Below are 56,520 nucleotides of genomic sequence, written 5' to 3' on the forward strand. Positions count from 1 at the left end.
GACGCCGCGCGTGTTGTGGAAATGCAGGCAGATCTCCACCTCCGGGGCGTCGGCGCGGATCGCCTGAACGGCCGCCTTCACGGTTGCGGGCGTCGCCATGCCGGTCGTATCCCCAAGGCTCACGCGTTTCGCGCCAAGCTCCCGGTAGCGTCGTGCGATGCGCCCGACCTGCTCCGGCGGGACGATGCCTTCGAACGGGCAGCCGAATGCCGTGGCCATGCCCCCTTCCACGGTGATGCCCTTGCGATGCATCAGGTCCGCAACCGCCTCGAAATCCGTCAACGACTGGGCGATGGAGCGGTTCACGTTCTTGCGGTTATGCGTCTCCGACGCGGAGACCACGGTGTGAACCGCATCCACCTCGGCCTCCGCCGCGCGTTCGGCGCCCCTGAGGTTCGGGATCAGCGCGGACACTGTCGCGTCATCCGGCCGGGCGATCCCCGCGATCACCTCCGCCGCATCGGCCAGTTGCGGCACGGCGCGCGGGCTTACGAAGGAGGTCACCTGGATATGGCGCAAACCGGCGGCGAACATCGCATTCACGATCTCGATCTTGCGGCGGGTCGGGATGAATGTCTTCTCGTTCTGAAACCCGTCCCGCGGCCCCACTTCGCAGACCGTGACGGCGCTGCCTTCGGGCAGGACTCTTGCTGTGTCCGACATCTCTGATCTCCTCCCATCCGGCGGCGTTACGGTCCGTTTCTCGGCATGTAGCGCCACACGCGCCGTGCAAGATACCAGCAAGACCCGAGGCGCAGCAAGAGCCGCGCGGTTGCAAAATGACGATCTTTCCATGAGGGCGCGCTGACAAGCTTGACGATGACCGGCACGCGCCCAAGGTCCCGCCCATATGTGTCAGATCCCGGCAACCATATGAAAACATATGCTTAAATCCCACAGCAATCAAACCCGCCGACCCCAATGGCCACCCTGCCCGTGCCTCCGGCCATGGCCCAGCCATCGGATTTTTCGACGCCCGCAATCTCCATACGGCAAGACAGGCTTGAAATCCGCGAAAAGGTCACCTCTTCTGCACCGGGGTTTCTTTACGGGAGGAGTTCAGACCCATGGGAGTAAAAACCATCCTATCGGCCAAACTGGCCATTGCCACCGCCGCAACGGTATTTTCGTTGTCGGCCGCGCCGCAGATGGCGCAGGCAAATGAATGCATCGCGCCATCCAATCCGGGGGGCGGATGGGATTTCACCTGCCGGACCATCGGCCGCATCCTGTCGGAGCTGGATCTGGTGGACGGCAATGTGCAGATCACCAACATGCCCGGCGGCGTCGGTGCCGTGACATACGCGATGGTCGCATCCGAACGCTCGGACGATCCGGGCCTGATCGTCGCCACATCGACCGTCGGCGTGACACAGATCGCGCAGGGCCGCTACCCCTCGGGCATCGACACGATGCGCTATCTGGGGATGCTCGGGGCGGATGTCGGCGTTATCGCCGTCGCGGCGGACAGCGAGTACGAAACTCTGGCGGATTTGAACGCGGCGATGGTCGCCGATCCGTCAAGCGTGGTCACGGCAGGTTCCTCCGGCGCGGGGGGCTGGGATCATATCCGCCTGCTGATGGTGGCACGCGAGGCCGGTCTGGAGGATCTCACGGCGCTGCGTTGGGTTCAGTTCGACGGAGGCACCGATGCGGTGACGCAGATGATGGGCGGGCAGCTCGACGTTGTCTCGACCGATCTGGGCGAGATCGCGGGCTTCGTGGAATCCGGCGATATCCGCGTTCTGGCCGCGCTCTCCACCGAGCCGGTCCCGGCCTTTCCGGACATACCCACCGCCATCAGCCAGGGCATCGACGTGACCGGCTACAACTGGCGCGGGCTCTATACCGGCGGCGACGTCTCCGACGAGGCTTACAACGCATGGGTGGAGCGGCTTGAAACGCTCTACAACTCCGACGAATGGCAGACAGCCGCGGTCGAGTTCGGTCTGGTGCCGATCTGGATCGGCGGCGCCGACTTCGAGGCCTATGTGAGGGAGCAGGAACAGATCATGGCCGACATCTCCCGCGATATCGGCGTGATTGAATGAGCATCAGGCTTGCGGGCGCCGCGATCTTTCTGGTCGCGGCGCTCTATGCCTGGACCGCGCAGGACTACACGGCCTCGTTCGGCGACGTTCTGGGGCCGTCGGTCTTTCCGGTCATGGTGGGCATCCCGGCGATGGCGCTTGCGCTGTCGCTGGTGGTGTTTCCGGGCGGCACGGTCAGCTGGCCGTCGGGTGACCGGCTGTTGCGGCAGGCCATGGCGCTGGCTGCGCTCGTCGTCTACGCGCTGCTCCTGGAAGGTCTCGGGTTTCCGATTGCGACCGCGGCGCTCATAGCGGTGGTGGCGATCGTTCTGGATGGCCCGCCCGGCAAATCGCTCCTGATCGGCGTGGCCGGCTCGTTGTCCTTGTGGGTGCTGTTCGATCAGCTTCTCGGCCTGCCCATCGATTTTCTCGGCAGTTTCTTCACCGGTTGAGCATATATGGAAATTCTCTCGTCCCTCGCGCTTGGGTTCTCCGTGGCGCTGCAACCGCTGCACCTTGCGCTGCTGCTTTTCGGATGTTTCGCGGGCACCCTGATCGGCGCGATGCCGGGCCTTGGGCCGGTGAACGGGGTGGCGATCCTGATCCCGCTCACCTTCGCCTTCGGCTTTGACGCGACGGCCTCGCTCATCCTGCTCAGCGCGGTCTACTTCGGCTGCATGTATGGCGGGCGGATCAGTTCCATCCTGCTCAATATCCCCGGCGATGAACCCGCTGTGATGACCACGCTCGATGGTTATCCGATGGCGCAGCAGGGGCAGGCGGCGAACGCGCTTGCGATCTCGGGCGTGGCATCCTTCGTCGGGGCCACGGTTGCGATCGTGGGGCTGACCCTTTTCGCGCCGCTCCTCGCCCAGGCGGCGATCTATTTCGGGCCCGCGGACTATTTCGCGCTCTATGTCATGGCCTTTGCCACAATCGGCGGGCTGGCGGGCGTCGATCCGCGCAAGACGCTGCTGTCCGCGCTGATCGGCCTGATGATCGCAACCATCGGGCTGGACCCCGCCACCGGCATCCCGCGCTACACCGGCGGCTCCTTCAACCTCTATGACGGCATCGACCCCATCGTGGCGCTTGTGGGTCTTTTCGCCATCTCCGAACTGATGTTCCTTCTGGAGCGCGCGATCAAGGATCGCGATGCCGCGATCCGCCTGACCACCTGGATCCCGGAGGCGAAGGTCATCCTGGGCACGGCCTGGGCGACCGTGCGCGGCGCGGTGGTGGGGTTTGTCGCCGGCGTTCTGCCGGGCGCGGGCGCATCGCTTGGGGCGGTGATGAGCTATTCCATAGAAAAGCAGGTCAGCAACAAGAACAACACCTTCGGCAAGGGCGACCCCAGAGGCGTCGCGGCACCCGAGGCGGGCAACAACTCCGCCTCCGCCGGGGCGCTGATCCCGATGCTGTCGCTCGGCGTTCCGGGCTCCGGCACAACGGCCGTGATGCTGGCGATGCTGATCTCGCTCAATGTCCAGCCCGGGCCGCTTCTGTTCGAGCGCCAGCCCGATCTTGTCTGGGGTCTCGTGGCGTCGCTCTACATGGCCAATGTCATGCTGCTGATCCTGAACCTGCCCCTGATCGGCCTGTTCACGCGATTGATGGCGATCCCGACCTGGTCGCTGATGCCGCTGGTGGTCGCGATCAGCTTCATCGGCGTCTACTCGATCAGCAATTCCACCTTCGACCTCTACGTCATGATTGCGTTCGGCGTGCTGGGCTACGTGCTGCGCAAGCTCGACATCACCCTCGTGCCACTGGTGCTGGGTCTGCTGCTCGGCGCGGATATGGAAAACAACCTGCGCCGGGCCCTGTCGATCTCGGGCGGCGATTACGGCGTGCTTGTCGCAAGCTGGATTTCGGTGGCTCTCTATCTGGCGACGGCCGCCTTTCTGGCTCTGTCGATCTGGCTGGGCCTGCGGGACCGCAAGCGCGCCCCGGCGGCGGAGTGAAACTGTCCGGAAGGCGGGGGGCCTCATGCGCCACGACTTCACCAGTCTGATCCTGTTCAGGGCCGTCGCCCGCGCCGGCTCCATCGCCGGGGCGGCGGCGAAGCACAACATGGCTGCCTCCGCCGTTTCCAAACGGATATCGGACCTTGAGACCCGGCTGGGCGCACCCCTTCTCTACAGGGAGCGGCGCGGTGTCGACGTCACCGCGGCAGGGCGCGAGTTGCTGACCCATATCGACAGTCTGGTTGGCGTGGTCGAGCATATGGATGCCGAAATGAGCCGCTATGCCGATGGCAAGCTTGGCACCATCCGGGTCGCAGCCAATACCTCCTCCATCACCCAGTTTCTGCCCGAAGACCTTGCCGAGTTCGTCAAGCATCACCCGGAATTGCGGATCGAGCTTGCGGAACGGACCAGCCGGGAAATCCTCAAGGCGGTGCACGAAGGGCAATGCGATATCGGCATCTTTTCCGGCCTGACCGGTACCAAGGGGCTGAGGACCCTGCCCTACAGGCGCGACACGCTGGTTGTGGCAATGCCCCCCGAGCACCGGCTTGCGCGGCAGGCGGCGGTCCCGTTCGAGGCGCTTCTGGATGAGGATTTCGTCGGCCTGCAGGGGGGCAGTTCCATCCAGTCCCATGTGCGCAAAGTCGCGGCCGCCGCGGGCCGGGAGTTGAGAATCCGGGTCGAGGTTCAAAGCTTCGACGGGGTTCGCCGCATGGTGCAGGCCCGGCTCGGGATCGCGATCCTGCCCTATGGCGCGGTCGAGCCCTATGTCCACGATGCGGAGCTGACCATGGTCGCGCTGGATGAGCCTTGGGCGAAGCGCGACCTTTTCATAGCGGTGCGCAGGCTGGGCACCCTGCCCCGCCACGCAAGGCTCCTGCTTGACAGCCTGACAGGGTCCTAGGCCGGGCCGGTCAGTCCGCCGGGGGCGCGACCGGCTTGCCGCCAGAGGGGCGGGCCGGTGCGGGATCGGGTTGCGCTTTGGGATCTTTCGATTGCGACGCCTTTTTCTCGGCCGCCTCAATCCTCGCCAAGTCGTTGAACGACATTCTGGCTTTCCTTTTCAGGCCGCCGGGATATCCGGCAGCCAGCCACCAGTACTGAACGGCCTGGCGAATAGCAAAGGAAACCTTGGCCCATCGAAGCTACCCCCCTTGCAAACCCGGCCGCCAATCGCCAAGTAAAGGATGCTACTGACCTCATTTTCGACCCTCTGTTTTCCTTCACCGGCTCACAGCGCTCGACACAGTCGTGAGAAGCCGGGCTGCCGCATTCTGTGGGCGGCGATCATACAAGGAAACTTCACATGGCCAATGGCACAGTGAAATGGTTCAATTCTTCCAAAGGCTTCGGCTTCATCGCCCCCGAAACAGGCGGCAAGGACGTGTTCTTGCACATCTCCGCGCTGGAGCGGGCGGGCATGACCAGCCTCGATGACGATCAGAAGGTAACCTATGATGTCGAAGCCGGCCGTGACGGGCGGGAAAGCGCGATCAATCTTGCGCTTGCCTGAATTGACTGCGCGGGCGCTCCAACGGAGCGCCCTTTCGCAATGACCGAAACCGATGGAATGACCCATCCAGCGCCCAGCCCTTCGGACTGGACCCGTGTTCTTGCCCGGTATCGCACACCCGACACCGCGCGTAGCCTCTTCGAGCTGATCGTGACACTGACACCGTTCCTGGCCCTCTGGGCCTGCGCCTGGTGGATGCTGTCGGTCAGCACCACGCTTGCCGTCTTTCTGGCGCTTGGAAACGCGGCCTTCCTGATCCGCTTGTTCATGATCCAGCACGATTGCGGCCATGGCTCCCTGTTTCGAAACCGGCAGCTCTGCGACTGGACGGGCCGTGCGATCGGCGTACTGACGCTGACGCCATATGATGTCTGGCGCAAGACCCATGCCATCCACCACGCCACCAACGGCAATCTGGACCGCCGCGGTGTCGGCGATTTGCCGACGCTGACCGTGAAGGAGTATCGGGAAAAGGGATGGATCGGCAAAGCCCTCTATCGCCTTGTCCGTAATCCGGTTTTCCTGTTCGGGGTCGTTCCCTTCTACACGTTTTTCCTGCAGAACCGGCTTCCGGTCGGCCTGATGCGATCGGGCTGGCGGTACTGGCTGAGCGCCCTGGCCACGAATGCCGCCATCGGTGCCGCCCTTGCGGCGATCATCTGGCTTGGGGGCTGGAATGTCGTCCTGTTTGTCTTCTTTCCGACCATGCTTCTCGCCGCGATCGCCGGGATGTGGTTCTTCTTCGTGCAGCATCAGTTCGAGGAAACAAGCTGGCAGCGCGAAGGCGACTGGGATGTGCAGAATGCAGCCCTTGAGGGCAGTTCGCATTACGCGCTGCCCGGGATCCTGCGCTGGATCACCGGGAATATCGGCGTTCACCATGTGCATCACCTGGCCAGCCGCATTCCCTTCTACCGACTTGACGAAGTGATCAGGGATCACGATCTGCTGGCACAATCCAAGCGCATCACGCTGTGGGAAAGCTTCCGCTGTGCACGTCTTCACCTTTGGGACGAAGATCGCCGCAAACTCGTTTCGTTTGCCGAAGCGCGCAGCGCAACAGTCTGACCGCGGAGATCGTTGGGCGGCCCGTCGGCCCCGGCCTTCCGCAGCCGGTCAGGCCGCCGTTGCGATCCGGCCCGCAAGGGTCGGCGCGGCCGCCCCGGTCGTCGACGGGAAACTGCCCGGAAGGTTCCGCAGCCTGCGCATGGCGAGATAGGCGAAGCACTGCGCCTCGGTCGCGTCGCCCTCCCAGCCCACGGCCTCGGTGGTTTCCACCGTGACCTCGGCAAAGGTTTCCAGCATCTTCAGAAGCGTCGGGTTGCGGCGTCCGCCACCGCAGACGATCAGCCGCACAGGCCGCACCGGCAAGAGGTCGAGGCCCCGCCCCACCGCCGCCGCCGTGAAGGCCGTCAGCGTCGCCGCCCCATCCGCATCGGAAAGCGGGGCCGCCCAGTCATGGCCGAAATCGAACCGGTCGAGCGACTTGGGATAGGACTTGGTGAGATAGGGATGCCCGAGCGCCTGCCGGAGCCGCGCGGCGTCGACCCGGCCCGCCGCGGCAAGCTGGCCGTCGCGATCCATTTCGCCAAGCCCGCGGTTCCTGACGAAATCGTTGATCGGGGCGTTTGCAGGCCCGGTGTCGAACGCCACGAGCCCGCCCGCGCCATCGCGCGCCGTCACATTGGCCACCCCGCCGAGGTTCAGGATCGCCGTGCCGGTCCCGCCGCCGAGACTGTCCAGCAGCGCGCCGTGATAGATCGCCGAAAGCGGCGCCCCCTGCCCGCCCGCCGCCATATCCGCATTGCGGAAATCATGGACGACCCGCACCCCGAGCAGTTGCGCCATCAGGGCCCCGTCGCCAAGCTGCCGGGTCCGCCCCGGCCGCCCGCCCACGGGCGCGCGATGCAGGACGGTCTGGCCATGAAACCCGACCGCCGCGATGTCGGACATCGCCAGTCCCGCCTCTGCCATCAGCCGGGTGACGGCGGCGGATTGCGCGCGGGTAATCCGCTCCTCCGCCGCGGCGAAGATGGCAGGCTCCGGGCCGTCGAAGTTCCAGTCGAGCGCCGCGCTCAGGCAGCGGGGCAGGATCGCGCGGGTGTCCTCGTCATAGGGGTAAAGCGCATGTGGGCCGAATTCTGCCACGCCCTCCCCATCGGTGCGCAGGAGCGCCACATCGATATTCCCGTCAAGGACCGTGCCGGTCATCAGGCCGACGCACCACTGCATATCCATTCCATCACTCCGCGAAGAGCGCCTCTCCCAACGCGCGCCTGAGATCGGCGATGCCGCTTTCTGTGTGGCGTGTGGGGTGGACGCGGTTGGTCAGAAAGGTCCAGGCAATCCCGGCCTCCGGATCGATCCAGAGCCCGGTGCCGGTGAAACCGGTATGCCCGATGGTCGCGGCCGAGCAGTTCTGCCCGCCGGACCAGCCTTCATGGCGGATTTCCCACCCATGGCTGCGTGTGGGCGAGAGCGCCGTGAAGATGGGCGCCGGACCCCCCGAAAGCCTGTCTTCGGCAAAACCGAGCAGCGCGTCGGCGGTGCCGAAAAGCCCTGCATGCCCGGCGCCCTGCAAGGCAAAGCAGTTCTCGTCATGCACCTCGCCGCGGAGGATACGCCCGCGCCACGCGCAGGCCTCGGTCGCCGCGCAGGTCTCCGGATCGGGGGCAAAGGTGAAGCCCGGCCCTGGGTCCATCTGCCTGATCGGGCAGCCTTCAAGACGTTCCAGCGCGATGCCGAGCAGGATGAAATTGATGTCGGAATAGACCGGAGGCGCCTGCCGCCTCCATGCGCGCTGCAACACGAAGGCGCGCAATCGGTCCGGGTCGCCGCCATAGGTGTAGATCGGCTCGACCGCGGGAAAGGGCGTCCGGTGGGCAAGGCAGTCGCGAAAGGTAACCTGCCGCTCCCAGCTCTCGGCATCGTATTGGCGCAGGTCCGGAATGACGGAAGTGAGCGGTGCATCAAGGTCGATCCGCCCCGCCTCCGCGTGGGCAAGAATGCGCTCAGTCGTGAAAACCGGTTTGGTCAGCGACGCAAGATCGAACAGCGTGTCGCATGTGACGGGCACCTCTTCGGGAAACCTCGCCGCCAGTCCCGTCGCCCGCACATGCCGCCCGCCGGGGCCGGTGACGCCAAGCACAGCGCAGGGAATGCGCCCGGCGGCCACGGCACCCGCCGCGTGGGCCCAGGCCGCATCGAGGGTCATGCCGCGGGCTCCACCGCGACACGGTGATCGGGGCCATGATCCTGCCAGCTTTGCGGCGGGGCCTGCCACCCGCCCGGGCGCAGCGTCGAGGGAACCTCGTCCGTGTCCAGCGCGAAATCGACATGCCGGCGCTCGATCGACGGGACCGCCGCGATGAGCTTGCGGGTGTACGGGTGACGCGGATCGGACAGGACCGACCGGGCCGCGCCGATCTCGACGATGCGACCGGCATAGATCACCGCGATCCGGTGCGCGATACGCTCCACCACGGCCATGTCGTGGGACACGAAGAGATAGGCCAGCCCGAAATCCCGCTGGAGGTCGATCAGAAGGTCAAGCACCTTGGCCTGCACCGATACATCGAGGGCCGAGACGGCCTCGTCCAGAACCAGCACCCGGGGGTTCGGCATCAGGGCGCGCGCGATGCAGATGCGTTGCCGCTGTCCGCCGGAGAACTCGTGCGGATAGCGCGCCAGCGCATCCTGCGGCAGGTCCACCTTGTCGAGCAGCATCCGCATCCGGTCGAGCGCGGCGGCATCCACCCGCCTGCCCGCCGCGATCACCGGTTCGGAGAGGAGCGCGCGCACGTCCATCCGCGGATTGAGCGAGGCGTTGGGGTTCTGGAACACCATCTGCACCGCGCGGCCTTCCGCCCCCTCCACCCGACCCGCCGTCGGCCGCACCAGATCGAGGATGGCGCGCGCCGTGGTCGACTTGCCGGAGCCGCTTTCGCCCACGATGCCAAGCGTCTCGCCCGGGACCAGATCGAAGGACACGCCCTCGACCGCGTGGACATATTCTTTCGCCTGCCTGAGGAAACCGCCGCCCACGGAGAAGCGGACGCCGAGGTCCTCGACCCGCAGCGTGGCCGCCGCGCCCTTGCCGCGAACCGCATCGACACGGGCCGACCGTCCGCCCCGGAAATGGGGCACCGCACTCAGCAGATGGCGTGTGTAGTCATGGGCGGGCCTGTCGAAGACTTCATCGGCGGCCCCGCTTTCCACCGCGCGCCCGCCCTGCATCACCACCACCCGGTCCGCGATCCCCGCGACAAGGCCGATGTCATGGGTGATGAAGATCAGGCCCATCCCGGTTTCCCGCTTCATCTCCGCCAGAAGCGCGAGGATCTGCGCCTGTATGGTCACATCGAGCGCTGTCGTCGGCTCATCCGCGATCAGCAGGCGGGGCTCCCCCGCGAAGGCCATGGCGATCATGATCCGCTGGAGCATGCCGCCCGACATCTGGTGCGGTGCCTGATCGAGGCGTCGCGCGGCATCGGGAATGCGAACCCGCTCAAGGGCCCCGATCGCGGCCTGCCGTACCGCCCGCCCGCTCAGACCGCGACGTTTGGCGAAGATCTCGCCGATCTGTGTGCCGATCCTGAGCACGGGGTTGAGCGAGGTCATCGGCTCCTGAAAGATCATCCCGATCTCGCCCCCGCGAAGGCTCTGCATCCGGGCCTCGGAGGCGGTGGCGAGATCGGTCGTCCCGTCGAGCAGGATCGACCCGCCGAGGATGCGCCCGCCGCTGTAGTCCACCAGCCGATTGATCGACATCGCCGTGACCGATTTGCCCGACCCGCTTTCGCCCACGATGGCCAGCGTTTCGCCGGCGGCAAGGTCGAGGTCGACACCCTGCACCACCTCGGTCTCGTGACCGGGCCTGCCGAAACCCACGCGCAGATCCCTGACCGAAAGCAGCGTCATGTCAGCGCCCTCCGCGAGCGCGGATCCGCGATGTCGCGCAGCGCATCGCCCAGAAGGTTGAAGCCGAGAACCGCCAGCATGATCACCGCCGCCGGGAAGATCAGCATCCAGGGCGCCATCTCCATCAGGTTGCGGCTGTCCGACAGCATCAGCCCGAGGGACGGGTTGGGCGGCTGGGTGCCGAGGCCGAGAAAGCTGAGCGCGGCCTCCGTCAGGAGCGCCCAGGCAAGGGCCAGCGTGAACTGCACCGTGAGCGGGGCCACGAGGTTGCCAAGCAGATGGCGTGTCAGAATGTAGCGCCGCGAACTGCCGAAGGTACGCGCGGCGTCGACGAAGCTGCGCGTCTTGAGCGACAGCGCGGGGCCGCGCGCGACACGGGTGAAGATCGGCGTGTAGACCACCGCGATGGCAAGAACCGAGGTGGCCATCCCGGCCTCAAGGATCGCCACGATCAGAAGCGCCAGAAGGATCGCCGGGAAGGCCAGGAGCACGTCCATCATGCGCATCGCCACCCCGTCCCAGAGCCCGCCGAACCACGCCGCCGTGAGGCCGAGCACCGTGCCGACAGTGGCCGCGATCCCGACGGAGAGGAAGGCCACCGTGAAGGACTGGCCGACGCCCACCATCAGCCGGCTCAGAATGTCGCGGCCGAAAAGGTCGGCTCCCATGAAATAGCTCCCGCCCGGCGGCTGAAGCCGCGCGAGCCGGTCCTGCGCCAGCGGATCGTGCGGCGTGAGGCCGAGCAGGCCCAGCACAGCCGCCACGGTGAGCACCCCGATGATGACAAGGCCGATGCGACCGGCCGAGTGCCGCAGGAGCGCGCCCGCGATCCTCATGGCCTGTCTCCGTACCGGATGCGCGGATCGAGCGCGGCATAGGCCAGATCGACCAGCAGGTTCACGAGCATGAAGTTGAACGCGATGAAGAGGACAACACCCTGCACAAGCGCGTAGTCGCGTTGCAGGATCGCGTCGAGGACGACCCGCCCGAGCCCCGGCAGCGCAAAGATCTGCTCCACGATCACGGCGCCGCCGAGAAGATAGCCGAACTCCACCCCGCTGAGTGTCAGCACCGGGATCAGGGCGTTGGGCAGGGCGTGGCGCCAGATCAAGTAGCGTTGCGAAAAGCCCTGCGAGCGCGCGGTGCGCACGTAATCCTCGCTCAGGATGTCGAGCATCGCGGCCCGTGAGATGCGGGTGACCGCCGCCGCGAAGGCGGTGCCGAGCGCGATCGCGGGCAGGATCATCTGGGCGAGGTTGCCGAGCGGATCCTCGCGGAACGGCACATAGCGGCCCATCGTCGGCAACACGCCGAAGCCCACGGACAGGATGTAGATCGCCAGCAGGGCGACGACGAAATTCGGCATCGACTGGCCGATCATCGCGAAGACACGCACGAGCAGGTCCGATGGCCGATCCGCCCGCGTGGCGGCATAGACCCCTGCCGGCAGGCCGATCAGAAGTGCGATGACCATGGACATGAGCGCCAGTTGCAGCGTCAGCGGAAAGCGGTCGAGGATGATTTGTAGCACCGGCTGCCCGTAGGTCACCGAGATGCCCAGATCGCCCCGGAAAAGGCCGCCGAGCCAGCGGAGATACTGGACGGCCCAGTTCTGGTCGAGACCGAAATAGGCCGTGAGCGCCTCGCGTTGCGCCGGGGTCAGCATCCCGCCCTCGGTGCCCAGCATCGCCGTGATGGCGTCGCCGGGCACCAGCCGGATGGCGATGAAGACGAAGACCGACACGCCCAGCATCACCAGCGGGAAAACCGCGAGACGTCTGAGAAAGTAACTCACGTCGGTCCCTCCGCCGGCAGGCTTCGCGTCACTCGGAGATCGTCACATCGACAAGCCCGAAAAGCGACCCGGTCGGACTCGGCTCGAACCCGTCAACACCGTCGCGCTGTGCGGTGTAGGTGTTGCCGGTGAAGAGCCAGACCCAGGGTGCCATCTCGGCCAGATGGCTTTCGAACCGGGCGAAGATCTCGCGCCGCGCCGCCTCGTCGGTCTCGGTGCGGCCCTCGGCCATCAGGCTGTCGAGCGTATCGTCGATATAGTTGGCCACGCCTTGCAGGTTGCCGTCCCGCGTCCAGTAGCGGTTATACATCGTGTAGGGGTCGACCCGCCCGCCATTCAGCGCCACGGCCATGTCGAAATCCCCCGCCAGCCAGCGGTCGATATAGACATTCATCTCCTGCATCTCGATCTCAAGCTCGATGCCGACCTCGGCAAGCTGCGACTGGATAAGCTGCGCCACGGCGGACGCGGTCGGCGGCTCGCCGGTTGCCGCCATGAGCGTCGCGCTGAACCCGCCGGCATAGCCCGCCTCTGCCAGAAGGGCGCGCGCGCGCTCCTGGTCCTGCTCGTAGCAGAAAAGCCCCTGCGGGTCGCTGCGATAGGCCGGCGATGTGAGCGGCCCGGTCACCTCCCCCTCGCCCAGAAGGGCTGCATCGAGGATATCCTGCCGGTCCACGGCGCAGGCGATGGCCTGCCGCACCGCCAGGTCGCCCATCGGCTCCCGCGCGGCGTTGAGCTGAAGCACATAATAACTGAGCGTGGGCGCGGCGTTGAGTTCAAGCCCGGCCGTCTGCGGCACAAGCGTTGCCACAAGCGGATCGTTGATCAGCGCGAAATCCGCCTGCCCCGCCCGCAGCGCGGCCAGAAGCGCGGTTTCGTCGGGCAGCACATTCACCGCGATCTCGTCATAGGCGATGTCTCCGCCATGCCAATCCTCGAACGCGGCAAGACGGGCATTCGCATTGGGCACCCGCTCGGCCAGGGTGAAGGGGCCGGACCCCACGATCTCCGTGCCGATGGTTCCCGCCGCGATGGCGGAGGCCGGCACGATGGCGGCATTGACCGAGGCCAGACCGTTCAGGATCGGGGCGTCCGGCCCGTCGAGCTGGAGAACGACGGTCTGCGCATCGGGCGTCTCGATCCCGATGATGGAGGTGTAGTTGGCCCGCGCCACGGCACCGGTCGCCTCGTCCAGGATACGTTCGAAAGAGGCGCGCACGTCCTCGGAGGTCACGGATGTGCCATCGTGGAACACCGCGTCGGGATCAAGCCGGAAGGTAAGCTGCGTGCCGTCTTCGGAGAAGGACCAGCTTTCGGCCACCGCCGGCTGAAGTTCGAGATTTGCATCGAGGCGCACCAGCGGCTCGTAAAGCAGTTCCAGCAGGCGGATCGAGGCGAAGCCCGGCTGCGTGTGCGGGTCCAGCCCGGTCGCGTCCTGCGACCATGCCACGTTCAGCGTCTGCGCCCCGGCCGGAGCGACCAGTGCGGTGGTGAGGCCGAGCGCCAGCGCGGCGGCCGTCTTCTTGATCGAAGTCATTCGAAACATCTCCCTTGTATCGGTTGTCATGGCGTGGCGGGGTTGCTCCCCGCGCGTTTGATGGCCTTGCGCAGAAATCCGCGCTCGGCTTCAAGGTCTGCCCGTGCCGCATCGGCGTCCTTGCCGGTGATCTGCATGAGGATGGCAAGCTTCACGCTGCCGCCGCTGCGCGCAAGAAGGTCGCGCGCCTCTTCGGCGCCGCATCCCGTAGCCTCCCGCAGGATACCTTCGGCGCGATCGGCGAGCTTGCGGTTCGAGATGGTCACATCGACCATCAGGTTGCCCCATGTCTTGCCGAGCCGGATCATGGCTGCCGTGCTGAGCATGTTGAGCACCATCTTCTGCGCCGTGCCCGATTTCAGCCGGGTCGAGCCGGTCAGGATCTCGGGGCCCACGACGGGTGCGATGGCGATGTCCGCCAGATCGGCGATGAGTGATCCGGGATTGCAGGAAAGCGCGATGGTGCCGGCCCCGACGCCGCGCGCATGGCGAAGTGCGCCCGTGACATAAGGCGTCCTGCCGCTGACGGCGATCCCCACGACCACGTCCCGCGGGTTCAGGTCGATGGCCTCCAGATCGGCCGCGCCCCTCGTGTCGTCATCCTCCGCCGCCTCGATCGACCGGCGCAGCGCGCCATCGCCCCCGGCGATGATCCCGACGACCATGCCGGGCGGAACCGAAAAGGTCGGCGGGCATTCCGAGGCGTCGAGCACGCCAAGCCGCCCGCTTGTCCCTGCACCGATATAGATCAGCCGCCCGCCCGCCTCGAATGCGGTCACGATCCGGTCCACGGCCGCGGCGATGGCGGGCGCCTCGGCGGCAACCGCGTCGGCGACCAGGCGGTCCTCCGCATTCATGCAGGCGATGATCCCGGCCGAAGACATCAGGTCGATACCGGTGGAACGCGGGTTGCGTCCTTCCGAAACGAGCGCACTCAGATCCGGCGAAGCGGAATTGGACACGGCAGCTTTCTCCTCCCCAGGCTGGTGCGACACTGAATTTTGTATTCCTTATTGTCAACATATTTGTGGTACACTATTCCAACACCACGCCGCCGGAGGTTTCACCCTGTCCATCCTCACCGTCATCGAAGCGCATCTGGAGACGCTGACAGCAGGCGAACGCCAGATCGCCGACGCGATCCTCGGCGATCCCGATACCGTCGGCCGCCTGTCCTCGGGCGAACTGGCCCGCGCGGCGGGGCGCAGCCAGTCAAGCGTCGTGAAATTCTGCCAGAAGCTCGGCTTCTCCGGCTATCAGGATCTGCGGCTGGAAATCGCGCGCGCCGCCGCCACCCGCATCGCGCCCCTGGCCGCTGTCCATGGCACGATCGAGGCGGGCGATGACCCGTCGGTGACGGCGCAGAAACTTCTGGCAAGCAAACTGCACGCGATGCAGGAGACGATTGGCGTGAACCCGCCCGCGCAGCTTGACGCAGCGCGCGACACGCTGAATGCGGCCGCGCGCATCCAGCTGTCCGGCGTCGGCGCGTCCTCGCTCGTGGCGCGCGACTTCGCCTACAAGCTTCAGAAACTGGGCGCGCCCGTGTCCTTCGACGCCGACAGCCACATCCAGATGGCCAACGCCGCGACCCTGACACCGCGGGACGCGCTGGTCTCCCTTTCCCAGTCGGGCACCAGCCTCGAAACCCTGCGCATCGCCGAAACCGCGGCCCGGCGCGGAGCGTCCATCGTGACGGTGACGGGGCTTCAGCCGAACCCGCTGGCGGCGCTGGCCAGCACTGCGCTCAGAACCGTCACCGACGAAGAGCGCGTGCGCTCCTCCGCCATCACCTCCCGCGACGCGCAACTGATGATCACCGATCTGCTGTTCCTGCGCCTTGTTCAGGTGCGCGAGGACGCGGCCGATCTCATCAGCGGCGCAGCCGCGGCCGTAGCCCCGCTGAAGCTGTGAGCGGCTCTTGCGATATCGAGGGGACGATCCTGACGCCGGCGGGATGGGTCGCCGGCCGTATCCGCCACGGGGCCCGCATCACCGCGATCGAGGGCACCGCCGTAGAGGTTCCCACACCACCCTTCATTCTGCCGGGTTTCGTTGACTGCCACGTCCATGGCGGCGGCGGCGCCGACATGATGGAGGGGGCGGAGGCAATCGCGATCTCCGCCCGACTCCACGCCCGCCACGGCACGACCGCCTTCTGCCCCACCTCCGTCACAGCGCCTGTCGAACAGACGGAGACCTTTCTCGATGCGCTGGCCGGGGTGATGGCCGATCCGCCCCCCGGGGCGGCGCGGATCCTCGGCGCGCATCTGGAGGGGCCGTTTCTCAACCCCGGAAAGCTCGGTGCGCAGCCGCCCTTCGCGATCCCGGCCGACGCGGAGCTGCTGCGCGACTGGGCGCGGCGGGCGCTGCTGAGGATCGTGACCTTCGCCCCCGAGATGGACCCGGACGGCGCGCTTCACGCAGTGCTCGACGCCCTCGGCATCCGCGCCCAGATCGGCCATTCGCTCTGCGACTATGCGATGGCCCGCGCGGCCTTCGCGAAGGGCGCCGCCGCCACGCATCTGTTCAACGCGATGAGCGGGATCGCCCATCGCGGCAACGGGCTTTGCGGCGCGGCCTTCGCCCATGCAGAGCGCGCCGAGATCATACCCGACCTGATCCATGTGGAGGCCGGCGCCATCCTCGCCGCGCGCCGGGCGATCCCGTATCTGCACGGCGTCACCGACGCGACCGCTGGTGCGGGCATGCCCGATGGACCCTACCGGCTCGGCGGACAGGAGATCGTGAAGGCCGACGGCGCCATGCGCCTGCCCGACGGCACGCTCGCAGGCTCGGCGCTGACCATGGATGTCGCCCTGCGCAACCTTGTCGAGATCGGCCTGCCCCTCGCGGAAGCGGCGCGCCGCCTCTCCACTTTGCCCGCCGACTGGCTCGGCCGGACGGATATCGGCCGCCTCGCGCCGGGCGCCCACGCCGATCTGATCGTCGCGAACGACGCCCTGCGGATCGACCGCGTGGTCATCGGCGGCGAACGGATCGACGGGGTTTCATGAGCTTGGCGCAGTGAGCCCATGGCAAGGCAGGCTCCGGCTGCCTGCCTGCCCGTCTGGTCGCAGCGCAAGACGCCTCAACCTGTCGCCACGCCTGTCGATGACGGCAGAGGGCCGGCCCCCATCCCGAAATGGCTGGGGAGCATCAAACGGAACGTGCGCCCTTGCCGCCTTGCAACTGGGTCGACCACCGCGCTTTGCCGTGCGGCCTGTCCTGCCCGCTTGTGGGCCGCACCGGAAACATGGCATTGCAGGCGGGCAGGATGCGGCCGGGCACATCGATGGCCGCGAAAACGGGGCTTTCCATCATGGCCGAGGCTGGACCGACCGTCGCCACCCAATCGCGCGCCGGATCCGCGGCGATCTGGATGATCGGCGCGATCGTGTCGTTCAGCGCGATGGCGGTGGCCGGGCGCACCGTAACGGTCGAGCTCGATACTTTCGAGTTGATGACCTATCGCTCGGCGGTCAGTCTTGTCCTGGTTCTGGCGATCGGCGGTGTTCTGGGCACTCTGGGTCAGGTCCGGCGGAACAGGCTGGGCCTTCACGCGGTCCGCAACCTGACTCATTTCGCGGGTCAGAACCTCTGGTTTTACGCCATCACGCTGATCCCGCTGGCGCAGGTCTTCGCCCTTGAGTTCACCTCACCGCTTTGGGTCATGCTCCTTGCCGCGCTCTTCCTGGGAGAGCGGTTGACGCTGGTCAAAGCGCTCGCCGGGCTGGCCGGATTCATCGGCATTCTGATCGTGATCCGCCCGGGCAGCGCGCCGATCTCGCCGGGCATGATCGCCGCCGCCATGGCCGCGATCTGCTTTGCGGCCACGGCGATCTTCACCAAGTTCCTGACCCGCACCGAGACGATCACCTGCATCCTCTTCCATCTTGCCGCGATGCAACTGGTCTTCGGTCTTGTCGTCTGCCTGATCGACGGCCAGATGACGTGGCCAAGCCTGGCCATTGCGCCCTGGGTCGTTCTCATCGGGATTGCGGGGCTCACCGCCCATTTCTGCATCACGAAGGCGCTGAGCCTTGCGCCGGCCAGCATCGTCATGCCCATGGACTTCGTTCGCCTGCCCGCCATCGCGATTGTGGGCATGGCCTTTTATGGCGAACCGCTGGACTGGGCCGTGTTTCTTGGCGCGATTTTGATCTTCGCAGCCAACTACGCAAACATCCTAGCAGAGAGCCGCGCGCATCGCCGGCCCGCGCAACTGTAGCAATTCTGACACAATGCCACCCCGACGGATAACGCGGAGCGCCGCTTACGTCAGGGAATATTTGACCGATAACCGCGTGGATCGTGTATCTTTCTTTCGAAGGGGCATTTCACTCTCAGGGAGGAGAGCAATGAAAAACATCGTCGCAGCCAGCGCTGCACTCTTGGCCAGCACTGCAATCGCCAGCGCAGACATCAGCCGCACCGATCAGAGCATGCGCGTTCTTTTCGAGGACGTAGGGCCGAGTGGAAACTACGTCGAGCTCTCGTTTGGCCGGGTACAACCCGAGGCCAATACCCCCACTTTGCCGAACCCGCTGCGTGACTACACGTTGCCTGGTTTTGCATTCCTGCACCGAATGAACGATCAGCTTTCATTTGCCGTCATTTACGATAATCCCTTTGGTGCTGCGGTCGGCTATCCCGGCTTCGCGACTGCGGCACCCGCTGGTCTTCCGTTTTTTGGCGGCAACGCCAATGTGGAAACCGAAGCTCTGACGGTGACCGGGCGCTATGAGTTCGGCAATGGCTTCAGCGTCCACGCCGGATTGCGAGCATTGGAGTCCACCGGTACGATTTATACAGGAGTAAACCCTCCTGCGTTTTCGGAACTGAATGCCTCGTCGAGCGAGCCGGGCCTTGGCTACCTTGTCGGAGCAGCCTATGAGATCCCCGACATCGCTTTGCGCGTTGCGCTGACGTATCACTCCGCGATAGACGTTTCGTTCACGGGCACTGAGGCAACAGTCGATCCGCAAACCGGAGTGGCTTCAGCAACCGTAGACACGGCCTTCGAAGTGGAGTTCCCCGAAAGCATCAATCTTGAATTTCAGTCGGGCATTGCCGAAGACACTCTGCTGTTCGGCTCAATCCGACATGCGTTCTGGGACGGTTTCAACGTCACCACACCTGGCGCCACCGGGGGGCGGTACGTGAATTTTACTTCCGACAGCACAACCTACACGATTGGCGTCGGACGTCGCTTCAACGAAAACTGGTCAGGTTCGATCGCATATACCCATCGTACATCGGGCGCGACACCAAGCGATACGGCGCTATCTCCGACAACCGGCTTGGACTCCATTACACTTGCGGGCCAGTACGAGCAGGACGCGTTCACTGTGTCGGGCGGCATAACATATGGCATGCCTGGCGATCAGGTCGTGAATAGCCTTGCCGGGCCACTGAACTTCGAAGACAACCGTGTGCTTGGTATCGGGTTGCGTGTCGGCTTCCGCTTCTGATCCCAACAAGTCAAAATCTCACCCGCGCGTCGTATTCCGGTCGCGCGGGTTTTCCATGGCGCAACTTCCGGGTCGCAGGCGGCGTGGCAAGCGGCTAGACCGGCGGCATGACCAGCGCCGTCCCCTCGACCCAAACCCTCCGTCTCAGCTACCGTGCATGGGCCGAGATGACGCTACTGGGCGTCATCTGGGGCGCGTCCTTCCTGTCCATCAAGCTTGCCCTGTCCGAAGTGCCGGTCATGACGCTGGTCGCGCATCGGGTGTTCTGGGCCTGCCTGCTGCTTTGGGCCTATGTGATATGGCGGGGCCTGACCGTGCCCCGCAGCCCGCGTATCTGGGGCGCGTTTCTTGTCATGGGGCTTCTCAACAACATCATCCCCTTTTCGCTCATGGCCTGGGGGCAGCAATTCATCGAAACCGGGCTGACATCCATCTTCAATGCGGCCACGGCGGTTTTCGGTGTGCTGGTGGCGGCGATGGTGTTCCGGGATGAACGGCTGACCCTCAGGCGCGGCCTTGGCGTGACCATCGCGTTTTTCGGGGTCGTCGTGGCGATCGGCTTCGAAAGTCTCGCCGATTTCGACATACGCAGCCTGGCCCAACTGGCCATCGTCGCCGGGACACTGTCCTACGCCGTTGCCGCGGCATGGGCGCGGGTGCATCTGGTGGGTCTGCCGCCACAGGTCGCCGCGGCCGGCATGCTCACCGGCGCCTCGCTTGTCATGGTGCCGCTGGCATGGATGATCGACGGGGCGCCGAAGATGCCCACCGATCCGGTCACCTTCGCGGCCATCGGCTATTTCGCGGCCTTCGGCACCGCCATCGCCTACCTGCTCTACTACCGGATCCTCGCGATGGCGGGCAGCGGCAATGCCATGCTTGTCACCCTGCTCATTCCGCCGGTGGCGATCCTGCTTGGTGCCGCCGTGCTTGGAGAACGGCTCGACCCGTCGGCCTTCGCGGGTTTCGCATTGCTGGCCGCCGGGCTGCTGATCCTTGATGGCCGCGCGCTACAGATTTTCCGAAAATCGCCGCCCATCTGAATTTTTGGATGAAGAAGGGCCGCGCGCGCGCTAGGGGTTAGATCTCCACCAGCGGGACACCCCAGATGAGTTTGATCTACGAGACACCCCGGGCCTGGCGCGACGCGCCCGAAAAGCACCTGCTGGTATTCGGGATGTCCGGCCTTGGAAAAACCAGGCTGGCCAGTCTGTTGCGCGCCGATGGGGACTGGTTTCACTACTCCGTCGATTACCGTATCGGCACCGCCTATATGGGCGAACACATTGCCGATAATCTGAAACATATCGCGATGCGGACGCCGTTTCTGGCCGAGCTTCTGAGGTCGGACTCGATCTATATCGGCTCCAACATCACCTTCGACAATCTGGCCCCCCTGTCGACCTTTCTGGGCAAACCGGGCAATCCCGCGAAGGGCGGGTTGCCGCTGGAAGAGTATCAGAGACGTCAGGCCCTGCATCGCCGGGCTGAGATCAACGCGCTTCTGGACACGCCAAGCTTCGTCGCGCGCGCCCGCGATCTCTATGGCTATCCGAACTTCATCTGCGATACCGGCGGATCGATCTGCGAGGTGGTGGACCCGTCCGATCCGGCGGACGAGGTCTTGCGCGCGTTGCAGGCCAACACGCTGATGGTCTGGATCGAAGGCAGCCCCGATCACACGGCCGAGCTGATCCGCCGCTTCGATCAGGCCCCGAAGCCGATGTATTATCAACCCGATTTCCTGATTGGTCAGTGGACCGCATATCTCAGGGAAAACAGTGTCCTGCCGGACGACGTTGACCCCGACGCCTTTGTCCGTTTCGCCTACGCCAAGGCCCTTGCCCATCGCGCGCCGCTCTATCGAGCGATGGCCGAAAACTGGGGCGTGACGGTGGGTGCCGACGAGATCGCCAAGGTCCGTGACGGAAAGGATGCAGTCGAGCTGATCGGGACCGCCCTTGGCAGGCGCAAGCAAAAGGCCTAAATCCAGCCTTCCCAGACCCGTGCCGTTCAGGACCCTTCCGATGCCCATTACCCTGCCAGAGACCCTGCCCGCCTACGCCCAACTGGAACGTGAGGGCGTGATGGTGATGGGCGAAGGGCGCGCCGCGCGGCAGGATATCCGCCCGCTCAGGATCGGGCTTCTGAACCTGATGCCCAGAAAGATCCAGACCGAGACGCAGTTCGCCCGGCTTATCGGGGCCACGCCACTTCAGATCGACCTGAGCCTGATCCGCATGAGCGAGCATCAGACCAAGACCACGGCCGCCGAGCATATGGAGGAGTTTTACCGCCCCTTCGCAGAGGTCGCGGAGAGTGGCGAGAAGTTCGACGGCCTAATCATAACCGGCGCACCGATTGAACATTTGCCTTTTGAAGAAGTAACTTACTGGGAGGAGTTGAAGAAGGTTTTCAACTGGACCCAATCGCATGTGCATTCGACCTTCGGCGTTTGCTGGGGCGGAATGGCGATGATCCACCATTTCCACGGCGTCAGGAAACATATGCTGGCGGACAAGGCATTCGGCTGCTACCGGCATCGTAATCTGGCCCCGGCCTCCCCCTATCTGCGGGGGTTTTCGGATGACGTGCTGATCCCCGTGTCCCGCTGGACGGAAATGCGCGCCGCGGAGGTCGACACGGTGCCCGGCCTCGTCACCTTGATCGGCAGCGATCAGGTCGGCCCCTGCCTGGTGGAGGACGCGGGCCACCGGGCGCTCTATATCTTCAACCATCTGGAATACGACAGCACCACGCTGAAGCAGGAATACGACCGGGATGTCGAAGGCGGCAGCCCGATCACCGTGCCGGTCAACTACTATCCCGAGGATGACCCGACGCGCACACCCACCAATCGCTGGCGCAGCCACGCGCATCTGCTCTATGGCAACTGGATCAATGAGATTTATCAGACGACGAGTTTTGATTTATCGAAGATCGGCACGTAATGGGCTGCTATTGCTGTTCTTTCTGTCGGTCGCAGCGTGTGGCCGGGCCGAGATGAGCGACCCGCACAGCCGTATCATCGAGGTGGCGGGCCGCTCGGTCCATGTCTGGCAGGCGGGCAGCGGCCCGGCCGTCATTCTGCTCCACGGGGCGGGCGGCAATCTGCGGGATTTCACCTTCCGGCTGGCGCCCGATCTGACCGATCGCTACACGGTGATCGCCTTCGACCGGCCCGGCCTCGGCCTGTCGGAAGGGTTGGGCCGGGGGCATGACGGCCCGGCAGAACAAGCCGCCCTCCTGTCTCTCGCGGCGGGACAACTGGGCGTGGGACAAGCGGTGATTGTCGGCCATTCCTACGGGGGCGCGGTGGCCATGGCATGGGCGCTGAACCATCCCGATCAGGCGGCGGGCATTGTCCTCCTGGCGGGGGCCACGCAACCCTGGGAGGGGGGGCTTGGCGCATATTACAGGATCACGGGCTCGGCCCTGGGCGGCGTGACGGCGGTGCCGCTGATCGCCAATCTCACGCCGCGCCGCGCCGCGCTGAACGTCATAGAGCGCATTTTCGCGCCGGACCCGGTTCCGGATGGATACGGCAGCCATATCCGCCCGGAGCTGACCCTGCAAAGCTCGGTCTTGCGCGCCAATGCGCGGCAGGTGAACGACCTTCTGGAACATGTCACCGCCATGGCCCCCAGATATGCAACACTCGATATCCCGGTGGAGATGATCCATGGAAGCGCCGACGACACGGTGCCGCTGAACGTGCATTCGATACCCCTTGCCGCGCAGATGCCCGGCGCCAATCTCACCGTCCTGGAGGGGGTCGGACATATGCCCCACCATGCCGACCCCATGGCGACACTGGATGCAATTGACCGTGTGGCAACCCGCGCCGGATTGCGCTAAGCCACTCCGGGGGCCATATTACCTGTTGAGAGACAACAAAAAACGAGGCGGCGCATGAGCAAACCCTTCGACGGCGCCATCACCCAGTTCTACCGTGAAGCCGCCCCCGAGGCGGTTCGGCTGGCGATTGACACAGCCCATAAGGATGAAATCCTGGACCCGACCTACCCCTACCGCACCCGCATGGACAGGGACGATTACGAAACGCAGTTGAAGGCGTTGCAGATCGAGCTGGTGAAATGCCACGCCTGGATCCGTGACACCGGCAAACGGGTGGCTGTGGTGTTCGAAGGGCGCGATGCGGCCGGCAAGGGCGGGTCGATCAAACGCGTCCGCGAAAACCTGAACCCCCGTGTCGCCAGTGTGGTCGCGCTGTCGAAGCCCACCGACCGGGAAGCCAGCCAATGGTATTTTCAACGCTATATCCACCATTTGCCCGCCGCGGGTGAGATCAGGCTGTTCGATCGCAGCTGGTACAATCGCGGCGTGGTCGAGCATGTGTTCGGCTTTTGCACGCCCGATCAACGGGATGCGTTTTTCCACCAACTACCCGATTTCGAGCAGATGCTGGTGGCCGATGGCATCCATCTTGTGAAGATCTGGCTGAACGTGGGCCGTGCGGAACAGTTGCGGCGGTTCCTCGACCGCGAGAAGGACCCCTTGAAACAGTGGAAACTGAGCTGGATCGATGTCGAGGGGCTGAAGAAATGGGATGATTATTCGGATGCCATCGGCCAGACGCTCAGCCTTGGCCACACCGCCGATGCCCCCTGGACCGTCGTCCGTTCGGACGACAAGCGGCGCGCGCGGCTGGCCGTCATCCGCCGCGTGCTGATCAATCTGCCCTATGACGGACGCAAGGACAAGGTGGTGGACCGCCCAGACCCGGCCATCTGTGGCGGGCCGGAAATGTGGGCCGACCGCGCCTATGCCTAAACGCGGGTATCATCACGGCAACCTGCGCCAGGCGCTGGTTGAGGCCGCGCTTGTGCTGATCGAGCAGAAGGGCCCGAATGGCTGGACCCTGTCGGAGGCTGCGAAGAACGCGGGCGTGACACCAGCGGCCGTCTATCGCCATTTCGAGGGGCGCGAGGACCTGATCGCCGAGGGTGCGCGCCAAGGGCATGAGATTTTCGCCGATCTGATGACCTTTGCCTTCAACGAGGGCAAACCCTCGGCCCTCGCCGCGTTCGAGGCGACGGGCCGGGCATATCTCGCCTTTGCCCGCAAGTATCCCGGCCATTACATGGCGATGTTCGAAAGCGGTTTGTCGGCCAATGAAACCCACGAGCTGGCCGCCGCGGCCGCCAAGTCCCGCGAGGTTCTGGAACGCGCGGCGGAGGCGTTGTCGGAGCATATCCCGCCCGAGAAACGCCCCCCGCCCTCAATGTTCAGCGCACATATCTGGGCGCTCAGCCATGGGGTTGTGGAATTGTTCGCCCGCGGCCGGCCCGGCGGCAATGCGCCCTTCCCGCCCGAGGACCTTCTTGAATCCGGGATCGGCATCTATCTCCGAGGGCTGGGGCTGATCGCACCGGATCAATAGCGGCGAATCCGCCCGCGTCGGATGTGGGGTGCCTGCGCCGATAGCCCGCCGGCCGGCAGAGGCAGGCCGCCCCTACTCCGCCGCTTCGGCCATCGGCGTGCCACCGTTCCGGAACGCGCTCAGCAGGTCTTCGCGCTGCCGGGCGACTTTTTCGGCGTTCTTCTCCTTGACCGGACCAAATCCGCGGATCTGGAGCGGCAACTCCGCCAGTGCCACGGCAATGTCCAGCGTCTGGGGTGTCACGCTCGCCAGCACCTCGTCCATGTCGCGCTCGTATTCCCGGATCAGCGCGCGCTCCATCCGGCGTTCTGCGGTGTATCCGAACGGGTTGAACGGGGTCCCGCGAAGCGGCTTCATCCTGGCGAGGATCTTGTAGCTTGTGCTGATCCAGCTGCCGAATTCCCGCTTCTTCGGGCGGCCCTGCGCATCCTTGCCCGGCAACAGCGGCGGGGCCAGATGATAGGTCAGCTTCAGATCGCCGTCGAATTCGGCGCGCAGCTTGGCCTCCGTGTCCAGATGCAGGCGCGCGACCTCGAACTCGTCCTTGTAGGCCAGCAGCTTGTGATACCCTTTGGCAACCGCCTCCTTCAGGCGCGGATCGGAAATGGGATCGACGCGCTGGCGATAGCGCCTTGCCAGTCGCGCATTCTGATAGCTGGTGAGATGATCGGCGCGAAACGCGATCTTTTCCTCAAGGCTTTTCGGCTTGTCGATCACGTTGGGCCCGTGCAGCGCTGCCACGTCGGCGGGGTTCAGATGCGCCCAACGGCCAAGCTCGAACGCGCGTTTGTTGCGCTCCACCGCCGCACCGTTCAGCTCGATCGCCCGCAAGATGGCCTCATGGCTCAGCGGCACCAGCCCCATCTGCCACGCGGCCCCGAAGGTGATCATGTTGGAATAGATCGAGTCGCCCATCAGAACACGGGCCAGTTCGGTCGCGTCGAACAGGCTCAGGCGCTCGCGAAGGCGCGCTTGAAGAGCGACCTGCAGATCCTTGCCCGGAATGCGGAATTCCGTATTCAGGGTGAAGTCGCCCGTGGTGATTTCATGGCTGTTGACCGCGGCCCCCGTGCGCCCCGTCGTCATCAGCCCAAGCGTTTTCGCCCCGGCCGAGACAACCAGATCCCCGCCGATAATGGCATGGGCTTCCCCGGTTGCGACGCGGATCGCGCTGATATCCTCGGGCCGTTCCGCCAGACGCAGATGGATATGGACCGCGCCGCCCTTCTGGGCCAGCCCCGCCATTTCGATCATGCCGGCGCCCTTGCCGTCGATCTGCGCGGCCTGCGCCATCACGGCCCCGATAGTAACGACCCCGGTGCCACCCACGCCGGTGACCACGATGTTGTGGGTTCCCTCGATCTCGGGCAGATCGGGCATCGGTAAGGTGCCCACATCGACCTCGGCGGTGGCCTGTTTCTTCACCTTCGCCCCCTGCACCGTCACGAAGGACGGGCAGAAGCCTTTGACGCAACTGAAATCCTTGTTGCAGGTGGATTGATCGATCGCCCGCTTCCGGCCCAGTTCGGTGTCCACCGGGACGATCGAGACACAGTTGGACTGCACCCCGCAATCGCCGCAGCCCTCGCAGACATCGGTATTGATGAAGACGCGCTTGTCGATATCGGGAAACGTGCCCCGCTTGCGGCGGCGGCGTTTTTCGGCGGCACAGGTCTGGATGAAAATGATCGCCGAGACGCCGTCGACCTCTTTCATCCGGTTCTGCACATTCATCAGCTCATCCCGCGGATACCTCGGCAGGCCCTTCGGAAAGCCAGAGAAATCAATGTCTTCCTTGGGGTCGTAGACAAGCGCGATCTCCTTCACGCCCATCGCGACCAGCTCATGGGCGATCTGCTGCGGGCTCAGGTCGCCTTCGTTGTCCTGCCCGCCGGTCATCGCGACCGCGTCGTTATAGAGGATCTTGTATGTGATGTTGGTCTTTGCCGCCAGGGCGGCGCGGATCGCCAGAATGCCGGAATGGTTATAGGTGCCTTCGCCCAGGTTCTGGAACACATGGGGTCGGGTGGAAAACGGCGCCTCGCCCACCCAGTTCACGCCCTCGGCGCCCATATGGGTGTAGCCTTCGGTGGAGCGGTCCATCCAGAGCGCCATCACATGGCAGCCGATCCCGGCCCCCGCGCGGGAGCCGTCGGGCACCTTGGTCGATGTGTTATGCGGGCAGCCCGAACAGAACCACGGGGTGCGCTGCGCCAGATCGGGGGCGTTGTCGGCGCGGCGCGCCTCGATGATATTGGCAATGCCGGCCTCGATGCGGTCCGTGCGCCGTCCTTCCTCGATCAGGATGTTGCCCAGTTTCTCCGCGATATCCAGCGGGTCCAGCGCATAGTGGGACGGGAACAGGATCGGCCCCCCGCCACCTTTCTTGTATCCGTAGACCCTGCGCCCGCGCCGGTCGTCGAAGATTGCTTCCTTGACCTGCACCTCGATCAGTTTGCGCTTCTCCTCCACCACCACGATCAGATCCAGCCCCTCGGCCCAATCATGCAGCCCCTTCATGTCCATCGGCCATGTCTGTCCCACCTTGTAGGTGGTGACGCCAAGCCGCTCCGCCTCGGCGTGATCGATACCCAAAAGCTCAAGCGCATGGACCAGATCCAGCCAGTTCTTGCCGGCGGCCACGAAGCCGATCTTGGCGCCCGGCTTGCCAAGCACGCGCTTGTCCATGCCGTTGACATGGGAAAACGCCTCCGCCGCGAAGCGCTTGTATTCCAGAAGCCGCTTTTCCTGATCGATCCAGTGATCGTTCAGCCGGATATTCAGGCCCCCCGGCGGCATCTCGAATTCCGGTGTCACGAACTGCATCCGGTCGGGACGGCCATCCACCACGCCCGTAGCCTCCACCGTGTCCTTCATCACCTTCAGGCCGACCCAAACCCCGGCAAACCGGCTGAGCGCAAAGCCGTAATGGCCGAAGTCGAGGATCTCCTGGACACCCGCGGGGCTCAGCACCGGCATATGCACATCGACAAGCGCCCAGTCCGACTGGTGGCAGGTGGTGGAGCTTTCGCCGGTATGGTCATCGCCCATCGCCATCAGCACACCGCCATGCTTCGAGGTGCCGGCCATGTTCACATGGCGCATCGCATCGCCGGACCGGTCGACGCCGGGGCCCTTGCCGTACCACAGGCCAAAGACGCCGTCATACTTGCCCTCGCCGCGCAGTTCGGCCTGCTGGCTGCCCCAGAGCGCGGTTGCGGCAAGGTCTTCGTTCAGACCGGGTTGAAACAGGATATCGGACGCTTCGAGATGCTTCTTCGCGCGCGCCATCTGGAGGTCGACCGCGCCAAGCGGAGAGCCGCGATAGCCCGTCACATACCCGCCGGTATTCAGCCCCGCGGCCCTGTCGCGCGCCTTCTGGGCGATCATCAGACGGACAAGCGCCTGCGTACCATTCAGCAGGACCGGCGATTTGCTCAGATCGAACCGATCCTCCAACGACACCTGTCTGATACCCATGCGATGCTCCCCCCAGAAAACGATGCGGTTGCAACAAGTATAGGTCAAAAGTGCTGACCTGAAAACTGTTTTCTTTTTGCCCCCGATTCAGTTGTTGGTTGCAAGAGTTCGCCAAGCGTCTATGTCTCTGCCAGCACATTCATGTTGGCGCAAACACGCAACCGGGAGACGGGTCAGATGGACTGGGACAAGCTGCGGATTTTCCACGCCGTGGCGGATGCCGGCAGCCTGACCCACGCGGGCGACGCGCTGCATCTCAGTCAGTCGGCCGTCAGCCGGCAGATCCGCGCGCTGGAAGAAAGCCTGAACACGACGCTGTTCCACCGCCATGCGCGGGGGCTGATTCTGACCGAACAGGGTGAGCTTCTGTTCGATGCCACGCGTTCCATGACCAAGCGGCTGGACGCCGCGGCGGCCCGTATCCGCGACAGCGAAGAGGAAGTGTTCGGCGAGCTGCGCGTGACGACCACCATCGGGTTCGGGTCACTCTGGCTGGCGCCGCGCCTGCCGCAGCTATATGCTAAGTATCCCCATCTGAAGATCGACCTGATGCTAGAGGAGCGCCTGCTGGACCTTCCCATGCGCGAGGCCGATGTGGCGATCCGGATGAAGGAACCCTCGCAGGCCGATCTTATCCGCCGCCGTCTGATGACGATCAATATGCGCCTCTACGCGTCACCGCGCTATCTCGCGGCGAATGGAACGCCAGAATCGTTGGACGATATGGGCACTCATCGCCTGATCAGCCAAAACACCCAAAGCGCGCAGGTCAGTGCAGGCGCCACCCTTGTCCGGGAGCTGATGTCTCACGAGATCGGGAGCTTTCTGACGGTCAACAACTATTTCGGCGTTCTTCAGGGCGTGATCCACGACCTTGGGATCGGCGTATTGCCCGATTATCTGGCGCAGGATTTCCCGGAGCTTGTCCATGTTCTACCCGATGTCGAAAGCAACGAAGTTCCTGTTTTTCTGGCCTATCCCGAAGAGCTTCGCCAATCGAAACGGATCGAGGTGTTCCGCGATTTCGTCACCGAAGAGGTGATCGCCTACCGCCGGCGCAAGCGCGATTCCGCCGAGGCGGACGCCCAGTAATCTGTGGGCTATGCGCCACAGACATAGCAGGAATGCGGCAGCGCGGCGCGAAAGCCCTTGATCGTTCTCATTGTGCTGACTAATTGAGCAATAGTGGATGGCGAAGAGCAATCGACGTTATCCCTACCTCCCTGTTGGACTTTGGCCGAGATTCGTCTCGGCCTTTTTTTTGCGAATGGGGTGCCGGATGAATACGCCCGATGTGGAAACGAACCCGAAGGGACCCGTGGACTGGACCGCAATCCACGGGCTTCTGAGCTTGAGTTTCCGTTCCATGGAGGGCCGGATCGATCCGCCCTCCTCCCTCAAGGCCATGGCGCCCGACACGCTCCGGATCAAGGCCGAGACGGAGGACCTTTTCCTGATCCGCGCGGGCGAGGCGCCAATTGCCTGCCTCTTTGGCCATGGCACGCCGCCCGTCTACCAGCTATCGAAACTCGCGGTACATCCCGATCATGCGCGGCAGGGCCTTGCCCGCCGCCTGATCGACGCCGCCGCGCGAAAGGCCGCCGGAACCTGCACGACGCTCCGCCTTCAGACCCGCATCGAGCTTGTCGAAAACCATGCCACCTTCCGTGCCCTTGGCTTCAGCCGGTCCGGAAGCAGCAGCCATCCGGGCTTCGACCGGCCCACCAGCGTCATCTTTACCCGCCCGATTGCCGCCGGATAGGCCTTCCCCCTTCCCTGCCCTTGGCCTAAAGACAGGCGCAAACACGTCTTGGGGGACACACGCCAGATGCAAGAACCGGCCATCACGCCCGACCTGATCGCCAAACATGGACTCAGCGCCGAGGAATACGACCGTATTCTGGAGATCATCGGGCGCGAGCCGTCCTTCACCGAGCTTGGTATCTTCTCGGCGATGTGGAACGAACATTGCTCCTACAAATCCTCCAAGAAATGGCTGCGCACCCTGCCGACGGAAGGCCCGCAGGTCATTTGCGGCCCGGGCGAGAATGCGGGCGTCGTCGATATCGGCGACGGGCAGGCCGTGGTCTTCAAGATGGAGAGCCACAACCACCCCAGCTATATCGAGCCCTACCAGGGGGCGGCCACGGGCGTGGGCGGCATCCTGCGGGATGTCTTCACCATGGGCGCCCGGCCCATCGCGGCGATGAACGCGCTCAGCTTCGGCAGCCCCGATCACCCGAAAACCCGGCAGCTTGTTCACGGGGTCGTCGAGGGCATCGGCGGCTATGGCAACTGTTTCGGTGTGCCCACCGTGGGCGGAGAGGTGCGTTTTCATCCCGCCTATAACGGCAATTGTCTGGTCAATGCCTTCGCCGCCGGTCTCGCCGATGCGGACAAGATATTCTATTCCGCCGCTTCGGGCGTGGGCATGCCGGTCGTCTATCTGGGCGCCAAGACCGGCCGGGATGGCGTGGGCGGGGCAACCATGGCGTCGGCCGAGTTCGACGACACGATCGAGGAAAAGCGCCCCACCGTCCAGGTGGGCGACCCGTTCACGGAAAAACGCCTGCTGGAGGCCTGTCTGGAGCTGATGCAGACCGGCGCGGTGATCTCGATCCAGGATATGGGCGCGGCCGGGCTGACCTGTTCGGCGGTCGAAATGGGCGACAAGGGGCGGCTTGGCATCAAGCTGGAGCTGGACCGCGTGCCGGTGCGCGAAGACGCGATGAGTGCCTATGAGATGATGCTGAGCGAAAGCCAGGAACGCATGCTCATGGTGCTGAACCCGGAGCTTGAGGCGGAGGCCAAGGCCGTTTTCGAGAAATGGGATCTCGACTTCGCCGTCGTGGGCGAAACCATCGCCGAGGATCGCTTCCTGATCCTGCATGGCAACGCGGTGAAGGCCGATCTGCCGCTGTCGAAACTGGCCTCCACCGCGCCGGAATACGACCGCCCATGGGTGGAGACGCCCGCCCCCGGCGAACTGGCCCCTATCCCCGAGATCGACCCGATTGACGGGCTGCGCGCGCTGATCGCGTCGCCGAACTACGCGGCCAAGCAATGGGTCTACGAGCAATACGACTCCATGGTCATGGCCGATACGATCCGCAATCCGGGCCTTGGCGCGGGCGTGGTTCGCGTGCACGGGACCAACAAGGCGCTTGCCTTCACCAGCGATGTGACGCCGCGCTATGTCAAAGCCAACCCGGTGGAGGGCGGAAAGCAGGCCGTGGCCGAGGCCTATCGCAACCTGACCGCAGTGGGCGCTGTGCCGCTGGCCACCACCGACAACATGAATTTCGGCAATCCCGAAAAGCCCGAGATCATGGGCCAGTTCGTGGGCGCGATCAGGGGTATCGGGGCCGCCTGCGCCGCGCTTGACATGCCGATCGTGTCGGGCAACGTCTCGCTTTACAACGAAACGGACGGTCAAGGCATCCTGCCCACCCCGACCATCGGGGCCGTGGGCTTGCTGACATCAGCCGATGACCTGATTGACGGGCTGCCGCGCGACGGGCATCTGGCCCTCGTTCTGGGCGAAACCCGTGGCCATCTGGGGCAATCGGCGCTTCTGGCGGAGGTTTTCCACCGCGAGGAAGGCGATGCGCCGGCCGTGGATCTGGAGGCCGAACGGCGCAATGGAGACTTCATCCGCGCCCATCGCGAATGGATCGACGCCTGCACCGATCTTTCCGATGGCGGGCTGGCATTGGCCGCTTTCGAGCTGGCCGAGGCCGCGGGCGTGGGTGTCACGCTCGATGCCGGGGACACGCCCGCATTGTTCGGCGAGGATCAGGCGCGATATCTGATCTCCTGTTCCTATGACAAGGCCGAAGCGCTGATGGTGGCCGCCGGTCAGGCGGGTGTGGCACTGGCCACCGTGGGCCGGTTTGGGGGCGACAGGGTCTGGATGGGCGGCTCCGAGGCTCCACTTGCCGATCTCTCCGCGCTCTATCGCGGCGCCTTTGCCGAGGTCTTTGCCTGATCCGGATATGCATCGGATGTGTATGGGATGTGCATCTATTGTGCATACCCAATTCCGTTCCTTCACCTTGCGTCGCCGGGCGCGCCTCTCTACATTCACAAGTGAAACAGTCAAGGATACACGATGGCCATCACCGCCCATGATATCGAAGCGCTGATCCGCGAAAGCTTCCCCAATGCCCATGTGATCGTCCAGGGCGATGACGGCGCCCATTTTGCCGCCGAAGTGATCGATGAAAGCTTCAAGGGCATGAACCGCGTCCAGCAGCAACGCGCGGTTTACGCGGCACTGAAAGGCAAGATGGACGGCTCGGCGGGCGAGTTACACGCCTTGGCTTTGACCACCAAGGCCCCGGAGTAAATGGAAAATATTCCACCAGAATACACCGGCACGTCGGAATACGCCTTCACCGCGGCAGAGATGGCCCCCTATCTCTATGGTGCCCTCGTAGTCCTGACGATACTCGGAGTGATCGGCATTGTACGGTCCACGCTGCGACGCCACGCGATACCGCGTCGGCGGCAGCGGGGCACAGCACCTGGTGACGGTGACACCACTCTACACACATCCATGGGGTCGTCACAGAGTTGGGGTGCGGGCCATGCCTCCCGGAGCTGGCGTGTGACGAAGGATCCCCAACGCTACGCCAAGGCCTTCGTGCCAGGAAGAAAACGATAAGGATATCAATGCGATGAGCGCAGAAGATCAGATCAAAGAGACCGTAACCTCCAACGATGTGGTGCTGTTCATGAAGGGCACCAAATCCATGCCGCAATGCGGGTTTTCCTCCCGCGTGGCCGGGGTACTGAATTTCATGGGCGTCGATTTTGCCGATGTGAATGTGCTCGCCGATGAAGAAATCCGTCAGGGCATCAAGGAGTACTCCGACTGGCCCACCATCCCGCAGCTTTACGTCAAGGGCGAGTTCGTGGGCGGCTGCGATATCATCACCGAGATGACGCTCTCCGGTGAACTGGACCAGCTTTTCGAGAAGGAAGGCGTTTCCTACGACAAAGAGGCCGCAGACAAGATCCGCGAAGCCAACGCCTGAGCGGCGCGCCGTCCGGGGCACGCCCATCGGGCGCCACGGGATATGCATGACACAAGGGAAGGGCTGATCCGGAACCGGATCAGCTCTTTTTCGTCGCTCCCGAGCGGACATGTTTCGACAGCCGGGACGGTGTCGATTTCTTCCGATCCTTGTAGGGGTTCGCTGCGGCCTGGCTGCGCATATGCAGACGGATCGGCGTTCCGGGCATATCAAAGCTTTCCCGCAACCCGTTGACAAGATAGCGTGAATAGCTTTCCGGCAGCTTCTCCGGCAGAGAGCACATCACCACGAAACCGGGCGGCCGCGTCTTGACCTGGGTCATGTAGCGCAGCTTGATGCGGCGGCCGCCGGGTGCCGGTGGCGGATGGGCCTCCAGCATCCCGGTAAGCCACCGGTTCAGCGTGGCCGTCGGCACGCGGCGGTTCCAGACGTCATGGGCCTTGAGGATGGCCGCGTGCAGCCGGTCGAGCCCCCGCCCGGTCTTGGCCGATACGGTCACAAGCGGTGCGCCACGCAGCTGCGGCAGCAGACGCTCGAAGGCCTCCTTCAGGTCGCGCAGCTTGTCCTGTTTGTCCTCTTCAAGATCCCATTTGTTTACGGCGAGCACCACCGCGCGCCCCTCCCGCTCGGCCAGATCGGCAATACGCAGATCCTGCTGCTCGAACGGGATCGCCGCATCCAGAAGCACCACGACCACCTCGGCGAATTTCACCGCGCGCAGCCCGTCCGAGACCGAAAGCTTCTCAAGCTTCTCCTGCACCCGGGCCTTTTTCCGCATCCCGGCGGTGTCGAAGATCTTCATCGGCACCCCGTCCCAGGTGAACGGCACCGCGATGCTGTCCCGCGTGATGCCCGCCTCCGGGCCGGTCAGCAGACGCTCTTCGCCGACGATCTGATTGATCAGGGTGGATTTGCCCGCATTGGGACGCCCCACAATCGCGATCTGCAAGGGTTTTTGGGCCGTTATGACACGGCCTTCATCTTCGTCCTCATCCAGATCGACATCCGTTTCGGCCTCTTCGGAGGCGGCCTCGGCGACCTCGATCAGCGGGGCCAGCATCACCGCCAGCTCTGCCATACCCTCGCCGTGCTCCGCCGACAGGGCCAGCGGTTCGCCCAGACCCAACCCATAGGCCTCCAGCACGCCACTTTCGCCGACACGGCCTTCGGCCTTGTTCACGCCCAAGATCACCGTCGTTCCACGCCTGCGCAGAAGTTCGGCGAACACCTCGTCAACCGGGGTGACGCCCGTGCGCCCGTCGATCAGGAACAGGCACGCATCGGCCATGTCGACCGCCCGCTCCGTCAGCCGCCGCATCCGGCCCTGCAAGCTGTCATCGGTCGCTTCCTCCAGGCCCGCGGTGTCGATCACCGTGAACCGCAGATCGCCGAGGCGCGCCGCCCCCTCGCGGAGGTCGCGCGTCACGCCGGGCTGGTCGTCGACAAGCGCCAGGCGCTTGCCCACCAGACGGTTGAACAGCGTTGATTTCCCGACATTAGGGCGCCCGACGATGGCAAGGGTGAAGCTCATGGCACTGGTTTCCTGATCCAAGAGACGCGTCCTACTCCAAAGCCCCGGACTTGAAAAGGTGCTCCGGGTCTTCCGATCGGCGATATCGCCCGGGGGCACCGTGCTTTGCTCATGGGCGCGGCAGCTTGCGCAGCGCCACCTCCAGCGCGTTCAGAAACCGCGACCGATCCGCCTTGGAAAACGGCGCGGGCCCGCCGAGGCCCTGCCCGTCCACACCGGCGCGCAGATCCGCCATGATCGCGCGCGTGGCGACCTGGGTGCCGATGCTGTTGGCGGTAAAGGCCTCTCCCTTGGGGCTGAGAACCGGGGCGCCCGCGGCAATGCACCGTTCCGCCAGCAGGATATCGGCGGTGATCACCAAGGTCTCGGGCGCTGCCGCCTCGGCGATGGCGTCATCTGCGGCATCGAAGGCGCCCAAGACCATCTGCATCGAAATCAGCGGGTGATCGGGATGACGCAGATACTGATTGGCGACCAGCCGGACCGGTATCTTGTGGCGATAGGCGACGCGGTAGATCTCCTCCTTCACCGGGCAGGCATCGGCATCGACAAGGATCATGGCGGAAAGAACCCGTCATCGAAGGGCACGGAGAGATGCGCGCCCGACGCCTCGGTCAAGGTCAGCAGGCCCGCGCCCACGGTCAGCGCGACCACGCGATCCCAACCGGGCGGGCGCGGCAGCGAAACCATGGCATGGCGGATCACATGGCTGCCCCCAAGCGTCAGCGCGGTCGGCACATCCATCGCGGTCAGCCGGTTTTCGGCCAGCGATGCCGCCAGTCCGATCCCCCCCGCCGCGATCCCGTCTTCAATGCCGATGACGCCCCTGTGGCGGCCATTCCACGGGCTGAAATCGCGGCCGCCATTGGAGATCCAGAGCATCGTCACCGGCAGCACGCGCGGGTCTTTCAGAACCACCAGCATGTCGTCCTCGAGCACCCGCATCAGCACCGTCCAGCCCAGACGACTTTCACGCGCCTCGACCAGCGTTGCGAAATCCTCGACCGCGTGGCCCGCCGGATAAAGATGCAGATCCCAGTCGCCGCCATCCTCCCGGGGGAGATGCAGATCGGGCTGCATCTGGTTGAGCGCCCAGAGATTGGCGCCCGGCGCTTGCGGCGACGGATCGGTCAGGGCCATCCGCTTCGGCGAGAAGCTGAGCCGCCCGCCCCCGGCCATCCGGCTCATCGGATGATGGGCGAGCGTGATACGGCCCTTCCCGCCGCTCAGCCTGTGGGTCTGATAGAGCACCGGGCCGGTCAGGCGCAGATCCTTTTCCACCACCGCGCCGCGTACCCTCGCCTGAAGGCGGAAACGGCCATGGGACACGCCGATCTCCACCGGATCCCACGGGCTGTTGGCCGGCAGACCGTGGATCGGGTCATCCTGCAGATCGTCCCGGCCGAAGGGCGCACAGAGAAAATCTCCTGCCAGACGTTTGTTGACAAGCGGCAGGGCGGGATCGTCCTGAACCTCGGGCTCGTCCCGCCACGGCGCCGCATGCAACGGGTGGCGGCCGGTCACATCCCAGACCGGGATATTGCCGACCGATGGATCGAAGACGAGCGTGGCATCGCCATGCCTGAGGGTGATCATCTAGCGCTCCGCCGCCAGGGCGCGCAGGGCTGAGGAAAGCGCCACCGCCTCGCTGCCCACGCCCAGAAACGTCACGCCGAGACGCGTGTAACGGGCCCGCATCTCCGGCGAAAAGCTGATGATCCCGGCCGATTTGCCCTGCCCGATGATGGTGGCGATGGCGCCGTCGACCGCCTCCAGAACGGCCGGATTGTCCAGATCGTCGCGAAACCCCATATCGGCGGCCAGATCGGCGGGGCCGATGAACACGCCGTCCACGCCATCCACCGCGCAGATCGCATCGAGGTTCTTCAGCGCCGCCCTGCTTTCGGCCTGAACCAGCATGCAGATTTCGTCATTGGCATTGTCGGCATAGTCCGCAAGGGCACCGAAGCCACCGGCGCGGGCCACACCCGCCCCCATGCCGCGCACACCTTCAGGCGGGTAGCGGCAGGCGCGCACCGCGGCGTGAGCCTGCGCGGCGGTATCCACCATCGGAACAAGAACCGTCTGTACCCCCAGATCAAGCACCTGTTTCAGCACCCAATCGCGGTTGATCGGCACACGGACCACCGGCGCCGTGCCGGTTCCGGCCAGCGCGATCAGCTGGCTGCGGATCGTGCTGGGATCGAACGGCGCATGCTCCGCATCGATCAGGCACCAGTCGAACCCGGCCAGCCCGGCGATTTCGGCGGCCAGATCGGACCCGAGGTTCAGCCAGAGACCCCGCTGCAAAATCCCTGCGTTGATCGCTGATTTCAAATCGTTTTTCGGCGCCGGCATATCTCTTCCCTTCGACTGCGCTACAACGCACCGGCTGTGACCGAACGATACCAGTTCCGGATCGCCGCGCGCTCGGCCTCTTCCATGAAGCTGAGATTTCCGGGCGGCATCGCATGGGTCACGCCCGACTGCAGATAGATCGCTCTGGCATTGGCCGCGATGGCCGCGTCACTGTCCAGATACACCCCGCGCGGCGCGGTCGCGATACCGTCCCAGTAAACCTCCGCCCCGTGGCACATGGAGCAGCGGCCAAGGACGATATTGGCCACATCGGCAAAATCCGCATGGGCCACGAACCGCTCCGACACGGGCGGCAGCCGGGCTTCCTCCAGCGGTTCGTCACGGGACAGCGGCAGGACCGACAGCCAGACGATGGCCGCGAAAATCGCCGCCGTGGCGCCCCATGTCCACCAGAGCATGCCGCCCTTGGCGTGCATCGTGTTGAAGAAATGCCGGATCGTGACCCCCATCAGGAACACGAGGCTTGCGATGATCCAGTTGTAGTCCGACGCGAATGCCAGCGGATAGTGGTTCGACAGCATCAGAAAGATGACCGGCAGGGTGAGGTAATTGTTGTGGGTCGAGCGCAGCTTGGCGATCTGCCCGTATTTCGCATCCGGCGTGCGGCCCGCCTTCAGATCGCGGACAACGATTTTCTGGTTCGGAATGATGATCATCGCGACATTCGCGGTCATGATCGTCGCGGTGAACGCGCCCAGATGCAGCAAGGCGGCCCGGCCCGAAAACACCTGCGTGTAACCCCATGCCATGACGACGAGCAACAGAAACAGAAACAGCATGAGCGCCGTCGGATTCTGCCCGAGCGGCGATTTGCAGAGCAGATCGTAGATCACCCACCCGACAATCAGGGAGCCGGCCGATATCAGAACCGCCTGCCAGGTCGTCAGCTCCATCACATTGTAATCGATCAGGAAAAGCTCCGCGCCCAGCCAGTAGACAACGGCCAGAAGCGCCACGCCCGACAGCCAGGTGGCATAGCTTTCCCATTTGAACCAGACCAGATGATCGGGCATTTCGGCGGGGGCCACCATGTATTTCTGGATGTGGTAGAAGCCGCCGCCATGGACCTGCCATTCGTCCCCGTCCGCGCCGCTGGCCGGTTTCGGATCCCGCCTCAGGCCAAGATCAAGCGCGATGAAATAGAAGCTGGAGCCGATCCACGCGATCGCGGTGATCACATGCAGCCATCGGACCGCAAATTCGACCCAGTGAAGAAGGATGGTCTGATCCATCTAGCTGCCCCTGTAGGTGGAATAGCCATGGGGAGAGATCAACAGCGGAACGTGGTAGTGGCTCTGCTCGGACAGGCCGAAGCGGATCGGCACCTCGTCCAGAAACAGGGGTTCCGCCGCCGCCTGCCCCGTTTTGCGCAGATAATCGCCCACATGGAACACCAGCTCATAGCGGCCGGTTCGGAAATCCCCGGTCGACAGGATCGGCGTGTCGGTCCGGCCATCGGCATTGGTCACCGCCTCCGCGATCATGTCGCCGCCGCTGCCCGACAGCCGGTAAAGCCGGATCACCACACCCTCAGCCGGGCGACCGCGCGCGGTGTCCAGCACATGGGTGGTCAAAAATCCCTCGGCCATGGCCCCTCCTTTGAGTGTTTTGCGGGCATTTCGGACGTTTTGCCTCCGATGTGCAAGCCGCGATCAGGTCCGGCCCTTGCCCTTTGCGGGTTTTGCGGCGTAATTCGTGGGCATCTGCGACATTTGAGGGCACCAATGGCGAGCACCGCACCCCGTTATCCGCGCGACATGAGCGGCTATGGCGCCGACACTCCGGACCCGCGCTGGCCGGACGGAGCCAAAATCGCCGTTCAGATCGTGCTGAACTACGAGGAAGGCGGCGAGAACAACCTGCTTCATGGCGATGCCGGGTCGGAGGCGTTCCTGTCCGAGATCGTCGGCGCCGCGTCCTGGCCCGGGCAGCGCCACTGGAACATGGAATCGATCTACGAATACGGCGCGCGCGCGGGGTTCTGGCGGCTGCACCGGCTGTTCACCGATCTGGGTATCCCGATCACCGTCTATGGCGTGGCCACCGCGCTCGCCCGGTCGCCCGAACAGGTCGCCGCCATGCTTGAGGCCCGGTGGGAGATCGCATCCCACGGGCTGAAATGGATAGATTACAAGGATTTCCCACCCGACGTTGAGGCGGCCCACATGGCCGAGGCGATCCGGCTCCATACCGAGGTGACCGGCGCGCGGCCAAGCGGGTGGTATACCGGCCGCTGTTCGGAAAACACGGTGCGGCTGGCGGCGGAGGATGGCGGATTTGCCTATGTCGCCGACAGCTATGCGGACGACCTGCCATATTGGACGCGCTTTGGCAAAAGGGCCCAGTTGATCGTGCCCTACACGCTGGACGCCAATGACATGCGGTTTGCCACGCCGCAGGGCTTCAACGCCGGCGACCAGTTCGAACGCTATCTGTGCGACACCTTCGATGCGCTTTACAGCGAAGGTCAGGCCGGCGCGCCCAAGATGATGTCCGTCGGCCTGCATTGCCGGCTGATCGGCCGGCCCGGGCGGATCATGGCGCTGAAACGGTTTCTGGACCATGCGATGCGGCATCGGGATGTCTGGTTCGCGCGGCGGATCGATATCGCAACCCACTGGGCGGAAACCCACCCGCCCGCGACCGATCCCCCACGACCATCGGAGATGGATAAAGACACATTCGTAAAGGCTTACGGATCGGTATTCGAGCATTCTCCATGGGTTGCCGAACGGGCATTCGCCTTGGAGCTTGGGCCGGCGCATGACACGGCCGCGGGTCTCGCCAATGCGATGGCCCGCGCCTTCCGCAGCGCCTCCCCCGACGCGCGCCTTTCGGTGCTCAAGGCACATCCGGATCTGGCCGGCAAGCTGGCGGCGGCGAAGCGGCTGACCGAGGACAGTACCGCCGAGCAGGCCAGCGCGGGTCTGGACGCCCTGACCGCGAAGGAGCACGAGGTCTTCACCCGCCTGAACACCGCCTATGTCGCGAAACACGGGTTTCCGTTTATCATCGCCGTGAGGGATCACACGAAAACCACCATCATGACCGCGTTTGACCGCCGCCTGCACAATGACACCGACACCGAGTTTTCCGAGGCCTGTCATCAGGTCGAACGGATCGCCCTGCACCGCCTGAAAGCGCTTTTGCCATGACCAGCTATGCCACGCCCCAGGGCGGGTTGCCGCCGCAGACCGCGCTCGCCACGACCCGGGCGCAATTCCACGAAAGCTTTGCGGTGATCCCGCGCGGCGTGATGCGCGATATCGTGACCTCGGCCCTGCCGGGATGGAGCGGGGCGCGGGCCTGGATCCTGGCCCGGCCCCTGACCGGATTTGCGGAAACCTTCGCGCAACTGATCGTCAAGCTTGCCCCCGGTGGCGGCAGCGAAAGCCCCGAGCCCGACAAGACCGGCCAGGCGGTGATCTTCGTGACCTCCGGCGATCTTCGGCTCACCATCGCCGGCACCGCCCATGATCTTGCGCCCGGCGGATACGCCTATCTGCCCGCGGGCTGCCAATGGCGGATCGCCAATCCCGGCGCGGCGCCCGCGACCTTCCACTGGATCCGCAAGGCCTATGAACCGGCACCGGGCCTTGCAGCGCCCGAGCCCTTCGTGACCCACGAGGCGGAGGTGCCGGTTGCCTATATGCCCGACACGGGCGAGACATGGGGCACGCAGCGCTTCGTCGCCGCGGACGATCTGCGCCACGACATGCATGTGAACATCGTGACCTTCGCGCCCGGCGGCAGCATCCCCTTCCCCGAAACCCATGTGATGGAGCACGGGCTCTATGTTCTGGAGGGCAAGGCAGTCTATCTGCTGAACCAGACCTGGGTGGAGGTCGAGGCGGGGGATTTCATGTGGCTGCGGGCGTTTTGTCCGCAGGCCTGCTATGCCGGGGGGCCGGGGCGGTTCCGCTATCTGCTCTACAAGGATGTGAACCGGCATCCGAAGCTGACCCTGCGATGACCGGCGCGGCCCGGATCGCGGCGCAGCCCCTGACCGCCGCCGCCTTCGCCCCGTTCGGCGACGTGCTGGAGGCCGAGGGCCCGCCCGACAGGCTGATCAATCAGGGGCTCTGTGGCCGATTTCACGACCGCGCGCGCCTGTCCTTCGCCGATGGGCGTGCCGGGATCAGCCTGTTCCGGGCCGAGCCGCGCACCCTGCCCTACACACTCGACCTGATGGAGCGCCACCCGCTCGGATCTCAGGCGTTCCTGCCGATGACCGAACATCCGTTTCTGGTGACCGTCGCGCCCGATGCCAACGGGCGGCCCGGCACCCCGCTGGCCTTTCTGACCGCGCCGGGCCAAGGCATCAATCTGCACGCCGGCACATGGCATGGCGTTCTCACCCCGCTGCGTGCGCCCGGCCTGTTCGCCGTGGTGGACCGGATCGGCTCCGGCGACAATCTGGAAGAGCATTTTCTGGCCAAACCGGTCATGATAACTCACCAATTCTGACATTTTCCCTTGGCAATACCTGCCGGGCCTGTCTAACTTTGCACCCAAGCGGGTCCGCTTGAGGCCTGCAAAAGGGAGGTATCCATGAAACATCTGACGACAACGGCCATCGGGGCTGTTCTTTCACTCTCCTTCGTGGGCGAAGCGCTGGCCACGGAATGGAATGTCTCGCTCTGGGGGCAGCGCCGCGCCTTCACCGAGCATGTGCATCATCTGGCCGATGCCGTGGCCGAGGCCACGGGCGGCGAGTTCACCATGAACATTTCCTATGGCGGGCTCAGCGACAACCGCGAGAATCTCGACGGGATCTCGATAGGCGCATTCGAGATGGCACAGTTCTGCGCCGGTTATCACCGCGACAAGAATCCCTCCATCACGGTTCTGGAACTGCCCTTCCTGGGCGTCTCGACCCTGGAGGAGGAGGTCGCCGTCAGCCACGCGGTTTACAACCACCCCGCCACACAGGCCGATCTCGGCCGCTGGAATGCGCGCCTGCTGATGACCTCGCCCATGCCGCAATACAATCTCGTCGGCACCGGCGAGCCGCGTGACAGCCTTGCGGAGTTCGAGGGGATGCGCGTGCGCGCCACCGGCGGCATCGGCGAATTGATGGAAAGCGTCGGCGCAGTGCCCACCTCGGTCACCTCGTCGGAGGCCTACAACGCGATGGAGGGCGGCGTGGTCGACACGGTCGCCTTCGCGCAGCACGCACATCTCAGCTTCCGGACGATCGACATCGCCGACTGGTGGACCGAAAACCTCAACCCCGGCACGGTGAACTGCCCCATCGTGGTCAACACCGACGCCTATGATGCGCTGCCCGAGGACCACCGCGCGGCCCTCGACGCGGCGGTGGATGGGGCGATCCAGCACTATCTCGACAATTACGCCGAACTGCTGCAGCGGTGGGATGCGGTGCTGGAGGAACGCGGAGTCGAAAGGATCACCATCCCCGATGAAGAATTGGCCGCCCTTGCGGAAAACGCGGCCCCCATCCATGCGGCTTGGATCGAACAGATGTCGTCGCAGGGCCTGCCCGCGCAGGAGCTTTACGACCTCGTGCAGACAACGCTCGCCGAACATCGCGCCGGCAACTGACACACCGGGCGGCCCCGAGACGTTTCTCAGGGGCCGCCCCTCATTGACGGGCTCCCGGACATGTCAAGTTCCTCTGCGGTTCTGACCGACGACAGCACTCTTTCGCGGCTGGACCGCGCACTTCTGAAGCTGGAAAGCAGCCTCAATCTGATCGGCGGGATCGTGATTTTCATGCTGGTCCTGATGGCAGTGTGGAACGTGTTCGGCCGCAAGATCTTCAATGCCCCGGTGCCGGGCTACGTGGACTGGACGGAACAGCTCATGGCGCTTTTCGCGTTTCTGGGGCTCGCCTATTGCCAGCGCGAGGGGGGGCATATCCGGATGGATATCGTCGTTTCCCGCCTGCATGGACGCATCCTGTGGTTCGCCGAATGGATCTCGATCCTGTTCATGCTGATCGTGACGACCGCGCTGGTCTATGGCACGTGGTTTCACTTCCAGCGCAGCTTCGACCTGAACGCGCCGAATTTCTCCCGCGACAGCTCCATCGATATCAGCCTTCCGCTCTGGCCCGCCAAGCTGATCGTGCCCTTTGCGCTGGCCATTCTCTGGCTCCGGCTCGTCCTGCAACTCTGGGGCTACTGGCGGGCGCTTCGGACGGGCGAGGACAAACCGGTCGCCGTACCCCTGCCCGACGATCCGATGACCCAGGCCACGCGGGAGGCCCGCACCGTCAGCGGACGGGAGGATGATACGTGATCCACCCCACCGGCCAGACATACTTGCAGACCGCACGCGCGCCCGGAAAGGCCCTCTGAATTGGACAGCATCCTAGACATGCGCGCCCTCCTTGACGGCGTCGATATCTTCACCGTTTCGCTCTGGCTCTCCGCTCTTCTGCTGGTTCTGGTTCTGATCGGCGTCCGCGTCGCCTTTGCCGCGGCCTTTGTCGGCATGCTTGGCCTGTGCATCTATTTCATGCAGCGTCAGGGCTTCGACCGGGGCCTCGTGACGGCGATCAAACTGGCAGGTCAGGTCCCGCATTCCAAATCCACCGGCTATGCGCTCAGCCTGATCCCGACCTTCATTCTGATCGGCTACCTGGCGTATTACGCCGGTCTGACACGAGCCCTGTTCGAGGCCGCCAAACGATGGGTCGGATGGCTTCCGGGCGGGCTGGGCGTCGCCACGGTGTTTGCAACCGCCGGGTTCGCCGCCGTCTCCGGGGCGTCGGTCGCCACTTCGGCCGTCTTCGCGCGGATCGCTATCCCCGAGATGCTGAAGATGAACTACGACAAGGCCTTTGCGGCGGGCGTGGTCGCCGCGGGCGGTACGCTTGCCTCGCTGATCCCGCCTTCCGCCATCCTCGTCATCTACGCGATCATCGTGGAGCAAAGCGTGGGCAAGCTTCTGCTGGCGGGCTTCATCCCCGGCATGGTCTCCGCGCTCATCTATGCCGGGCTGGTCATCGGGCTTGCCAAGATCCGCAAGAATCTGGGGCCACCCGTCACCGGCTTCACCTGGGGCGAGCGGTTCGCGTCTCTGCCCGGCGCAATCCCGATCCTCTTCGTCGTCTTCATCATCATCTTCTCGATCTACTACCGCGGCGAAGACGGTGCCTGGGCCACACCGACCGAGGCCGGCGCGCTTGGCGCATTCGTCGTCCTGATCATGGCGCTCTGGAAGGGCATGAAATGGGGTCAGCTGCGCTCCGCGCTGATGGAGGCGGCCAAGCTCACCGCGATGATCTTCGCGATGATCTGGGGCGTTCTGATCTATGTGCGCTTCCTCGGCTTCGCGCAATTGCCCGATCAGTTCGCGGCCTTCATCTCGGGCCTCGAGATGTCGCCCTATCTCATCCTGCTGATGATCCTCGGCGCCTATGTGATCCTCGGGATGTTCATGGACGCGATCGGCATGCTCATCCTGACCCTGCCGGTGACCTTCCCGGCCATCATCGCGCTCAATGGCGGCCCCGATGTCACCCGCGAGATGTCCGCCTTCGGCATGACATCGGAGGAATGCGCCATCTGGTTCGGCATCATCGTTGTCAAGATGGCGGAGCTATGCCTGATAACACCGCCCATCGGGCTGAACTGTTTCGTGGTCGCGGGCGTCGCACAGGACAGCAAGCTGCCGATCAGCGTTCAGGATGTTTTCCGGGGCGCCACGCCCTTCTTCGGCGCGGATGTGGCCACCGTGGCCGTGCTCATCGCGTTTCCCGGCATCGTGCTCTGGTTGCCCTCATTGGTCTGAAACGGGTCGCTTCCCGTGTCCGACCGGCCGGTTTTTCCGGCCTTTGCCGAATGGTGACAGGCTCGGCAGCGCGGCCCCTCACCGCCCGGCCGGCGCCATCCGGTAGAGCGTGTCGGTGTTCACCGACAGGAACCAGATCGCGCCGTCCGGGGCCACGCGCACATCGCGGACCCGTGCGGTTGCGGGGCCCGCGATCTGCTCGACCTCCTCCATGCCCTGATCGGGGTCCAGCCGGGCGATATAGTCGAAGACCAGCGCGCCCACCAGCAGATCGCCCTGCCATTCGGGAAACAGGTCGCCCTGATAGAATGCCATGCCCGATGGCGCGATGGAGGGGTCCCAGTAATGCGCCGGTTGCGCCATTCCCGGCGCTTCGGTCCCCTGCCCGATCCGCAGCCCGGAATAGTGCCGGCCATAGGCGATCACCGGCCATCCGTAGTTCACACCGCGCCGCACCTCGTTCACCTCGTCGCCACCGCGCGCCCCGTGTTCGACCACCCAAAGCTGGCCGGACTGATCCAGCGCCGCGCCTTGCGGATTTCGGTGGCCATAGGACCAGATCTCGGGCTGCGCGCCCTCCTGTCCGACAAAGGGGTTGTCGGCGGGCACCGATCCGTCGCGCGCCACGCGGATCACGCTGCCATTTTCGCGGGACAGATCCTGCGCCGACGGGCGATCGCCGCGGTCGCCCACGGTCACGTAAATGTATCCGTCCGCTCCTTCGACCACGCGGCTGCCGAAATGCCGCCCGCCGGAACTGCCGGGCTCCAACGCCCAGATCACGGTGACATCTTCCAGCCGCGCATCGGCCAGCCGCGCGCGGGCAAGGGCGGTCCCCGCTCCGCGCCCCTGCGGCATGGCGAAGGTAAAGAATATCTCGCCCGTCTCCGCGTGGTCGCGCGGCACCATCACATCCAGCAGGCCGCCCTGTCCGCCCACCGCGATCTCCGGCAATCCGGACAGCGAAACCGATCCGCCCGCCCCGTCAAACCGCAGCATCTGCCCCCCGCGCAGGGTCACCAGAAAGCCGCCATCGGGCAGGAAGGCCACCGACCAGGGTTCGACGAGACCGGTCGCCACCGGGGTCACATCGACCGGGCCGGCGCTGGTGTCGATCTGCTCGGCGATGGCGGGTGCGGCAAGGGAAACGGCCAAAATCGCGGCCTTGAGAAGATGTGGCATGAGACGGCTCTTTTCCTCAGATGGCACCGGAAAACCTAGGGCGCGGGCCCATGCAGGACCAGCCCCCTGACGCAGCTGTGAAAAAACCCGGTTTTTCCCCTGTTTTCCGCATGCTGAGCGGCATAATTGCCTCTTTTCAATCCGTTTTGGCCGGACTAACCTTCCACACATGACGGATCACCGCGATCCATACAGGGAGAAAACAATGAAAAAGCTTCTGCTGGCCTCAACGGCCACTGCTGTCATGGCAACCGCTGCATATGCCGACAGTCATGCCAATTCCGTAACGCTTGGCGTGATTGTGGGCTTTACCGGCCCGATTGAATCGCTTGCCCCCGCCATGGCCGACGGAGCCGAAATGGCGATGGCCGAAGTCACCGAAAGCGGCAATCTGCTGGGCGGGATGAGCGTCACCTCGGTCCGCGCGGACAGCACCTGCATCGACAGCGCCGCCGCCCAGGCCGCGGCCGAGCGGCTGATCACCGCAGATGGCGTGGACGGGATCGTGGGGGCCGATTGCTCCGGCGTCACCACGTCGATCCTGTCCAATGTCGCAGTGCCGAACGGCATGGTCATGGTCTCGCCGTCCGCCACCTCCCCCGCATTGTCGAGCATCGAGGATAGTGGCCTCTTCTTCCGCACTGCACCTTCCGATGCGCGTCAGGGTCAGGTGATGACGGATGTGATCATGGACCGCGGTATCTCCGAGGTCGCCGTGACCTACACCAACAATGACTACGGCCAGGGCCTCGCCGACAGTTTCGCCGCAGCCTTCGAAGCAGCGGGCGGCACGGTGACGCTGGTCTCCGCACATGAAGACGGCCGCGCCGATTACTCGGCCGAAGTGGGCTCGCTTGCCTCCGCGGGCGGTGATGCGCTGGTTGTCGCGGGCTATGTGGATCAGGGCGGCTCCGGCATCGTGCAATCCGCGCTCGACAGCGGCGCGTTTGACACCTTCGTCTTCCCCGACGGGATGGTCAGTCAGGCGCTCACCGATAACTTCGGCAGCGATATCGATGGCTCTTTCGGCCAGCACCCCGGCACCGACAGCGAAGGCGCCGAGATCTATCATGGCATGGCCGAAGCCGCAGGCTTCGACGGCACCTCGCCCTTCTCCAAGGAAAGCTATGATGCCGCGGCCCTGATCATGCTGGCCATGCAGGCCGCAGGCTCCACCGCGCCCGGCGATTATGCGGCCCATATCATGGATGTGGCCAACGCACCGGGCGAGCCGATCCAGCCGGGCGAGCTTGGCCGTGCGCTGGAGCTTCTCGCAGCCGGCGAGGAGATCGATTATCAGGGCGCCTCGGCGGTGGAACTGATCGGTCCGGGCGAAAGCGCGGGCAACTATCGCGAGATCTCGATCGAAGGTGGTGAGATTGTCACGGCCCGGTATCGCTGATTGCCGATGATTTGAAACACAGGTAGGAGCAGCCCGGCGTCTGGACCGGGCTGCTTCATTTGGGGGTATCGAAAAAGATGATCGTCGTTGAAGACGTCCACAAGCATTTCGGCGGGTTCCATGCGGTCGATGGCGCGACACTGACCATCGAAACCGGCTCCATCACCGGGCTGGTCGGCCCGAATGGCGCAGGAAAGACCACTCTTTTCAATGTTATCGCAGGCGTTCTTGAACCCACATCCGGGCGCGTGATCATGGATGGGGAAGACATTACCGGCCTTCCTCCGCATGAGCTTTTTTCGCGCGGGCTGTTGCGCACCTTCCAGATCGCCCATGAATTCAGTTCGATGACCGTGCGGGAGAACCTGATGATGGTGCCCGGCGATCAATCCGGCGAAGCGCTCTGGAATGCCTGGTTTGCACGGCACCGGATCGCCAGCGAAGAGCGCGCGCTGGCCCGCAAGGCCGATGAGGTGCTGGAATTCCTCACAATCGACCATCTGAGTGACGAAAAAGCAGGCAACCTGTCCGGCGGGCAGAAAAAACTGCTGGAACTCGGCCGCACGATGATGGTCGATGCCAAGGTCGTTTTTCTGGACGAGGTCGGCGCGGGCGTGAACCGGACGCTTCTGAACACGATCGGCGACGCGATCCAGCGTCTGAACACCGAACGGGGCTACACGTTCTGCATGATCGAACATGACATGGATTTCATCGGCCGCCTCTGCGACCCGGTGATCGTCATGGCCGAAGGACATGTCCTTGCCAAGGGAACCATCGACGAGATCAAGGCAAACGAGCAGGTGATCGAGGCCTATCTGGGCACAGGTCTGAAAAACAAGGCGGCCACCGCATGAGCGGATCTCCCTATGAAGACGATCGCGGCAACAAGGACCGCTCCATAACCCGCCCCGCCGCTCCGCGAATGGGCGACCCGGTCAAACCCGGAGGCCAGCCCCGCAAGATCGAGGGCGACAATCCGTTTCTGGTCGGCCGGGCGATGACCGGCGGATACGGCTCGGGCGCGGATATCCTGCATGGCTGCACGATTGCCGTGGAACCGGGTGAAATCGCCGTGATCGTCGGGCCCAACGGCGCCGGCAAATCCACCGCAATGAAGGCGGTTTTCGGCATGCTCAACCTGCGCCAGGGCGAGGTGCTGCTGGATGGCGAGGAGATCACCGAACTGACCCCGCAGGCCCGCGTGGGCAAGGGCATGGGCTTCGTGCCGCAGACATCGAACATCTTCACCTCGCTCACCGTGGAGGAAAACCTTGAAATGGGCGCCTTCATCCGGCGCGACGATATCTCGGGCACCATGGCGCAGGTATATGACCTGTTTCCGATCCTGAAGGAGAAACGCAATCAGGCCGCGGGCGAGTTGTCCGGCGGGCAGCGCCAGCAGGTCGCCGTGGGCCGGGCCCTGATGACCAAGCCAAAGGTGCTGATGCTGGATGAGCCGACGGCGGGCGTCTCTCCGATCGTGATGGACGAGCTGTTCGACCGGATCATCGAGGTGGCGCGCACCGGCATTCCGATCCTGATGGTCGAACAGAACGCAAGACAGGCGCTGGCGATTGCCGACAAGGGCTATGTTCTGGTCCAGGGGCGCAACGCCTTCAGCGGCACCGGCGCGGAACTGCTGGCCGATCCAGAGGTCCGCAAGAGCTTTCTGGGGGGCTGAGGCGTGCGGGCCGCATATATCGCTCTTCTGGCGGGTGCGGGCCTTTTGCAGGCCGCGACCGGGGCCACTGCCGAGCCGTGGGCCTGCGAATTCACGGTGGAATGCATCACCGGCGAGCCCTGCGGCGCCGCCGCCTACCAGATTACGATCCTGGCTGCCGATCATGAGGGGCGGCTCTTTCTGTCCAGCGTCGTGGGCGACACGCCGGTCACCCGGCTCAACCCGGACGCGGCCCCGCCAGTCAGCTATGCGAGCGCCGGGCGGAACGGGTTGGCGGAAATGATCACGATCGAGGCCGACAGTACCGCGCTGATGACGGCGCATATCTTCGATGGCAGCCCGATGGCCGTCACCTATTTCGGAACATGTGAGGCTCTTTAGAGACATGGATTTCCTGAACGCGCTGGTTACGCTTCTGAATTTCGTCATCATCCCGGCCACGGCCTACGGTGCGCAGCTTGCGCTTGGCGCGTTGGGTGTGACGCTGATCTACGGCATCCTGCGGTTTTCCAATTTCGCCCATGGCGACACCATGGCCTTTGGCGCGATGGTCACCATTCTGGTCACCTGGTTTCTGCAGGGGGCGGGCGTGTCTCTCGGGCCGTTGCCCACGGCGCTTCTGGCGCTTCCGGTGGGCATCGCCGCGACGGGGCTTCTGCTGATCGGGACGGACCGGGCGGTCTATCGCTTCTACAGGGCGCAAAAGGCCAAACCGGTGATCTATGTGATCGCCTCTCTGGGTGTGATGTTCATCATGAACGGAATCGTGCGCTTCATCATCGGCGTCGACGATCAGCGCTTTGCCGACGGGGAGCGGTTCATCATCTCCGCCCGCACCTTCCGCGAGATGACCGGGCTGGAAGAAGGGCTCGCGTTCCGCACCAGTCAGGGCATCACCATCGTCGTGGCGATCATCGCGGTGGCGCTGCTGTTCTGGTTCCTGAATCGCACCCGCACCGGCAAGTCCATGCGCGCCTTTTCCGACAACGAGGATCTGGCCTTGCTGTCGGGCATCAACCCGGAGCGGGTGGTGCTGTATACATGGCTGATCGTTGCGGCGCTGGCGACCACGGCGGGCGTGCTTTACGGGCTCGACAAGAGTTTCAAGCCCTTCACCTATTTCCAGCTTCTGCTGCCGATCTTCGCCTCGGCCATCGTCGGGGGGCTCGGCAATCCGCTTGGCGCGATTCTGGGCGGGTTCGTCATCGCGTTTTCCGAGATCACGGTCACCTATGCCTTCCGAAGGGTGGTGAGCTATCTGGCGCCGGAAAGCTGGCAGCCGGACGGACTGTTGCAGCTTCTGTCCACCGATTACAAATTCGCGGTCAGTTTCGCGATCCTGCTGATCGTGCTTCTGTTCCGTCCGACCGGCATCATGAAAGGCAAATCGATATGAAAACGATGCAGCCGAAACATGTGCTTTTGTTCGTTCTGGTGGGCGCGCTCTTCATCGGGACGGGGTTCGTTCAGTCCTGGAACACCGCGCTGACGATTTTCAACATGGGGCTGGTATCGGCCATCATGGCGCTCGGCGTGAACATGCAATGGGGCTATGCGGGTCTGTTCAATGTTGGTGTCATGGGGTTTGTGGCGCTTGGCGGCCTCGCCGCGGTTCTCGTATCCATGCCGCCGGTCGAAGGCGCATGGGCGGCCGGCGGGGTACAGGTGCTTCTGGGTCTGGTGCTGGGGGCGGCAACCATTGTCGGCGCCATTCTCGTCTGGGGCCGGATGCGGCCGGGACGCATGCGCGGGATTGTCATCCTGATCATTCTGGTCGCGGGGTTCTTCATTTTCCGCGCGGTGTTCGATGCGGGCGTGGCCCGGGTTGAAAGCATCGATCCTGCGCTGACCGGGTATCTGGGCGGTCTGGGCCTGCCTGTCGTCCTGTCCTGGCCGGTCGGCGGGCTTCTTGCCGCCGGTGCGGCGTGGATCATCGGGAAAACGGCCCTTGGCCTCAGGTCCGACTATCTGGCCATCGCCACGCTCGGCATCGCCGAAATTGTCATCGCCGTTCTGAAGAACGAGGACTGGCTGGCGCGTGGTGTGAAGAACGTCACCGGACTGCCGCGGCCCGTTCCGTTCGAAGTCGATCTGCAGGCCAATGAGCGCTTCGTCGAACTGGCGCAAGGCATCGGCGCCGATCCGGTCAGCGCCTCGACGATTGCGGTAAAGCTGGCATATGCCGGGTTGTTCATCGTGGTTCTGCTGGCCCTGATCTGGCTGAGCGAGAAGGCCCTGAACTCCCCATGGGGTCGGATGATGCGGGCGATCCGCGACAACGAGATTTCCGCCTCGGCCATGGGCAAGAACGTCAAGGCGCGGCATTTGCAGATCTTCATCCTCGGTTCGGCCGTCTGCGGGCTGGCCGGGGCGATGATGACCACGCTGGACGGCCAGCTTGTGCCCGGCACCTACCAGCCCCTGCGCTTCACCTTCCTGATCTGGGTCATGGTGATCGTCGGCGGCTCCGGCAACAACTGGGGCGCGGTTCTGGGCGGTTTCCTTGTCTGGTGGCTGTGGATTCAGGTGGAACCGATCGGCCTGATGCTGATGCAGGGCATCACCGCAGGCATGGCGGAGGACAGCGGCCTGCGTGATCACCTGCTCGATTCGGCGGCCCATATGCGGCTGCTGACCATGGGGCTGATCCTGTTGCTGGTCCTGCGCTTCAGCCCGCGCGGGCTGATCCCCGAACGCTGAGCGATATGCACCGGCCGGCACCGATCCCGCATTGGCCCTTGGCCCCCGCGTGGAGCGTTCCTGACAATGATGATGGGATGAGGGAACGGGCCGGGCCGCTGCGGCCCTTGCCCGGCGTGGCTTGGCGGACGCTCAGCGCCCTTCGAAGCGGGCCGGCCGTTTTTCGAGAAAGGCCATGACACCCTCCTTGAAGTCACGGGTGCGGCCACAATCGCCCTGAAGTTTGCCTTCAAGCTTCAGTTGCTCGGCCATGGAATTACCAAAGCTGGCCTGCAGGGCCTCTTTCACCTTGGCATAGGCGGCGGTGGGGCCTTTTGCCAGATGCGCGGCCCGGCCGCGCCAATGCTCGGAGAACTCCGCGTCCGGCACCGCTTCCCAGATCATGCCCCAATCCGCGGCCTGCTCGGCGGTGATCTTGTCGGCAAACAGCGCCGCCCCCATGGCGCGGGCCATCCCGATCTGGCGCGGCAGCACATAGGTGCCGCCCGCGTCGGGGATCAGGCCGATCCGGCTGAACGCCTGAATGAAGCTGGCGCTGTGGCAGGCAATGACCACATCCGCGGCGAGGGCCAGATTGGCCCCCGCGCCCGCGGCCGTTCCGTTCACGGCGGAAATCGTGGGAACCGGGCAATCGACGATCGCCATCAGCATCGGGATGTATTCGTCGCGCAGTGTCCGTTCGAGATTGATGTCGCCCACATTGGTGCGGTCGCCCAGATCCTGCCCGGAACAGAACGCCCGGCCCTCCCCCGTCAGCACGACAACCCGCGCCTCGCGCCCCGCATTTCCGACCGCATGCGTGATCTCGGCCTGCATCTGGGTGTTGAGCGCGTTCATCACATCGGGACGCCGCAGGGTGACGGTTGCGATATCATCGGCAATGTCGAGGGTGATGGTTTCGTAAATCATGGAGGTCTCCGCTGTCCCTGTTCCGGGGCGGACCATATCAAACCGATCAGTTCAGGAAAGCGGAAACGCCGCGTCAGTCCTTCATTATCTCCGCCAGCCGTGTGGCTTCCGCATCGCTGAGCGCGGCCTCGCCCGGCGCGGTGGCGTGATTGCGGCGGCGCACATAGCTTGCGGCAAGACCCAGACCGACCAGCAGGATCGCGGGGCCCGCAAGCCACAGGATCAGCGTGGAGCCGCGGGCGGGCGGGTTGAGCAGCACATATTCGCCGTAGCGATCCACCACGAACTCGATCACCTCTTCATCGGTGTCGCCTTCGACCAGTCGTTCGCGCACCAGAAGACGCAGATCGCGGGCCAGTTCGGCATTGCTTTCGTCGATGCTTTCATTGCGGCAGACGAGACAACGCAGCCCGGTCGAGATATCCCGGGCGCGTTCTTCGAGAACCGGATCGTCAAGGATCTCATCGGGTTGCACCGCCAGGGCGGCACCCGGCAGGATCAGGGCAAGAGACAGGATCAGGGCACGGATCATTCTGCCGGCACCCCGCCCGAGGCCGAGGGAACCCGCGCCTTGGCCGCACCGGCCGCCACGCGATAGCGGCGGTCCGACAGCGACAGGAACCCGCCAAGCGCCATGATGATGGCACCGCCCCAGATCCAGTTCGCAAAGGGTTTGATATAGGTGCGGACCGCCCATCCGCCGTTATCCTGCGGATCGCCGATGACCACATAGACATCGCGGGTGAAGCCGTTGTTGATCCCGGCCTCGGTGGTGGGCATGCCCGCGACCGGGTAGATCCGGCGCTCGGGGTAAAGCAGGTCGAGAACCCGGCCATGATCGGTGACGGAAATCGTGGCCATGGTCGAGAGATAATTCGGCCCCTCGACCCGGCGCACCTCCACCAGTTCGATTTCATAGGCGCCCACCTGATAGGGCTGCCCCTCCTGCGCGACGCGGATATCCTCGATCTGGTAGGTGGTCAGCGCCGCGATCCCGAAGAGCGTGACGCCGAAACCCGCATGGGCGACGGCCTTGCCCCAGTCGGCACGCGGCAGACGGGTCAGCCGGCCAAGCCGGTTGCCGATCTCACCTCGCCCGGTGCGCGACCACAGATCGATCGCGGCTCCGGCGACAAGCCAGACGGACAGGCCGATCGCCAGCGGACCGATGGCCGATGAGCCGGTGAACATCGCATAGCTCAGAAGCGTCGCCGCAACAGCCAGCACGGCGGCGCCGACAAGCGGTTTCATCGCGCGACCGATCCGCCCCCGTTTCCATGGCAGCATCGCACCGATCGGCAGGGCCACGGCCAGACCGATGACAAAGGGCGTGAAGGCCGCGTTGAAGAAGGGCGGGCCGACCGAAAGCGTACGGCCGAAGAACATGTCGGCGATCAGCGGCCAGATCGTCCCGATGAAAACGACGAAACAGGAGACCGCAAGCAGCAGGTTGTTCACCACCAGCGCGCTTTCACGGGAGACGGTGGAGAAAACGCCCTTCGCCTCCATGATGCCCGCGCGGAACGCGAAGAGCAGCAGGGCGCCGCCCATGAAGATCGTCAGGATCGCCAGAATATAGACCCCCCGCTCCGGATCGTTCGCGAAGGCATGGACCGAGGTCAGGACGCCCGAGCGGACGATGAACGTGCCGATCAGGGAGAAGCCGAAGGCCAGGATCGCAAGCAGGATCGTCCAGCTTTTCAGCGCCTCGCGTTTTTCCACGACGATGGCGGAGTGCAGGAGTGCCGCCGAGATCAGCCAGGGCATGAAGCTGGCATTTTCCACCGGGTCCCAGAACCAGAAGCCGCCCCAGCCAAGCTCGTAATAGGCCCACCAGGAGCCAAGCCCGATGCCGATGGTCAGGAAGACCCAGGCCGCCAGCGTCCAGGGACGGACCCACCGGCCCCATGCCGCATCGACCCGGCCCTCGATCAGCGCGGCAACGGCGAAGGAGAAGGCCATGGAGAGGCCCACATAGCCGAGATAGAGAAACGGCGGATGGAAGGCCAGACCGGGATCCTGCAACAGCGGGTTCAGATCCTGGCCGTTGAAGGGCGGGATCTCCATCCGCAGGAACGGGTTGGAGGTGAAGAGGATGAAGGCGAAGAACGCGACCGCCACGGAGGATTGCACCGCCAGCACACGGGCGCGCAATGTCGGCGGCAGATTGCCCCCGAACCACGCGGCCATGGCGCCGAACAGGGTCAGGATCAGCACCCACAGAAGCAGGGAACCTTCGTGGTTCCCCCAGACCCCGGTGATCTTGTAGATCATCGGTTTCAGCGTGTGGGAGTTGTTGACCACCAGACTGAGCGAGAAATCCGATGTGACGAAAGCATAGGTCAGCGCCCCGAAACTGACGGCGGTCAACGCGAATTGCGCCGTTGCCGCCGGAGAGGCCACGGCCATCCAGCCCGCCTGCCCGCGCGCGGCGCCGATCATCGGCACGATCATCTGAAAGATCGCGACCATGAAGGCCAGGATCAGGGCGAAATGTCCGAGTTCTACAATCATGTCTCTACCTTAGGCCTCCGCACGCCGTTGCGCCAATAGATAGTATGTTGAGATCACATAGGATTGTGCATTGATGTCGCGGGGGGGCCGAGCCGCGCCACAGGCCACGCTCGCCCTCACCATGATTTGCTTGGCCGGATTGCGCCAACGCCCCACGGACCGGGGCGAACGGTCGCACGGGGCAGTGCCCAAGACACCCGCCCGCCGGGCCTACCGGCCGCGGAACAGCCCGCCCAGCACCCCGCGCACCAGCGCCTGGCCCGATCTCGTGCCAAGCTGGCGGGCAAAGCTCTTGGCGAAGGTGGTCGCGATGCTGTCGCTTCGGCTGGACCGCCCGCGCGTGCCCGCGCCGGATTTACCGGTGGATGTGGACCGGCTGACGCGGGTGCCGGAATAGCGGCGCCCGGCCTGAAACTCCCGCTCCGCGGTGCTCTCGGTCTCCCGCTCCAGAGCTTCGGCCCTTTCCGCCTCCGCCGCCGCCTCTTCCGCGCGCCGGGTCAGCATCTCGAAGGCGCTGTCGCGGTCGATGGCCGCTTCGTATTTTCCGGCCACAGGCGATGCGCCGACAAGAGCCGCCCGCGTGGCCACGGCGATCGGGCCAAGCTGGGACGAAGGAGGGCGGATCAGCGTCCGCTGCACCACGCCGGGCACGCCCTTGCGTTCCAGCATCGAGGTCACGGCCTCGCCCACACCCACCTCGCGGATCGCATCCTCGGTGTCGAAATCCGGGTTCTCCCGGTAATTCTCCGCCGCCTGCCGCAACTCCCGCTGATCCTTGGCCGTGAAGGCGCGAAGCGCGTGCTGAACCCGGTTGCCGAGCTGGCCCAGAATATCCTCGGGCACATCGGCCGGGTTCTGGGTGACGAAATAGACGCCGACGCCCTTGGACCGGATCAGACGGGCCGCCTGCTCCACCTTGTCGATCAGGGCCTTGGGCGCGTCCTCGAACAGCAGATGTGCCTCGTCAAAGAAGAAGACCAGCTTGGGTTTGTCCGGGTCGCCCACCTCGGGCAATGTCTCGAACAGCTCCGACAACAGCCACAGCAGGAAGGTCGCATAAAGCCGGGGCGCGCCCATCAGCCTGTCGGCGACCAGAATGTTGATCCGGCCGAACCCCTCTTCGTCGTGCAGCATGATGTCGGACAGCTCCAGCGCAGGCTCCCCGAACAGCTGGCTGCCGCCCTGCCCTTCCAGTACCAGCAGACGCCGCTGGATCGCGCCGATCGACGCGGTGGAGACATTGCCGTAGCGCAGGCTCAGCGTCTCGCGGTTCTCGCCGACCCAGACCAGAAGCGC

Annotated in this window: 54 protein-coding genes (2 of these 54 only partly in view); 33 read left to right on the plus strand and 21 right to left on the minus strand. The window is 64.6% G+C overall.

Going from position 1 to position 56,520, the window contains the following annotated elements:
• Window positions 1–663 carry the 5' portion of a hydroxymethylglutaryl-CoA lyase gene (locus ACQ651_RS06975; protein ID WP_430448881.1) on the minus strand. It extends 297 nt beyond the left edge of the window, so the window shows 663 of its 960 coding nt (coding positions 1–663); it begins with the start codon at window positions 661–663; its stop codon lies off the left edge, out of view.
• A gap of 404 nt (window positions 664–1,067) precedes the next feature.
• On the opposite strand from ACQ651_RS06975, the gene ACQ651_RS06980 reads away from it, so the two are divergent.
• From ACQ651_RS06980 to ACQ651_RS06995, 4 genes are read left to right on the plus strand one after another with little or no spacing between them, the layout of a single operon-like run.
• Window positions 1,068–2,051, plus strand: coding sequence for a Bug family tripartite tricarboxylate transporter substrate binding protein (locus ACQ651_RS06980; protein ID WP_430448882.1), 984 nt, complete (start codon window positions 1,068–1,070; stop codon window positions 2,049–2,051).
• Window positions 2,048–2,482 (plus strand): tripartite tricarboxylate transporter TctB family protein, encoded by a 435-nt coding sequence (locus ACQ651_RS06985; RefSeq protein WP_227286060.1) that lies wholly within the window; start codon window positions 2,048–2,050, stop codon window positions 2,480–2,482. Before ACQ651_RS06980 ends, ACQ651_RS06985 begins: the two co-directional genes overlap by 4 nt.
• Window positions 2,483–2,488: 6 nt before the next feature.
• On the plus strand, window positions 2,489–3,994 hold the full coding sequence (locus ACQ651_RS06990) for a tripartite tricarboxylate transporter permease (RefSeq protein ID WP_430448883.1): 1,506 nt from the start codon (window positions 2,489–2,491) through the stop codon (window positions 3,992–3,994).
• Window positions 3,995–4,019: 25 nt separating this feature from the next.
• The gene (locus ACQ651_RS06995; RefSeq protein ID WP_227286062.1) at window positions 4,020–4,904 is read left to right on the plus strand and encodes a LysR substrate-binding domain-containing protein; all 885 of its coding nucleotides are present in this window, start codon (window positions 4,020–4,022) and stop codon (window positions 4,902–4,904) included.
• 10 nt (window positions 4,905–4,914) lie between these two features.
• On the opposite strand, the gene ACQ651_RS07000 is transcribed toward ACQ651_RS06995, so the two are convergent.
• Window positions 4,915–5,049 (minus strand): hypothetical protein, encoded by a 135-nt coding sequence (locus ACQ651_RS07000; RefSeq protein ID WP_286193382.1) that lies wholly within the window; start codon window positions 5,047–5,049, stop codon window positions 4,915–4,917.
• 257 nt (window positions 5,050–5,306) lie between these two features.
• On the opposite strand from ACQ651_RS07000, the gene ACQ651_RS07005 reads away from it, so the two are divergent.
• Both ACQ651_RS07005 and ACQ651_RS07010 read left to right on the plus strand, forming a co-directional pair.
• Entirely contained in the window at window positions 5,307–5,513 is a 207-nt protein-coding gene (locus ACQ651_RS07005; protein WP_227286063.1) for a cold-shock protein, read from the plus strand.
• A 39-nt stretch (window positions 5,514–5,552) separates the two neighbouring features.
• A complete protein-coding gene (locus tag ACQ651_RS07010) occupies window positions 5,553–6,581 on the plus strand; it encodes a fatty acid desaturase (protein ID WP_430448884.1) in 1,029 nt (342 codons plus the stop codon).
• A gap of 48 nt (window positions 6,582–6,629) precedes the next feature.
• Here the strand turns inward: ACQ651_RS07010 and ACQ651_RS07015 are convergent, their stop codons facing one another.
• Genes ACQ651_RS07015 through murQ form a run of 7 tightly spaced genes read right to left on the minus strand, consistent with a single transcriptional unit; the run spans window position 6,630 to window position 14,727 of the window.
• A complete protein-coding gene (locus ACQ651_RS07015) occupies window positions 6,630–7,751 on the minus strand; it encodes an anhydro-N-acetylmuramic acid kinase (protein WP_430448885.1) in 1,122 nt (373 codons plus the stop codon).
• Between the two features lie 4 nt (window positions 7,752–7,755).
• Window positions 7,756–8,727 carry a serine hydrolase domain-containing protein gene (locus ACQ651_RS07020; protein ID WP_430448886.1) on the minus strand — a complete coding sequence of 324 codons (972 nt, stop codon included), beginning with the start codon at window positions 8,725–8,727 and terminating at the stop codon, window positions 7,756–7,758.
• On the minus strand, window positions 8,724–10,433 hold the full coding sequence (locus tag ACQ651_RS07025) for a dipeptide ABC transporter ATP-binding protein (RefSeq protein WP_430448887.1): 1,710 nt from the start codon (window positions 10,431–10,433) through the stop codon (window positions 8,724–8,726). Before ACQ651_RS07025 ends, ACQ651_RS07020 begins: the two co-directional genes overlap by 4 nt.
• A complete protein-coding gene (locus ACQ651_RS07030; protein ID WP_430448888.1) occupies window positions 10,430–11,269 on the minus strand; it encodes an ABC transporter permease in 840 nt (279 codons plus the stop codon). The genes ACQ651_RS07025 and ACQ651_RS07030 overlap by 4 nt, the downstream gene beginning before the upstream one ends.
• Window positions 11,266–12,228, minus strand: coding sequence for an ABC transporter permease (locus ACQ651_RS07035; RefSeq protein WP_430448889.1), 963 nt, complete (start codon window positions 12,226–12,228; stop codon window positions 11,266–11,268). The genes ACQ651_RS07030 and ACQ651_RS07035 overlap by 4 nt, the downstream gene beginning before the upstream one ends.
• Before the next feature lie 28 nt (window positions 12,229–12,256).
• Window positions 12,257–13,765, minus strand: coding sequence for an ABC transporter substrate-binding protein (locus ACQ651_RS07040; protein WP_430448890.1), 1,509 nt, complete (start codon window positions 13,763–13,765; stop codon window positions 12,257–12,259).
• 26 nt (window positions 13,766–13,791) lie between these two features.
• Window positions 13,792–14,727, minus strand: coding sequence for an N-acetylmuramic acid 6-phosphate etherase (murQ, locus tag ACQ651_RS07045; RefSeq protein ID WP_430448891.1), 936 nt, complete (start codon window positions 14,725–14,727; stop codon window positions 13,792–13,794).
• Here murQ and ACQ651_RS07050 point away from each other — a divergent pair.
• From ACQ651_RS07050 to ACQ651_RS07095, 10 genes are all read left to right on the plus strand, one after another.
• Window positions 14,720–15,679 carry a MurR/RpiR family transcriptional regulator gene (locus tag ACQ651_RS07050; protein ID WP_227286076.1) on the plus strand — a complete coding sequence of 320 codons (960 nt, stop codon included), beginning with the start codon at window positions 14,720–14,722 and terminating at the stop codon, window positions 15,677–15,679. The two genes, murQ and ACQ651_RS07050, sit on opposite strands and share 8 nt — an antisense overlap.
• Entirely contained in the window at window positions 15,676–16,782 is a 1,107-nt protein-coding gene (locus ACQ651_RS07055; RefSeq protein ID WP_430448892.1) for an N-acetylglucosamine-6-phosphate deacetylase, read from the plus strand. Before ACQ651_RS07050 ends, ACQ651_RS07055 begins: the two co-directional genes overlap by 4 nt.
• Before the next feature lie 305 nt (window positions 16,783–17,087).
• Window positions 17,088–17,996 (plus strand): DMT family transporter, encoded by a 909-nt coding sequence (locus tag ACQ651_RS07060; RefSeq protein ID WP_430450314.1) that lies wholly within the window; start codon window positions 17,088–17,090, stop codon window positions 17,994–17,996.
• A gap of 130 nt (window positions 17,997–18,126) precedes the next feature.
• Window positions 18,127–19,239, plus strand: a complete 1,113-nt coding sequence (locus ACQ651_RS07065; protein WP_430448893.1) for an OmpP1/FadL family transporter — start codon at window positions 18,127–18,129, stop codon at window positions 19,237–19,239.
• A gap of 107 nt (window positions 19,240–19,346) precedes the next feature.
• Window positions 19,347–20,282, plus strand: coding sequence for a DMT family transporter (locus ACQ651_RS07070; protein WP_430448894.1), 936 nt, complete (start codon window positions 19,347–19,349; stop codon window positions 20,280–20,282).
• Window positions 20,283–20,353: 71 nt separating this feature from the next.
• Window positions 20,354–21,226, plus strand: coding sequence for an ATPase (locus ACQ651_RS07075; RefSeq protein WP_430450315.1), 873 nt, complete (start codon window positions 20,354–20,356; stop codon window positions 21,224–21,226).
• A 40-nt stretch (window positions 21,227–21,266) separates the two neighbouring features.
• Complete coding sequence (locus tag ACQ651_RS07080) at window positions 21,267–22,190, plus strand: homoserine O-succinyltransferase (RefSeq protein WP_227286084.1); 924 nt, start codon at window positions 21,267–21,269, stop codon at window positions 22,188–22,190.
• 52 nt (window positions 22,191–22,242) lie between these two features.
• Complete coding sequence (locus tag ACQ651_RS07085) at window positions 22,243–23,097, plus strand: alpha/beta fold hydrolase (protein WP_227286086.1); 855 nt, start codon at window positions 22,243–22,245, stop codon at window positions 23,095–23,097.
• A gap of 54 nt (window positions 23,098–23,151) precedes the next feature.
• Window positions 23,152–24,033, plus strand: a complete 882-nt coding sequence (ppk2, locus tag ACQ651_RS07090; protein WP_430448895.1) for a polyphosphate kinase 2 — start codon at window positions 23,152–23,154, stop codon at window positions 24,031–24,033.
• Window positions 24,026–24,643 (plus strand): TetR/AcrR family transcriptional regulator, encoded by a 618-nt coding sequence (locus ACQ651_RS07095; RefSeq protein ID WP_121898753.1) that lies wholly within the window; start codon window positions 24,026–24,028, stop codon window positions 24,641–24,643. Before ppk2 ends, ACQ651_RS07095 begins: the two co-directional genes overlap by 8 nt.
• Window positions 24,644–24,715: 72 nt before the next feature.
• Here ACQ651_RS07095 and ACQ651_RS07100 read toward each other — a convergent pair whose 3' ends face one another.
• Entirely contained in the window at window positions 24,716–28,123 is a 3,408-nt protein-coding gene (locus ACQ651_RS07100; RefSeq protein WP_430448896.1) for an indolepyruvate ferredoxin oxidoreductase family protein, read from the minus strand.
• 177 nt (window positions 28,124–28,300) lie between these two features.
• On the opposite strand from ACQ651_RS07100, the gene ACQ651_RS07105 reads away from it, so the two are divergent.
• From ACQ651_RS07105 to grxD, 5 genes are all read left to right on the plus strand, one after another.
• Window positions 28,301–29,215, plus strand: a complete 915-nt coding sequence (locus ACQ651_RS07105; RefSeq protein ID WP_121898860.1) for a LysR family transcriptional regulator — start codon at window positions 28,301–28,303, stop codon at window positions 29,213–29,215.
• 187 nt (window positions 29,216–29,402) lie between these two features.
• Complete coding sequence (locus ACQ651_RS07110) at window positions 29,403–29,885, plus strand: GNAT family N-acetyltransferase (RefSeq protein WP_430448897.1); 483 nt, start codon at window positions 29,403–29,405, stop codon at window positions 29,883–29,885.
• A gap of 66 nt (window positions 29,886–29,951) precedes the next feature.
• A complete protein-coding gene (gene purL, locus ACQ651_RS07115) occupies window positions 29,952–32,111 on the plus strand; it encodes a phosphoribosylformylglycinamidine synthase subunit PurL (protein ID WP_430448898.1) in 2,160 nt (719 codons plus the stop codon).
• Between the two features lie 123 nt (window positions 32,112–32,234).
• Entirely contained in the window at window positions 32,235–32,471 is a 237-nt protein-coding gene (locus tag ACQ651_RS07120) for a BolA/IbaG family iron-sulfur metabolism protein (RefSeq protein ID WP_375552472.1), read from the plus strand.
• Window positions 32,472–32,802: 331 nt separating this feature from the next.
• Window positions 32,803–33,162: a Grx4 family monothiol glutaredoxin gene (grxD, locus tag ACQ651_RS07125; protein ID WP_375552474.1), complete on the plus strand. Its 360-nt coding sequence runs from the start codon at window positions 32,803–32,805 to the stop codon at window positions 33,160–33,162.
• Window positions 33,163–33,241: 79 nt separating this feature from the next.
• Here grxD and der read toward each other — a convergent pair whose 3' ends face one another.
• From der to uraH, 6 genes are all read right to left on the minus strand, one after another.
• Window positions 33,242–34,693, minus strand: a complete 1,452-nt coding sequence (gene der / locus ACQ651_RS07130; protein ID WP_430448899.1) for a ribosome biogenesis GTPase Der — start codon at window positions 34,691–34,693, stop codon at window positions 33,242–33,244.
• A gap of 109 nt (window positions 34,694–34,802) precedes the next feature.
• Complete coding sequence (locus ACQ651_RS07135) at window positions 34,803–35,252, minus strand: YaiI/YqxD family protein (protein WP_430448900.1); 450 nt, start codon at window positions 35,250–35,252, stop codon at window positions 34,803–34,805.
• A complete protein-coding gene (locus tag ACQ651_RS07140) occupies window positions 35,249–36,289 on the minus strand; it encodes a hypothetical protein (protein ID WP_430448901.1) in 1,041 nt (346 codons plus the stop codon). The genes ACQ651_RS07135 and ACQ651_RS07140 overlap by 4 nt, the downstream gene beginning before the upstream one ends.
• Complete coding sequence (locus ACQ651_RS07145; protein ID WP_430448902.1) at window positions 36,290–37,051, minus strand: HpcH/HpaI aldolase family protein; 762 nt, start codon at window positions 37,049–37,051, stop codon at window positions 36,290–36,292.
• Window positions 37,052–37,071: 20 nt separating this feature from the next.
• The gene (locus tag ACQ651_RS07150) at window positions 37,072–38,304 is read right to left on the minus strand and encodes a urate hydroxylase PuuD (RefSeq protein WP_430448903.1); all 1,233 of its coding nucleotides are present in this window, start codon (window positions 38,302–38,304) and stop codon (window positions 37,072–37,074) included.
• The gene (gene uraH, locus ACQ651_RS07155; protein WP_227286104.1) at window positions 38,305–38,661 is read right to left on the minus strand and encodes a hydroxyisourate hydrolase; all 357 of its coding nucleotides are present in this window, start codon (window positions 38,659–38,661) and stop codon (window positions 38,305–38,307) included.
• A gap of 135 nt (window positions 38,662–38,796) precedes the next feature.
• Here uraH and puuE point away from each other — a divergent pair, with 135 nt between their 5' ends.
• The 6 genes from puuE (at window position 38,797) to ACQ651_RS07185 (ending at window position 44,833) form a co-directional block, all read left to right on the plus strand.
• Window positions 38,797–40,227 carry an allantoinase PuuE gene (gene puuE / locus ACQ651_RS07160; protein WP_430448904.1) on the plus strand — a complete coding sequence of 477 codons (1,431 nt, stop codon included), beginning with the start codon at window positions 38,797–38,799 and terminating at the stop codon, window positions 40,225–40,227.
• A complete protein-coding gene (locus ACQ651_RS07165) occupies window positions 40,224–41,045 on the plus strand; it encodes a bifunctional allantoicase/(S)-ureidoglycine aminohydrolase (RefSeq protein WP_430448905.1) in 822 nt (273 codons plus the stop codon). The genes puuE and ACQ651_RS07165 overlap by 4 nt, the downstream gene beginning before the upstream one ends.
• Window positions 41,042–41,539 (plus strand): ureidoglycolate lyase, encoded by a 498-nt coding sequence (locus ACQ651_RS07170; protein ID WP_430448906.1) that lies wholly within the window; start codon window positions 41,042–41,044, stop codon window positions 41,537–41,539. Before ACQ651_RS07165 ends, ACQ651_RS07170 begins: the two co-directional genes overlap by 4 nt.
• An 84-nt stretch (window positions 41,540–41,623) precedes the next feature.
• Window positions 41,624–42,637: a C4-dicarboxylate TRAP transporter substrate-binding protein gene (locus ACQ651_RS07175; protein ID WP_430448907.1), complete on the plus strand. Its 1,014-nt coding sequence runs from the start codon at window positions 41,624–41,626 to the stop codon at window positions 42,635–42,637.
• 60 nt (window positions 42,638–42,697) lie between these two features.
• On the plus strand, window positions 42,698–43,336 hold the full coding sequence (locus ACQ651_RS07180; protein ID WP_430448908.1) for a TRAP transporter small permease subunit: 639 nt from the start codon (window positions 42,698–42,700) through the stop codon (window positions 43,334–43,336).
• A 78-nt stretch (window positions 43,337–43,414) separates the two neighbouring features.
• Window positions 43,415–44,833 carry a TRAP transporter large permease gene (locus ACQ651_RS07185; RefSeq protein WP_227286116.1) on the plus strand — a complete coding sequence of 473 codons (1,419 nt, stop codon included), beginning with the start codon at window positions 43,415–43,417 and terminating at the stop codon, window positions 44,831–44,833.
• A 78-nt stretch (window positions 44,834–44,911) separates the two neighbouring features.
• Here ACQ651_RS07185 and ACQ651_RS07190 read toward each other — a convergent pair whose 3' ends face one another.
• Window positions 44,912–46,015, minus strand: a complete 1,104-nt coding sequence (locus ACQ651_RS07190) for a PQQ-dependent sugar dehydrogenase (protein ID WP_430448909.1) — start codon at window positions 46,013–46,015, stop codon at window positions 44,912–44,914.
• Window positions 46,016–46,220: 205 nt separating this feature from the next.
• Between ACQ651_RS07190 and ACQ651_RS07195 the strand changes: the two genes are divergently transcribed.
• The 6 genes from ACQ651_RS07195 (at window position 46,221) to ACQ651_RS07220 (ending at window position 51,801) form a co-directional block, all read left to right on the plus strand.
• Window positions 46,221–47,417: an ABC transporter substrate-binding protein gene (locus tag ACQ651_RS07195; RefSeq protein WP_227286120.1), complete on the plus strand. Its 1,197-nt coding sequence runs from the start codon at window positions 46,221–46,223 to the stop codon at window positions 47,415–47,417.
• 77 nt (window positions 47,418–47,494) lie between these two features.
• Complete coding sequence (locus tag ACQ651_RS07200) at window positions 47,495–48,274, plus strand: ABC transporter ATP-binding protein (RefSeq protein WP_227286122.1); 780 nt, start codon at window positions 47,495–47,497, stop codon at window positions 48,272–48,274.
• Entirely contained in the window at window positions 48,271–49,101 is an 831-nt protein-coding gene (locus ACQ651_RS07205) for an ABC transporter ATP-binding protein (RefSeq protein ID WP_430448910.1), read from the plus strand. Before ACQ651_RS07200 ends, ACQ651_RS07205 begins: the two co-directional genes overlap by 4 nt.
• A gap of 3 nt (window positions 49,102–49,104) precedes the next feature.
• Complete coding sequence (locus ACQ651_RS07210) at window positions 49,105–49,482, plus strand: hypothetical protein (protein ID WP_227286126.1); 378 nt, start codon at window positions 49,105–49,107, stop codon at window positions 49,480–49,482.
• 4 nt (window positions 49,483–49,486) lie between these two features.
• The gene (locus tag ACQ651_RS07215; protein WP_121898774.1) at window positions 49,487–50,497 is read left to right on the plus strand and encodes a branched-chain amino acid ABC transporter permease; all 1,011 of its coding nucleotides are present in this window, start codon (window positions 49,487–49,489) and stop codon (window positions 50,495–50,497) included.
• A gap of 5 nt (window positions 50,498–50,502) precedes the next feature.
• Entirely contained in the window at window positions 50,503–51,801 is a 1,299-nt protein-coding gene (locus tag ACQ651_RS07220) for a branched-chain amino acid ABC transporter permease (RefSeq protein ID WP_227286214.1), read from the plus strand.
• A 132-nt stretch (window positions 51,802–51,933) separates the two neighbouring features.
• On the opposite strand, the gene ACQ651_RS07225 is transcribed toward ACQ651_RS07220, so the two are convergent.
• The 4 genes from ACQ651_RS07225 to ACQ651_RS07240 all read right to left on the minus strand — a co-directional run.
• Window positions 51,934–52,710, minus strand: coding sequence for an enoyl-CoA hydratase-related protein (locus ACQ651_RS07225; protein WP_430448911.1), 777 nt, complete (start codon window positions 52,708–52,710; stop codon window positions 51,934–51,936).
• Window positions 52,711–52,783: 73 nt separating this feature from the next.
• Complete coding sequence (locus ACQ651_RS07230) at window positions 52,784–53,242, minus strand: cytochrome c-type biogenesis protein (protein ID WP_375552504.1); 459 nt, start codon at window positions 53,240–53,242, stop codon at window positions 52,784–52,786.
• A complete protein-coding gene (locus tag ACQ651_RS07235) occupies window positions 53,239–55,224 on the minus strand; it encodes a heme lyase CcmF/NrfE family subunit (protein ID WP_227286132.1) in 1,986 nt (661 codons plus the stop codon). The genes ACQ651_RS07230 and ACQ651_RS07235 overlap by 4 nt, the downstream gene beginning before the upstream one ends.
• Before the next feature lie 210 nt (window positions 55,225–55,434).
• Window positions 55,435–56,520, minus strand: partial view of a helicase HerA-like domain-containing protein gene (locus ACQ651_RS07240; protein ID WP_430448912.1) — the 3' portion only. The gene runs 486 nt beyond the window's last position; the window shows 1,086 of its 1,572 coding nt (coding positions 487–1,572); the start codon falls outside the window, past its right edge; the stop codon is at window positions 55,435–55,437.

This window comes from Rhodophyticola sp., assembly GCF_965284195.1.
Taxonomy (GTDB): Bacteria; Pseudomonadota; Alphaproteobacteria; order Rhodobacterales; family Rhodobacteraceae; genus Rhodophyticola.

Bases quoted from the DNA above. Each gene is read 5' to 3' on its own strand.
- ACQ651_RS06980 (WP_430448882.1), top strand. From the start codon at position 1,068: ATGGGAGTAAAAACCATCCTATCGGCCAAACTGGCCATTGCCACCGCC.
- ACQ651_RS06985 (WP_227286060.1), top strand. From the start codon at position 2,048: ATGAGCATCAGGCTTGCGGGCGCCGCGATCTTTCTGGTCGCGGCGCTC.
- ACQ651_RS06990 (WP_430448883.1), top strand. From the start codon at position 2,489: ATGGAAATTCTCTCGTCCCTCGCGCTTGGGTTCTCCGTGGCGCTGCAA.
- ACQ651_RS06995 (WP_227286062.1), top strand. From the start codon at position 4,020: ATGCGCCACGACTTCACCAGTCTGATCCTGTTCAGGGCCGTCGCCCGC.
- ACQ651_RS07000 (WP_286193382.1), bottom strand. From the start codon at position 5,049: ATGTCGTTCAACGACTTGGCGAGGATTGAGGCGGCCGAGAAAAAGGCG.
- ACQ651_RS07005 (WP_227286063.1), top strand. From the start codon at position 5,307: ATGGCCAATGGCACAGTGAAATGGTTCAATTCTTCCAAAGGCTTCGGC.
- ACQ651_RS07010 (WP_430448884.1), top strand. From the start codon at position 5,553: ATGACCGAAACCGATGGAATGACCCATCCAGCGCCCAGCCCTTCGGAC.
- ACQ651_RS07015 (WP_430448885.1), bottom strand. From the start codon at position 7,751: ATGGATATGCAGTGGTGCGTCGGCCTGATGACCGGCACGGTCCTTGAC.
- ACQ651_RS07020 (WP_430448886.1), bottom strand. From the start codon at position 8,727: ATGACCCTCGATGCGGCCTGGGCCCACGCGGCGGGTGCCGTGGCCGCC.
- ACQ651_RS07025 (WP_430448887.1), bottom strand. From the start codon at position 10,433: ATGACGCTGCTTTCGGTCAGGGATCTGCGCGTGGGTTTCGGCAGGCCC.
- ACQ651_RS07030 (WP_430448888.1), bottom strand. From the start codon at position 11,269: ATGAGGATCGCGGGCGCGCTCCTGCGGCACTCGGCCGGTCGCATCGGC.
- ACQ651_RS07040 (WP_430448890.1), bottom strand. From the start codon at position 13,765: ATGACTTCGATCAAGAAGACGGCCGCCGCGCTGGCGCTCGGCCTCACC.
- ACQ651_RS07060 (WP_430450314.1), top strand. From the start codon at position 17,088: ATGGCCGAGGCTGGACCGACCGTCGCCACCCAATCGCGCGCCGGATCC.
- ACQ651_RS07065 (WP_430448893.1), top strand. From the start codon at position 18,127: ATGAAAAACATCGTCGCAGCCAGCGCTGCACTCTTGGCCAGCACTGCA.
- ACQ651_RS07070 (WP_430448894.1), top strand. From the start codon at position 19,347: ATGACCAGCGCCGTCCCCTCGACCCAAACCCTCCGTCTCAGCTACCGT.
- ACQ651_RS07080 (WP_227286084.1), top strand. From the start codon at position 21,267: ATGCCCATTACCCTGCCAGAGACCCTGCCCGCCTACGCCCAACTGGAA.
- ACQ651_RS07085 (WP_227286086.1), top strand. From the start codon at position 22,243: ATGAGCGACCCGCACAGCCGTATCATCGAGGTGGCGGGCCGCTCGGTC.
- ppk2 (WP_430448895.1), top strand. From the start codon at position 23,152: ATGAGCAAACCCTTCGACGGCGCCATCACCCAGTTCTACCGTGAAGCC.
- ACQ651_RS07095 (WP_121898753.1), top strand. From the start codon at position 24,026: ATGCCTAAACGCGGGTATCATCACGGCAACCTGCGCCAGGCGCTGGTT.
- ACQ651_RS07100 (WP_430448896.1), bottom strand. From the start codon at position 28,123: ATGGGTATCAGACAGGTGTCGTTGGAGGATCGGTTCGATCTGAGCAAA.
- ACQ651_RS07105 (WP_121898860.1), top strand. From the start codon at position 28,301: ATGGACTGGGACAAGCTGCGGATTTTCCACGCCGTGGCGGATGCCGGC.
- ACQ651_RS07110 (WP_430448897.1), top strand. From the start codon at position 29,403: ATGAATACGCCCGATGTGGAAACGAACCCGAAGGGACCCGTGGACTGG.
- purL (WP_430448898.1), top strand. From the start codon at position 29,952: ATGCAAGAACCGGCCATCACGCCCGACCTGATCGCCAAACATGGACTC.
- ACQ651_RS07120 (WP_375552472.1), top strand. From the start codon at position 32,235: ATGGCCATCACCGCCCATGATATCGAAGCGCTGATCCGCGAAAGCTTC.
- grxD (WP_375552474.1), top strand. From the start codon at position 32,803: ATGAGCGCAGAAGATCAGATCAAAGAGACCGTAACCTCCAACGATGTG.
- der (WP_430448899.1), bottom strand. From the start codon at position 34,693: ATGAGCTTCACCCTTGCCATCGTCGGGCGCCCTAATGTCGGGAAATCA.
- ACQ651_RS07135 (WP_430448900.1), bottom strand. From the start codon at position 35,252: ATGATCCTTGTCGATGCCGATGCCTGCCCGGTGAAGGAGGAGATCTAC.
- ACQ651_RS07140 (WP_430448901.1), bottom strand. From the start codon at position 36,289: ATGATCACCCTCAGGCATGGCGATGCCACGCTCGTCTTCGATCCATCG.
- ACQ651_RS07145 (WP_430448902.1), bottom strand. From the start codon at position 37,051: ATGCCGGCGCCGAAAAACGATTTGAAATCAGCGATCAACGCAGGGATT.
- ACQ651_RS07150 (WP_430448903.1), bottom strand. From the start codon at position 38,304: ATGGATCAGACCATCCTTCTTCACTGGGTCGAATTTGCGGTCCGATGG.
- uraH (WP_227286104.1), bottom strand. From the start codon at position 38,661: ATGGCCGAGGGATTTTTGACCACCCATGTGCTGGACACCGCGCGCGGT.
- puuE (WP_430448904.1), top strand. From the start codon at position 38,797: ATGGCGAGCACCGCACCCCGTTATCCGCGCGACATGAGCGGCTATGGC.
- ACQ651_RS07165 (WP_430448905.1), top strand. From the start codon at position 40,224: ATGACCAGCTATGCCACGCCCCAGGGCGGGTTGCCGCCGCAGACCGCG.
- ACQ651_RS07170 (WP_430448906.1), top strand. From the start codon at position 41,042: ATGACCGGCGCGGCCCGGATCGCGGCGCAGCCCCTGACCGCCGCCGCC.
- ACQ651_RS07175 (WP_430448907.1), top strand. From the start codon at position 41,624: ATGAAACATCTGACGACAACGGCCATCGGGGCTGTTCTTTCACTCTCC.
- ACQ651_RS07180 (WP_430448908.1), top strand. From the start codon at position 42,698: ATGTCAAGTTCCTCTGCGGTTCTGACCGACGACAGCACTCTTTCGCGG.
- ACQ651_RS07185 (WP_227286116.1), top strand. From the start codon at position 43,415: ATGCGCGCCCTCCTTGACGGCGTCGATATCTTCACCGTTTCGCTCTGG.
- ACQ651_RS07190 (WP_430448909.1), bottom strand. From the start codon at position 46,015: ATGCCACATCTTCTCAAGGCCGCGATTTTGGCCGTTTCCCTTGCCGCA.
- ACQ651_RS07195 (WP_227286120.1), top strand. From the start codon at position 46,221: ATGAAAAAGCTTCTGCTGGCCTCAACGGCCACTGCTGTCATGGCAACC.
- ACQ651_RS07200 (WP_227286122.1), top strand. From the start codon at position 47,495: ATGATCGTCGTTGAAGACGTCCACAAGCATTTCGGCGGGTTCCATGCG.
- ACQ651_RS07205 (WP_430448910.1), top strand. From the start codon at position 48,271: ATGAGCGGATCTCCCTATGAAGACGATCGCGGCAACAAGGACCGCTCC.
- ACQ651_RS07215 (WP_121898774.1), top strand. From the start codon at position 49,487: ATGGATTTCCTGAACGCGCTGGTTACGCTTCTGAATTTCGTCATCATC.
- ACQ651_RS07220 (WP_227286214.1), top strand. From the start codon at position 50,503: ATGCAGCCGAAACATGTGCTTTTGTTCGTTCTGGTGGGCGCGCTCTTC.
- ACQ651_RS07225 (WP_430448911.1), bottom strand. From the start codon at position 52,710: ATGATTTACGAAACCATCACCCTCGACATTGCCGATGATATCGCAACC.
- ACQ651_RS07230 (WP_375552504.1), bottom strand. From the start codon at position 53,242: ATGATCCGTGCCCTGATCCTGTCTCTTGCCCTGATCCTGCCGGGTGCC.
- ACQ651_RS07235 (WP_227286132.1), bottom strand. From the start codon at position 55,224: ATGATTGTAGAACTCGGACATTTCGCCCTGATCCTGGCCTTCATGGTC.